The 56,835-nt window shown below is 36.4% G+C and carries 60 protein-coding genes, 1 tRNA gene and 1 pseudogene (1 of these 62 only partly in view); 38 read left to right on the forward strand and 24 right to left on the reverse strand.

Features of this window, described 5'->3' with window-relative positions; all coding sequences use genetic code 11:
• Positions 1 to 271, reverse strand: partial view of a LysE family translocator gene (locus tag JGE69_RS02275; protein WP_017399418.1) — the 5' portion only. Its footprint begins 347 nt before the window's first position; 271 of the gene's 618 nt are visible here — the first part of the coding sequence; its start codon is at positions 269 to 271; its stop codon lies beyond the left edge, outside the window.
• Positions 272 to 510: 239 nt separating this feature from the next.
• Between JGE69_RS02275 and JGE69_RS02280 the strand changes: the two genes are divergently transcribed.
• The 4 genes from JGE69_RS02280 (at position 511) to JGE69_RS02295 (ending at position 3,600) form a co-directional block, all read left to right on the forward strand.
• On the forward strand, positions 511 to 1,443 hold the full coding sequence (locus JGE69_RS02280; protein ID WP_199112132.1) for a lauroyl acyltransferase: 933 nt from the start codon (positions 511 to 513) through the stop codon (positions 1,441 to 1,443).
• Positions 1,444 to 1,787: 344 nt separating this feature from the next.
• On the forward strand, positions 1,788 to 2,003 hold the full coding sequence (locus JGE69_RS02285) for a cold-shock protein (protein WP_005070223.1): 216 nt from the start codon (positions 1,788 to 1,790) through the stop codon (positions 2,001 to 2,003).
• 221 nt (positions 2,004 to 2,224) lie between these two features.
• The gene (locus tag JGE69_RS02290; RefSeq protein ID WP_002117453.1) at positions 2,225 to 2,449 is read left to right on the forward strand and encodes a hypothetical protein; all 225 of its coding nucleotides are present in this window, start codon (positions 2,225 to 2,227) and stop codon (positions 2,447 to 2,449) included.
• A gap of 341 nt (positions 2,450 to 2,790) precedes the next feature.
• Positions 2,791 to 3,600 carry a pyrroline-5-carboxylate reductase family protein gene (locus JGE69_RS02295; protein ID WP_060465951.1) on the forward strand — a complete coding sequence of 270 codons (810 nt, stop codon included), beginning with the start codon at positions 2,791 to 2,793 and terminating at the stop codon, positions 3,598 to 3,600.
• Positions 3,601 to 3,615: 15 nt separating this feature from the next.
• On the opposite strand, the gene JGE69_RS02300 is transcribed toward JGE69_RS02295, so the two are convergent.
• Complete coding sequence (locus tag JGE69_RS02300) at positions 3,616 to 3,732, reverse strand: hypothetical protein (RefSeq protein ID WP_002117441.1); 117 nt, start codon at positions 3,730 to 3,732, stop codon at positions 3,616 to 3,618.
• Positions 3,733 to 3,909: 177 nt separating this feature from the next.
• Positions 3,910 to 4,395, reverse strand: a complete 486-nt coding sequence (locus tag JGE69_RS02305) for an Lrp/AsnC family transcriptional regulator (RefSeq protein ID WP_031944692.1) — start codon at positions 4,393 to 4,395, stop codon at positions 3,910 to 3,912.
• 364 nt (positions 4,396 to 4,759) lie between these two features.
• On the opposite strand from JGE69_RS02305, the gene JGE69_RS02310 reads away from it, so the two are divergent.
• Complete coding sequence (locus tag JGE69_RS02310; RefSeq protein ID WP_199112134.1) at positions 4,760 to 5,527, forward strand: class I SAM-dependent methyltransferase; 768 nt, start codon at positions 4,760 to 4,762, stop codon at positions 5,525 to 5,527.
• A 284-nt stretch (positions 5,528 to 5,811) separates the two neighbouring features.
• Positions 5,812 to 6,150 (forward strand): hypothetical protein, encoded by a 339-nt coding sequence (locus tag JGE69_RS02315; protein ID WP_060465949.1) that lies wholly within the window; start codon positions 5,812 to 5,814, stop codon positions 6,148 to 6,150.
• A 221-nt stretch (positions 6,151 to 6,371) separates the two neighbouring features.
• On the opposite strand, the gene JGE69_RS02320 is transcribed toward JGE69_RS02315, so the two are convergent.
• On the reverse strand, positions 6,372 to 6,914 hold the full coding sequence (locus JGE69_RS02320; protein WP_199112136.1) for an AAA family ATPase: 543 nt from the start codon (positions 6,912 to 6,914) through the stop codon (positions 6,372 to 6,374).
• 154 nt (positions 6,915 to 7,068) lie between these two features.
• On the opposite strand from JGE69_RS02320, the gene JGE69_RS02325 reads away from it, so the two are divergent.
• Both JGE69_RS02325 and JGE69_RS02330 read left to right on the forward strand, forming a co-directional pair.
• On the forward strand, positions 7,069 to 7,194 hold the full coding sequence (locus tag JGE69_RS02325; RefSeq protein WP_005076872.1) for a YHYH domain-containing protein: 126 nt from the start codon (positions 7,069 to 7,071) through the stop codon (positions 7,192 to 7,194).
• Positions 7,195 to 7,284: 90 nt separating this feature from the next.
• The gene (locus tag JGE69_RS02330; protein ID WP_199112138.1) at positions 7,285 to 7,707 is read left to right on the forward strand and encodes a hypothetical protein; all 423 of its coding nucleotides are present in this window, start codon (positions 7,285 to 7,287) and stop codon (positions 7,705 to 7,707) included.
• 292 nt (positions 7,708 to 7,999) lie between these two features.
• Here JGE69_RS02330 and JGE69_RS02335 read toward each other — a convergent pair whose 3' ends face one another.
• Both JGE69_RS02335 and JGE69_RS02340 read right to left on the reverse strand, forming a co-directional pair.
• The gene (locus JGE69_RS02335) at positions 8,000 to 8,869 is read right to left on the reverse strand and encodes an IS3 family transposase (protein WP_155726865.1); all 870 of its coding nucleotides are present in this window, start codon (positions 8,867 to 8,869) and stop codon (positions 8,000 to 8,002) included.
• Positions 8,870 to 8,874: 5 nt separating this feature from the next.
• Positions 8,875 to 9,384, reverse strand: coding sequence for a helix-turn-helix domain-containing protein (locus tag JGE69_RS02340; protein WP_199112139.1), 510 nt, complete (start codon positions 9,382 to 9,384; stop codon positions 8,875 to 8,877).
• A gap of 445 nt (positions 9,385 to 9,829) precedes the next feature.
• On the opposite strand from JGE69_RS02340, the gene JGE69_RS02345 reads away from it, so the two are divergent.
• Entirely contained in the window at positions 9,830 to 10,384 is a 555-nt protein-coding gene (locus JGE69_RS02345) for a TetR/AcrR family transcriptional regulator (RefSeq protein ID WP_151283603.1), read from the forward strand.
• Positions 10,385 to 10,460: 76 nt separating this feature from the next.
• On the opposite strand, the gene JGE69_RS02350 is transcribed toward JGE69_RS02345, so the two are convergent.
• Positions 10,461 to 11,396, reverse strand: coding sequence for a metal-dependent hydrolase (locus tag JGE69_RS02350; protein ID WP_199112140.1), 936 nt, complete (start codon positions 11,394 to 11,396; stop codon positions 10,461 to 10,463).
• 300 nt (positions 11,397 to 11,696) lie between these two features.
• Positions 11,697 to 11,930, reverse strand: coding sequence for a DUF2171 domain-containing protein (locus JGE69_RS02360; RefSeq protein ID WP_014206240.1), 234 nt, complete (start codon positions 11,928 to 11,930; stop codon positions 11,697 to 11,699).
• Positions 11,931 to 12,179: 249 nt separating this feature from the next.
• Between JGE69_RS02360 and JGE69_RS02365 the strand changes: the two genes are divergently transcribed.
• From JGE69_RS02365 to JGE69_RS02380, 4 genes are read left to right on the forward strand one after another with little or no spacing between them, the layout of a single operon-like run.
• Positions 12,180 to 13,193, forward strand: a complete 1,014-nt coding sequence (locus JGE69_RS02365) for an acyl-CoA dehydrogenase (RefSeq protein ID WP_199112141.1) — start codon at positions 12,180 to 12,182, stop codon at positions 13,191 to 13,193.
• A complete protein-coding gene (locus JGE69_RS02370) occupies positions 13,181 to 13,975 on the forward strand; it encodes a PIG-L deacetylase family protein (protein WP_199112142.1) in 795 nt (264 codons plus the stop codon). The genes JGE69_RS02365 and JGE69_RS02370 overlap by 13 nt, the downstream gene beginning before the upstream one ends.
• Entirely contained in the window at positions 13,950 to 14,549 is a 600-nt protein-coding gene (locus tag JGE69_RS02375) for a class I SAM-dependent methyltransferase (RefSeq protein ID WP_199112143.1), read from the forward strand. The genes JGE69_RS02370 and JGE69_RS02375 overlap by 26 nt, the downstream gene beginning before the upstream one ends.
• A complete protein-coding gene (locus tag JGE69_RS02380) occupies positions 14,546 to 15,190 on the forward strand; it encodes a glycosyltransferase (RefSeq protein ID WP_063098460.1) in 645 nt (214 codons plus the stop codon). Before JGE69_RS02375 ends, JGE69_RS02380 begins: the two co-directional genes overlap by 4 nt.
• A gap of 4 nt (positions 15,191 to 15,194) precedes the next feature.
• Here JGE69_RS02380 and JGE69_RS02385 read toward each other — a convergent pair whose 3' ends face one another.
• Positions 15,195 to 15,557: a DUF3592 domain-containing protein gene (locus JGE69_RS02385; RefSeq protein WP_199112144.1), complete on the reverse strand. Its 363-nt coding sequence runs from the start codon at positions 15,555 to 15,557 to the stop codon at positions 15,195 to 15,197.
• A gap of 242 nt (positions 15,558 to 15,799) precedes the next feature.
• Between JGE69_RS02385 and JGE69_RS02390 the strand changes: the two genes are divergently transcribed.
• Positions 15,800 to 17,047 carry a mechanosensitive ion channel family protein gene (locus tag JGE69_RS02390; protein ID WP_005070199.1) on the forward strand — a complete coding sequence of 416 codons (1,248 nt, stop codon included), beginning with the start codon at positions 15,800 to 15,802 and terminating at the stop codon, positions 17,045 to 17,047.
• An 85-nt stretch (positions 17,048 to 17,132) separates the two neighbouring features.
• Here the strand turns inward: JGE69_RS02390 and JGE69_RS02395 are convergent, their stop codons facing one another.
• Both JGE69_RS02395 and JGE69_RS02400 read right to left on the reverse strand, forming a co-directional pair.
• A complete protein-coding gene (locus tag JGE69_RS02395) occupies positions 17,133 to 17,537 on the reverse strand; it encodes a hypothetical protein (RefSeq protein ID WP_199112146.1) in 405 nt (134 codons plus the stop codon).
• Between the two features lie 133 nt (positions 17,538 to 17,670).
• Positions 17,671 to 18,936: an MFS transporter gene (locus JGE69_RS02400; RefSeq protein ID WP_199112148.1), complete on the reverse strand. Its 1,266-nt coding sequence runs from the start codon at positions 18,934 to 18,936 to the stop codon at positions 17,671 to 17,673.
• A gap of 111 nt (positions 18,937 to 19,047) precedes the next feature.
• Between JGE69_RS02400 and JGE69_RS02405 the strand changes: the two genes are divergently transcribed.
• The 5 genes and pseudogenes from JGE69_RS02405 to JGE69_RS02425 all read left to right on the forward strand — a co-directional run bounded on the left by JGE69_RS02405 (position 19,048) and on the right by JGE69_RS02425 (position 22,248).
• The gene (locus JGE69_RS02405; RefSeq protein WP_199112150.1) at positions 19,048 to 19,494 is read left to right on the forward strand and encodes a winged helix-turn-helix transcriptional regulator; all 447 of its coding nucleotides are present in this window, start codon (positions 19,048 to 19,050) and stop codon (positions 19,492 to 19,494) included.
• An 85-nt stretch (positions 19,495 to 19,579) separates the two neighbouring features.
• A complete protein-coding gene (locus JGE69_RS02410) occupies positions 19,580 to 19,909 on the forward strand; it encodes a hypothetical protein (RefSeq protein ID WP_032031046.1) in 330 nt (109 codons plus the stop codon).
• A gap of 70 nt (positions 19,910 to 19,979) precedes the next feature.
• Positions 19,980 to 20,126 (forward strand): annotated as a pseudogene (locus tag JGE69_RS02415) (putative peptidoglycan-binding domain-containing protein); the annotation flags it as partial.
• Positions 20,127 to 20,641: 515 nt separating this feature from the next.
• Entirely contained in the window at positions 20,642 to 21,235 is a 594-nt protein-coding gene (locus JGE69_RS02420) for a DUF4142 domain-containing protein (protein WP_199112152.1), read from the forward strand.
• A 383-nt stretch (positions 21,236 to 21,618) separates the two neighbouring features.
• Positions 21,619 to 22,248 carry a hypothetical protein gene (locus JGE69_RS02425; RefSeq protein ID WP_064785385.1) on the forward strand — a complete coding sequence of 210 codons (630 nt, stop codon included), beginning with the start codon at positions 21,619 to 21,621 and terminating at the stop codon, positions 22,246 to 22,248.
• Positions 22,249 to 22,518: 270 nt separating this feature from the next.
• Here the strand turns inward: JGE69_RS02425 and JGE69_RS02430 are convergent, their stop codons facing one another.
• On the reverse strand, positions 22,519 to 22,656 hold the full coding sequence (locus JGE69_RS02430) for an integrase (RefSeq protein WP_104075733.1): 138 nt from the start codon (positions 22,654 to 22,656) through the stop codon (positions 22,519 to 22,521).
• A gap of 883 nt (positions 22,657 to 23,539) precedes the next feature.
• Between JGE69_RS02430 and JGE69_RS02435 the strand changes: the two genes are divergently transcribed.
• The 5 genes from JGE69_RS02435 (at position 23,540) to JGE69_RS02455 (ending at position 29,098) form a co-directional block, all read left to right on the forward strand.
• Entirely contained in the window at positions 23,540 to 23,698 is a 159-nt protein-coding gene (locus JGE69_RS02435) for a hypothetical protein (protein WP_185767872.1), read from the forward strand.
• Positions 23,699 to 23,775: 77 nt separating this feature from the next.
• The gene (locus tag JGE69_RS02440) at positions 23,776 to 24,423 is read left to right on the forward strand and encodes a lasso peptide biosynthesis B2 protein (protein ID WP_199112154.1); all 648 of its coding nucleotides are present in this window, start codon (positions 23,776 to 23,778) and stop codon (positions 24,421 to 24,423) included.
• A complete protein-coding gene (locus JGE69_RS02445; protein ID WP_199112155.1) occupies positions 24,423 to 26,162 on the forward strand; it encodes an asparagine synthase C-terminal domain-containing protein in 1,740 nt (579 codons plus the stop codon). The genes JGE69_RS02440 and JGE69_RS02445 overlap by 1 nt, the downstream gene beginning before the upstream one ends.
• Positions 26,159 to 27,925, forward strand: coding sequence for an ABC transporter ATP-binding protein (locus tag JGE69_RS02450; RefSeq protein WP_199112156.1), 1,767 nt, complete (start codon positions 26,159 to 26,161; stop codon positions 27,923 to 27,925). Before JGE69_RS02445 ends, JGE69_RS02450 begins: the two co-directional genes overlap by 4 nt.
• A 12-nt stretch (positions 27,926 to 27,937) precedes the next feature.
• Positions 27,938 to 29,098, forward strand: a complete 1,161-nt coding sequence (locus JGE69_RS02455; RefSeq protein WP_199112157.1) for a JmjC domain-containing protein — start codon at positions 27,938 to 27,940, stop codon at positions 29,096 to 29,098.
• Between the two features lie 109 nt (positions 29,099 to 29,207).
• On the opposite strand, the gene JGE69_RS02460 is transcribed toward JGE69_RS02455, so the two are convergent.
• The 3 genes from JGE69_RS02460 to cysS all read right to left on the reverse strand — a co-directional run bounded on the left by JGE69_RS02460 (position 29,208) and on the right by cysS (position 31,481).
• On the reverse strand, positions 29,208 to 29,588 hold the full coding sequence (locus JGE69_RS02460; RefSeq protein WP_174724158.1) for a hypothetical protein: 381 nt from the start codon (positions 29,586 to 29,588) through the stop codon (positions 29,208 to 29,210).
• A gap of 332 nt (positions 29,589 to 29,920) precedes the next feature.
• Positions 29,921 to 29,996: transfer RNA gene (locus JGE69_RS02465), tRNA-Gly, on the reverse strand.
• Positions 29,997 to 30,059: 63 nt separating this feature from the next.
• Entirely contained in the window at positions 30,060 to 31,481 is a 1,422-nt protein-coding gene (cysS, locus tag JGE69_RS02470) for a cysteine--tRNA ligase (protein ID WP_199112159.1), read from the reverse strand.
• Between the two features lie 213 nt (positions 31,482 to 31,694).
• Here cysS and JGE69_RS02475 point away from each other — a divergent pair, with 213 nt between their 5' ends.
• The 11 genes from JGE69_RS02475 (at position 31,695) to JGE69_RS02525 (ending at position 42,441) form a co-directional block, all read left to right on the forward strand.
• Complete coding sequence (locus tag JGE69_RS02475) at positions 31,695 to 32,672, forward strand: KpsF/GutQ family sugar-phosphate isomerase (protein WP_002122342.1); 978 nt, start codon at positions 31,695 to 31,697, stop codon at positions 32,670 to 32,672.
• A 3-nt stretch (positions 32,673 to 32,675) separates the two neighbouring features.
• Positions 32,676 to 33,215, forward strand: a complete 540-nt coding sequence (locus JGE69_RS02480; RefSeq protein ID WP_002122322.1) for a KdsC family phosphatase — start codon at positions 32,676 to 32,678, stop codon at positions 33,213 to 33,215.
• Positions 33,216 to 33,252: 37 nt separating this feature from the next.
• On the forward strand, positions 33,253 to 33,801 hold the full coding sequence (gene lptC / locus JGE69_RS02485) for an LPS export ABC transporter periplasmic protein LptC (RefSeq protein WP_005070181.1): 549 nt from the start codon (positions 33,253 to 33,255) through the stop codon (positions 33,799 to 33,801).
• Positions 33,785 to 34,333, forward strand: a complete 549-nt coding sequence (gene lptA / locus JGE69_RS02490) for a lipopolysaccharide transport periplasmic protein LptA (RefSeq protein ID WP_002122334.1) — start codon at positions 33,785 to 33,787, stop codon at positions 34,331 to 34,333. The genes lptC and lptA overlap by 17 nt, the downstream gene beginning before the upstream one ends.
• The gene (lptB, locus tag JGE69_RS02495; RefSeq protein ID WP_002122331.1) at positions 34,333 to 35,076 is read left to right on the forward strand and encodes an LPS export ABC transporter ATP-binding protein; all 744 of its coding nucleotides are present in this window, start codon (positions 34,333 to 34,335) and stop codon (positions 35,074 to 35,076) included. Before lptA ends, lptB begins: the two co-directional genes overlap by 1 nt.
• A 273-nt stretch (positions 35,077 to 35,349) precedes the next feature.
• The gene (locus tag JGE69_RS18180; RefSeq protein WP_199112160.1) at positions 35,350 to 36,816 is read left to right on the forward strand and encodes a TolC family protein; all 1,467 of its coding nucleotides are present in this window, start codon (positions 35,350 to 35,352) and stop codon (positions 36,814 to 36,816) included.
• Positions 36,813 to 38,954, forward strand: a complete 2,142-nt coding sequence (locus JGE69_RS02505; protein WP_032070621.1) for a type I secretion system permease/ATPase — start codon at positions 36,813 to 36,815, stop codon at positions 38,952 to 38,954. Before JGE69_RS18180 ends, JGE69_RS02505 begins: the two co-directional genes overlap by 4 nt.
• A complete protein-coding gene (locus JGE69_RS02510) occupies positions 38,951 to 40,147 on the forward strand; it encodes an HlyD family efflux transporter periplasmic adaptor subunit (RefSeq protein WP_032042581.1) in 1,197 nt (398 codons plus the stop codon). The genes JGE69_RS02505 and JGE69_RS02510 overlap by 4 nt, the downstream gene beginning before the upstream one ends.
• 92 nt (positions 40,148 to 40,239) lie before the next feature.
• Complete coding sequence (locus JGE69_RS02515) at positions 40,240 to 40,839, forward strand: IMPACT family protein (RefSeq protein ID WP_032038417.1); 600 nt, start codon at positions 40,240 to 40,242, stop codon at positions 40,837 to 40,839.
• Positions 40,832 to 41,443 (forward strand): chloramphenicol acetyltransferase CAT, encoded by a 612-nt coding sequence (locus JGE69_RS02520; RefSeq protein ID WP_002115833.1) that lies wholly within the window; start codon positions 40,832 to 40,834, stop codon positions 41,441 to 41,443. Before JGE69_RS02515 ends, JGE69_RS02520 begins: the two co-directional genes overlap by 8 nt.
• A gap of 155 nt (positions 41,444 to 41,598) precedes the next feature.
• Entirely contained in the window at positions 41,599 to 42,441 is an 843-nt protein-coding gene (locus JGE69_RS02525) for a universal stress protein (protein ID WP_002115820.1), read from the forward strand.
• A 116-nt stretch (positions 42,442 to 42,557) separates the two neighbouring features.
• Here JGE69_RS02525 and JGE69_RS02530 read toward each other — a convergent pair whose 3' ends face one another.
• The 5 genes from JGE69_RS02530 to mutS all read right to left on the reverse strand — a co-directional run bounded on the left by JGE69_RS02530 (position 42,558) and on the right by mutS (position 48,116).
• Positions 42,558 to 43,226, reverse strand: coding sequence for an O-methyltransferase (locus JGE69_RS02530; RefSeq protein WP_002115787.1), 669 nt, complete (start codon positions 43,224 to 43,226; stop codon positions 42,558 to 42,560).
• A gap of 138 nt (positions 43,227 to 43,364) precedes the next feature.
• Positions 43,365 to 44,087 (reverse strand): D-Ala-D-Ala carboxypeptidase family metallohydrolase, encoded by a 723-nt coding sequence (locus JGE69_RS02535; protein WP_005802595.1) that lies wholly within the window; start codon positions 44,085 to 44,087, stop codon positions 43,365 to 43,367.
• 130 nt (positions 44,088 to 44,217) lie between these two features.
• Positions 44,218 to 44,541 carry a ferredoxin FdxA gene (fdxA, locus tag JGE69_RS02540; RefSeq protein WP_002051033.1) on the reverse strand — a complete coding sequence of 108 codons (324 nt, stop codon included), beginning with the start codon at positions 44,539 to 44,541 and terminating at the stop codon, positions 44,218 to 44,220.
• A 343-nt stretch (positions 44,542 to 44,884) separates the two neighbouring features.
• Positions 44,885 to 45,415, reverse strand: coding sequence for a GNAT family N-acetyltransferase (locus JGE69_RS02545; RefSeq protein ID WP_199112161.1), 531 nt, complete (start codon positions 45,413 to 45,415; stop codon positions 44,885 to 44,887).
• 61 nt (positions 45,416 to 45,476) lie between these two features.
• A complete protein-coding gene (gene mutS, locus JGE69_RS02550; RefSeq protein WP_199112162.1) occupies positions 45,477 to 48,116 on the reverse strand; it encodes a DNA mismatch repair protein MutS in 2,640 nt (879 codons plus the stop codon).
• 403 nt (positions 48,117 to 48,519) lie between these two features.
• Between mutS and JGE69_RS02555 the strand changes: the two genes are divergently transcribed.
• A complete protein-coding gene (locus JGE69_RS02555; protein WP_086265116.1) occupies positions 48,520 to 49,860 on the forward strand; it encodes an aspartate aminotransferase family protein in 1,341 nt (446 codons plus the stop codon).
• 148 nt (positions 49,861 to 50,008) lie between these two features.
• Here the strand turns inward: JGE69_RS02555 and JGE69_RS02560 are convergent, their stop codons facing one another.
• The 3 genes from JGE69_RS02560 to JGE69_RS02570 all read right to left on the reverse strand — a co-directional run bounded on the left by JGE69_RS02560 (position 50,009) and on the right by JGE69_RS02570 (position 53,742).
• On the reverse strand, positions 50,009 to 51,043 hold the full coding sequence (locus tag JGE69_RS02560) for an AraC family transcriptional regulator (protein WP_199113210.1): 1,035 nt from the start codon (positions 51,041 to 51,043) through the stop codon (positions 50,009 to 50,011).
• A gap of 297 nt (positions 51,044 to 51,340) precedes the next feature.
• The gene (locus JGE69_RS02565; protein WP_199112163.1) at positions 51,341 to 52,666 is read right to left on the reverse strand and encodes a haloacid dehalogenase-like hydrolase; all 1,326 of its coding nucleotides are present in this window, start codon (positions 52,664 to 52,666) and stop codon (positions 51,341 to 51,343) included.
• Between the two features lie 74 nt (positions 52,667 to 52,740).
• A complete protein-coding gene (locus JGE69_RS02570) occupies positions 52,741 to 53,742 on the reverse strand; it encodes a phosphotransferase enzyme family protein (RefSeq protein WP_014206268.1) in 1,002 nt (333 codons plus the stop codon).
• Positions 53,743 to 53,923: 181 nt separating this feature from the next.
• On the opposite strand from JGE69_RS02570, the gene eat reads away from it, so the two are divergent.
• Positions 53,924 to 55,339, forward strand: coding sequence for an ethanolamine permease (gene eat, locus JGE69_RS02575; RefSeq protein ID WP_032056555.1), 1,416 nt, complete (start codon positions 53,924 to 53,926; stop codon positions 55,337 to 55,339).
• Between the two features lie 160 nt (positions 55,340 to 55,499).
• Positions 55,500 to 56,126, forward strand: coding sequence for a hypothetical protein (locus JGE69_RS02580; protein WP_199112164.1), 627 nt, complete (start codon positions 55,500 to 55,502; stop codon positions 56,124 to 56,126).
• A gap of 159 nt (positions 56,127 to 56,285) precedes the next feature.
• Here JGE69_RS02580 and JGE69_RS02585 read toward each other — a convergent pair whose 3' ends face one another.
• Positions 56,286 to 56,519 carry a hypothetical protein gene (locus tag JGE69_RS02585; RefSeq protein ID WP_057077489.1) on the reverse strand — a complete coding sequence of 78 codons (234 nt, stop codon included), beginning with the start codon at positions 56,517 to 56,519 and terminating at the stop codon, positions 56,286 to 56,288.
• Between the last annotated feature and the right edge of the window lie 316 nt (positions 56,520 to 56,835).

Genomic DNA, 56,835 nt, shown 5'->3' on the forward strand with positions numbered 1-56,835 from the left:
TAGTAAAGTTTTTATATCCGAGATACATTAAATAAAATGCACCAATAAATTTTAAAACCGTAAAAATAGTAGGGTTACTAGTAATAATAAGTCCTACACCGCTGGCAGAAATTACAGCAATCACAAACATACCAATAATTAAACCACTTATTCCAAACAAAGCAGTTTTAACACCATAGTTAATTGAATTTGTGACAGTAAATAAAACTCCCGGTCCTGGGCTTAATAGGGTAAGAAATGCTATTGTTATAAATACTAAAAGACCGCTCACGCTGATATATCCTATTTATCAATTGAGGCAAGATTGTGCGGTTACTTTAAATGAGAAAATAATCGTTGTATACAGAAGGTTATGTATATTTAAGTCTTACATAGATTAAATATTTAAAATATAGATTTGTATAAATAAATAGGGCATATAAAACTATAAAAGTGAAAGCAACATAAACACACAACGTTAAAAATTGAGCATGTTAGTATACTAAGTCTATACCTCAAGAAATCTATAGTATGACGAAAAATGAACGGCAGTTTAAATCTGGCGAGTTTCAATTTTCCTTTTTAGCGTTTAAATATTGGGGTATATGGTTTTTAGCTTTTATTCTAATGTTATTTGCGATGTTACCTTGGGCTATTCAATGGCGCCTTGCTGACTTACTATCAAAAATAGCGTGGAAATCTTTAAGTTCTCGAAGAAAAACGACACTACGTAATTTACAAGCATGTTTCCCAGAAAAAACACCTTTGCAAATTGAAGCAAAAGCTAAACAGGTTTTTGTTGATACTTTAACGGGTGTATTTGAAGCTCTAAATGCTTGGTATTGTCCAAATTGGTTTAAAAGCCGTGTCCATATAGATGGTTTAGAAAATTTAACCAATAATCAGGAAAATGGCGTACTTTTATTAGGTACACACAGTACGCTTTTAGATGCAGGTGGAGCGGCGTGTACTTTATTCTTTAATATGGACGTGGTTTACCGACCTCAAAACAATCCGTTTTTAGATTTTCTGATTCATCGTAGTCGTGCGCGAGTGTATAAAAACCAAATTGCTCGAGACAACATGCGTGGACTCATACAAAACCTTAAACATGGTCATGCGATATGGTATAGCCCAGATCAGGATTTTGGCTTAAAACAAGGGGTCATGGCATCATTTTTCGGTATTCAAGCCGCTACTGTTACAGCGCATCGCAGACTAATGGATATCTCAAAAGCAGCAGCCGTGCCTTTATATTTTTACCGTAGTGGTAATATTCGTAATCCGCAATATCATGTTTTAGTAGAACCTAAATTAGAAAATTTCCCGAGTGGCTGTGAAGTTAGTGACGCTGAAAGGGTAAACAAGATTATTGAAAACCAAATTCGCATTGCTCCTACACAATACATGTGGTTTCACCGACGCTTTAAAACACGCCCTGCTGGTGAACAGAAATTCTATTAATGGCGTCAATAACTCAAGAATTAAAAGTACTTCTTTCAATTAAAATATAGAATATTAGATTTTTAATTGAAAGGATCTTTAATCAAATCAAGATGAAAGATGTTGAGTCAACGCTATAAAATTTTTCTTGTTTTAATTATTTTGAATATCGATTGCAAATGATTTTGAAGCGTGTATAGTCGAGCATAACTAACAAAATATTCTTGTCATCATAAATTTCTATTTCGCAGTTTTATTTATAAGTCTTCGGTTCATTCAGATATTTAAGTTTTCACGTCTATTTTTTTAGTTAAATTGGTTTCCCCAATAATAAGTTATAATATTTTAAAATTTAGGATAAATATATGTCTACTTCTACTGGTACAGTAAAATGGTTCAATGAAACTAAAGGTTTTGGTTTTATTGCGGCTGATGAAGGTAAGGATATTTTCGCTCATTTTACCGATATTCAAACACAAGGTTTTAAAGTTCTCTTAGAAGGCCAACGTGTTGAGTTTACTGTAGTACAGGGTAAAAAAGGCCCACAAGCTTCTAATATTGTGATTCTTCAGAATTCATAACTTCATAGAGCGACTAGAGTTGTTTTGAATATATTATTTAAATAGAATATGTTTAAAGCTAAAGCGCTTTAGTAGAGTTTAAAAACCCACTCTATGTTGTGGGTTTTTTATAAGTTTTAATTAAACTTATCTTTAAAATAAAAAGCAGAATAAAAATATGCTCTTAAAAGTGCTTCTAAATTTTTTGTTAAAATATAACTAATTAGGTGTGTGGTACTAAAATGGATATTTGTATTGGCGGTATTTTAGACGGTCAAAAGATAGAAAATCATAATGATGTTTTTAAGATAGAAGAGCACTATTCAGACAATAGCTCTCAGTATGTTAAGCAGCATTTTCACCTATTTGGAAAAATTTTTACTTTTTGGGTGTGCGAAGATATTGATTTACAACAAGCGATCAGAAAAGCTGAAAGAATTTTAGCGAATAAGAAAGAAACTCTTTAGTTGTTTGAACTAGGCATTTCTGTGCCTTTGTTTAATTTAAAAGATTTTCTTAGCAAACAATAGGTATTGTTTATATGAAATTAATAGAATGTTTTACAATACTATTGTGGTGTTACACAATTTAACATTTCTTGTGTGGTATTTACTAACAATAGTAATACATTAGGCTTAAGCTAAAATTGTTTTATTTATTGTGTAAATAAAACAAAAATCACTTTAATAATATACTTTATTAAAGTTGGTTCTTTATTCGATCTGTTATTATTAATTCAATATACATAATTAAATTATAGATAATATTTATTGTTATACACCTCTCTTAACAAAGGAAAACATGTTAAATGTTAAGTGCAGTACAACCTAATATTTGTTTTATTGGCAGTAGTAATCTCGCTTTAGCGTTAATAGGAGGGTTGGTTTTAAAAGGATTTAAAAAAGAAAAAATACATCTCATTGAAGAGAAAAAGATTAATGATACAAATACTTTGAAGCAAAAAGAAAATGGACTAAAAAAAGCTGAAATTGTTGTTTTGCTATTAGAGCCTAAACAATTAAAAGAGACACTTGTACCGCTAAAAAAATGGTTAGCTAGTAAAATTATAATTTCTATGATGGCGGGAGTAGATATTGCAAACTTGACTCGTTTTACGGGTTCGAAAAAAATTGTTCGTGTAATTTCAAATCCACCTGTGCTTACGCATACTGGGACGCATGTGCTTATTGCTTCAGAGCAAATGGACCAGCTTGATAAAGACCTAATCGAAATGCTGTACTCTGCAACGGGTCAGACTTTTTGGGCGCCGTCTGAAACGCAGACAGACGCAATTATTGCTTTGTCTGGTTCGGGACCAGCTTACTTTTTCTATATTTTAGATAGCATGATCAAGACAGGGGTTTCTTTAGGGCTCGATAAACAATTTGCTCTAGATTTAGCACTCCAAGCGGCTAGTGGTGCAGTTGAAATGGTCCGTAAAAGTAATGTCCCGCCAGCGGATCTGTGTGGTAAGGTGACGTTGGCTAACGGGATTACCGAATCAGCACTCAGAATGTTTGAGCTAGGAAATGTGTCCGATGATATACGTTTAGCTATGAAGGCCGCATATCATCGTAGTAAAGAAATCACTTCAGAAATTATTACTGAGGTGAGTTAGCGCTTCTTTAGCAAACTAGGCCTTTAAAAAGTATTCCCAAATAACGAAGCCTAAGCCAAACCCAATAAACGAGTAGAGAGTAATAATAAAGAATACAAAACTGGCCTTATTTTTTTTCTTCAAAATGTTCATGGCGATGCCTCCAATTCAGATTAATTACATTTTGAAGAAGTGACGGCTGTAATCATAGATACAGAATTTTTTAAAAAAAATATAACAGAGCTATCATCTGTTATATTTTTAAGGGTTTTCTCAATAAATATTTTAAAATCAATAAATTAAAGATTTAACTGTCAGCGTTTAACCTTTTTATTCAATTAGCATTAAATCGGCTGTATTAGCAGATTTGAGAGGGCGTAGGGCAAAGGTCGAACGGGTGTGGCGTATTCCTTTAATTGAATAAAGTTTTTTCCTTAAAAATCGTTCGTAATGGTCAGCATCTTTGACTGCTACTTTAACCAAATAATCATAGTCACCTGTGACGAGATGCGCTTCCACTACTTCAGGTATATCTGCTAATGCTTCACTGAAATTTTCTAGCATTTCGTCATCGTGGCGCTCTAAAGTAATTTCAATAAAAAAGACTTCATGAATGCCAATCGCTTTTTGGTTTACGTTTACCGTATATCCTTCAATAATTTTTAAAGTTTCTAGACGTTTCAGTCGTGTCCAGCATGGAGAAGATGAAAGACCTACTTCTTCGGCCAGTTGAGCAACGGTTAAACGGCCATTTCCACGCAATGCAGATAAAATTTTCCGATCTATACGATCTAGTGTGTATTCTGTTTTGTTCAAAATATAAACCAAAGAAGAATCTTCTGATAAAAATCAATATACTTCATTTTTATGCTGTGAATGTTTAAAAATTTTAAAAAATACAGGAAACATTTTGAGTCAAAGGTACATACACTATTTCTATGCATCGGACCTTTCTGGATAGAGGTTGGGATGGAGCAAAGAGCACTGTTTCAGTAAGGGTGACTAAACAGTGCTCTTTGCGGATTTCTTATTAATCTTTAAATCTATTTTTATTAACTGGCATGACATGTCAAAACAAATCAAATAATAACTTTTATTTATCAATTGAAGAAAAACTAATCATTATTTTTTATCTAAATTTTCCTTTAATGTAATTCCATTACAAAGGAGGAGCAAGGTTATGATCACCCAGCATGATATAAATCAAAAACAATATCAAAATAAATCTCTCGACTATTTAAATAGCCAAGCTCATTCTGAAGGTATTGAATTTAATAAATTTATTAATGAAATTCAGAAAATTGAAAAAGCTGTAGTCCTTGATTTAGGCTGTGGTGGTGGGCATGTTTCCTACAATGTTGCTCCGCATGCGGACCTTGTTTTTGCCTACGATTTATCTCATGAAATGTTAGACACCGTGTCTAAGGCTGCCAGCCAACGCAAATTAAAAAATATCTTTGTGCAGCAGGGCATTGCTGAAGATATGCCTTTTAGTGATCAGCAGTTTGATGTGGTTATTAGCCGATATTCTGCGCATCATTGGCAACATGTTCCGACTGCCATGAAAGAAGTAAACCGCGTGCTTAAGCCAGATGGCATTGTTATTTTTGTAGACATTATCAGTTCTAGCTCGCCTATATTGGATACGTTTTTACAGACCATCGAAACGATTCGAGACCCAAGTCATGTACGAAACTATAGTGTGAAAGAGTGGGTCTATTTTATTGAAGATGCGGGCTTTGATTTGGTGGGTTTAGATAAACAAACGCTTTCGTTAGACTTTGATAGTTGGGTAAAGCGAATGAAAACGCCTGAAGATCAAATCAAAACTTTACGTTATTTGCAGGAAGGTTCATCTGACCTTGTGAAGAAATATTTCAAAATTCAAAATGACGGTAGCTTTGAAAGCCATGTGGGCTATTTTATCTTTAAGAAATTAGGATTTTAAAGCGCTGAAATGAGTAAGGGTTTTAGTAGATTAGAAATGGATTAAATATCACTAAAACTCTTTTCTTGAATAACTCGAATAATATTAAAGATGGTTATAAAACAAATTTAATATCATTCATTTGTTAAAACTTAATCACACAATTTTTGTAAGGTGATTAAGTATTCAAAAGAGATGATGGTTATCCCATTTTCTTTATTATTAATAGACACTTATAAATAATTATTATTTAATACGCCCGCAATATTATCACTAATACTTTTAAAAACTTTGTCGGGGAAATAATGCGTAATTTTTTAGTAACGATTTTCACTCTATTCGTGGGAACATCAATTTATGCTGCTCAAGAATCTAAAAGTCTTGTAGGGCAAACACAATGCGAGAAAACAGTAGAACTGCATGGTTTTTTAAGCCGTGCTCAACTTGATTGTAATTATCATTATTCATCAGAGGCACTAATTCATGAAGCTGAAAAATGCACTAAACATGAGTTAGGTGATAAATATGGTAAAGAAGTCATGAGATTCGGCATGAATCAATTTGAAGAACGTAAGAAAGAAGATACAAAAGGTCAATTATGTAGTAGGGTTTTAAAAGAGTTTCCAAACTATATTAAAAAATAAAAAAATAAGGTTTTAAAAACCTCTTCTAGCAAGCCGATAAAATGGATTTAATTATCCATTTTATCGGTGTATCATTAAATATAATCTGCCAATTAAAATAGAAAATAAATCTTAAAAATCTACCTAATATCACATTGACACTTAAAATTTCTCTTATTTTCTTTATTTAAGCATGGGAAAGAGAGACTTTCTGCAATGTAAGTTACTAGATGATGAGTCTGTTAAACCGCTTTCGTTTTGTCATCATGATTCAATGGGTCACATAAATTATTGAAGTTTGTTTGGACCACATGAATAGCTGTTGAAAAGTCATAAATAGAAATAACCTTGCTAGAGAGTTGAGTATGATTACTTAAGAAATTTTCTAAACGTTGCTCAAAGCTATATGAAAACCGGATTAGCTCGATTGTATTTTTTAAAGTTTCTTTAGGTCTTTTGCCTGTAGCTACAGACTTTAAGTAACGTTGTAGTAGCCTTCTTGTTCTTAAATAAAAAGGAACTTCCAATTTTAAAATTAATGAGCTTTCAAGCAGTAATGGAAGTAAACGTTTGTCGTAAGCTCCCTCTACAATCCAGCTATCTTGTAAGATAATTTCTTTAATACCCAGTGAGATCTTTTCTTCCGAATTCTTTACAAACTCACTTCCACTTATATTCCAGTAGATCTCATCAAATGGATGAGTTGATATCTTTAATTGCTGGGCTAATTTATTAGCGATAGTTGTTTTACCAGCACCAGAAGGGCCTACAATATAAATTTTCATGCTTTATTTTTTTAAATGAATATTTCAATAAAATGGTTATAAATAGAAACTAGACTAAAGTTTATAAGTCACTCATCTGTTTTATCAAAGTTTAATAATTTTATTTTGTACAATAAAAACTCAATTATAATTCCGACTTGAAGGAAATAAACTCATGAAAAAACTTTTATTCATTTGTCTAATCGGTTTGGCAGTTACACAGGTTAATGCTCATTCTGGGGGTACAAACTCTAAAGGATGTCATACGAATAGTAAAACTGGTGACCATCATTGTCATTAAATAAGGGTATAAAAGAGTAAGCTGATTTCTGGTTTACTCTTTTTAATATCTTTAGTTTTATATTTTTTATAAATAATAAGAGGAAAAAGAATGGAAATGATATTGGGAGTATTTGGCTTATTGGTTTTATTTTTAATATTAAGCAAAAAGCATAAGAAGAAAAATCTCACTGATGTAAGATCAATAGTCTATTTGGTTGATATTGTTGGGGAGCAATCCTATCAAGCAAATTTAAGAAAGATTGCTGGGCCTAAGCAAGAAAAGTCAAAATATGTAGAAGTAATGGCTAGAGTTGTCTCTGAACCTTTTAATGCTTATGACAAGAACGCAGTTAAAATTGAAATTAATGGTTTAACAGTTGGCTATTTAAGTAGGGATGATGCCAAACTATTAGCTGGTAAAGTGATAAATAAGACTGTGCCAGCTTTAATTAATGGTGGTTGGCTTGATAACGATAGTGAAGGTAGCTATGGCGTAAAACTCGGTATTCAAAGTCTTAATGAATTAATATAACGAAGTGCATTTTTAAGTTTTACTTACATTTTAAAATCTAAAAAAAATAAAAGCATTCTCTAAGGTATTAATAAATCTTTTTACTCATGTTTTTAAAGCTTTATTTGTAGCCAATATCACATTGACACCTAAAACCCCTCCGATTATCCTTTGCTTGCTGGCCACATTGCCAGTCGGTTTTAGCAGGCCGTATTTACCCAACGCACACGAAAAAGTCTCTCTTTTTTGTGGGCATCCCTACGTGTCTCCCTCTGCGGCGGAATGATCTGACCCCATAAAGTTGGACAGTTAATTAAGCAGTTTTTATAAACTGATTTCTATATTGTACAGGGGATAATCCTTGTAGCTTCACCTTGATTCTCTCATGATTATAATAATGAATGTACTCTCGTATAGTTTTCTCTAACTCATCAATTGATTGAAATTTTTCACCATGAAAGCACTCCGATTTTAATATTCCAAAGAAGCTTTCTATTACAGCATTGTCCAAACAATTTCCCTTACGAGACATACTTTGAATTAAACCGTGTTGCTTTAATTGCTGTTGGTAATGAGCCATTTGATATTGCCATCCTTGATCTGAATGGAGAATTGGTTTCTCATGTCGCTTAAGTTTAGCTAAAGCATGAATGAGCATATCTTTCACTAACTCATAATTGAGTTTACGTTGGATTCGGAAGGTAATAATTTCCCCATTAAATAAATCTATAATTGGAGATAGATAAAGTTTTTCACCTTTTAAATTAAATTCCGTTACATCAGTTGCCCATTTTTGATTTGGGAGATTTGCTTTAAATTGCCGTTGTAAAACGTTATCAGCTATTGTTCCTACACAGCCACTTTTATATGAACGATATTTTAGTGCTCTGATACGTGACTTCAGCCCCATAGATTTCATGAGGCGATATACACACTTGTGGTTAATCATTATTCCTATATGTTTCAGAGCAAGAGTAATTCTACGATAGCCATAGCATCCCTTATGCTTGTGATATATGGACTTGATCTGCTGTTTTAACTCAGTATATTTATCCTTAGAGCGTACAGCTTTCATGTGATAGAAATAAGTACTACGAGCGATCTTGGCAATACTGAGTAAGAGCTTTAATGGATAAATTTGCCTTAATTCTGAAATAACTTGAACACTGTCTGCAGTAGAAATTGAATTTAGGTACGTTGCTTCAGTTTTAAGGCTTTTAGCTTTTTTAAAAAGGCAACCTCTGCACGTAAAGCGGTCACTTCATCAATGAGCTCCTGCTGAGATTTATCTTTGTCATCTTTTACAGGCTTGGTTATTTTAGTTTTATCTTGTTTAACCATATTGTTATAAATCCTCGTGGTATTAAACCCAGCAATCCTTTCTTTATAATACTGAGCTAGCCACCTTCTTAAAATTGACGTCCCGCTCAGATTTAACCTTCTTCTAACTTCTCTTACAGGTACCTTATCAAGAAGCATTTGTACAGCCTTGATTTTAAATTCGGAAGAGTAGTAGGTTTTTTTAGTTTTAACATTTAAGCCATCTTCACCTTGTGCCTTATAGTTTTCAATCCATAGCCGGACTGTTTGGAGATCTACATTAAATTCTTGTGAAAGGATTTTATAGCCTTTACTTCCATCTAAATAAGCCTGAATGACTTTTAATTTTAACTCTTTTGAATGCTTTGGAACTGGCATAGGACACACCTCATAAGTTTAAAAAGTCTAACTTATGGGGTGCAGTTCAGAACGGGAGGGGGACATCTTCGGATGTGCTGATTTTTGGGTAAATCAGTCTGCTAACCCCTTTTCGTTTCGCCACCATAATCATTTAGCAGTGATGTGGCGAAACTTCTTTATTACCCAAAGGAGTCCGCTATGCGTACTATTTCTTCTTTATTGGCTTTTGCCAAAGTCTCTCTATTCATACCACTCGAGCAATCTATAAAGCGGTTCAATCGACTTTAGGTTTTCTACAACCTTAGCTCGTTACGACTAAAAAATCATAGCAACAATAAAACCTGAGATAGCTTAGGCACATTTTTGTGCTGCTTTTGCATGCCTGTTTTTAGCACTCATTTTAAGAGTGACGGCATTTCTATCTCTTTTAGATACAACAAAAAATTATTTAAACGGTATTCCTATGCCAAATTTAGAATCTTCATTTAGAGCACTAAGAGTGCTTCACGTAGCAAAAAACTTATTTAATCAATATGGGTTTCATAAGGTCGGGGTCGACCAAATTATTGCAGAAGCCAAAGTTGCCAAGGCTACTTTTTACAACGACTTTCACTCAAAAGCACGACTCATCGAGATGTGTCTCACTTTTCAAAAAGACGCGCTCAAAGTAAAAGTGTTTTCCATTCTCTATTCTTACCGTGAGCAAATGGTGCTGGATAAACTTAAGCAGATTTACCTTTTACATGCCGACTTAAATGGCTTTTATCATTTACCCTTTAAAGCAATTTTTGAAATAGAAAAGCTCTACCCAGTTGCCTATAAAGTCGTGATTGATTATAGAAACTGGTTGGTTAGCGAAATCTATAAGGTGCTTTTAACCTTAAAATCTACGGCTTCACTCCAAGATGCTTACATGTTCTTATTTATGATTGATGGGGCAATGGTTCAGCTTTTAGATAAAAATGTGGTAGATGAAAGAGGTCGGTTGTTGGATTATTTCTTTTTAAATTTTGCTTAAGCGACAAAACTTATCTAAGAAAAAGCCTCCAAACAAGGAGGCTTTTTCTTAGCATTTAATTAAGTGCTTAGCTCAATTACACAGGTTTTGCAGCCTGTGCCATACCTTCAAAATATTGAACCGCAGGCGAGCGAGCCATATAAGCTAAAGCTTGCTCGGTGTCTCCCTCATGAATTGGGTTAAATTTTGGAGATACCCATCTTAACGTCGCTTTCCACAAATATTTAATGGTCGGTAAGTTGTCTGAGCGAGTTGCGGTTTTTTCAAATTCACGAATAATTTTGAAGTAGCCACGGCGCATCAATTTTTGAATATCTTCATGCTCTAAATCTTGCTTACCTAAACTACGGGCAAAGTCAGCAAGGAAGTAAATAAACAGTGGGAAAACCGCCGCCATAATCACTTGGCGCGACACATAAAACCCAAACTTGTTTGTCAAAAGGTGCTCAAATAAATCATAAGCAACACAGCGATGTTCAACTTCTTCAGCCAAATGCCAGCGGAACAAATCTGCTATAGCAGGGTCAGCTTGGTCCCAAGATTTACTATCCAGCGTCCATTGACCAATGGTTCCCGTAAAGTGCTCGATTGCAGCAATCACGCCTACTCTGAAAAGTAACCAATATTCATCAAGCTTTTCGCCTTTTAAAAATGGTATGCCTAGAGGTTTGTCACCCAACAAAATATTAAAAACAAAATGGGCACGGTTGAGTGTTTCTTGAATGTCGTAACCATTTTCACGTAAGAAGTCCTGTGCTTTTTCATGGGCACGTGCATGAGCAGCTTCTTGACGGACAAATCCAATCACTTCTTGTTTTAGTGCTTCATCGGTAATTAAGGGCAGGGTTTTATTAAACACACGGCAAAACCAAAACTCACCAGCTGGCAAGAGCATGTTAATGCCATTGGCGACATGCGAGCATAGCGGATCATTCGGCATCCAACAGACCGATGATTCGGTAAAATCGAAATGGACCTTTCTTGCTTTAAGCTGATGATTCCCTGTGATCATATACGTCACCCTATTCATAATTGTTCATTTAATGCGAATGGACAATTTTTAGCATTAAGTAAAATCGATCACCATGTGCTTAAGGGACAAAATGAGCCTCAAAAAGGTTTATAGAGATAAAAGCAGCTCTGTTAAAGATTAGATATATTTAACACAACACGAGGGTAAGCTTTTTTATTTTAAATATGAGATGAATAAAAAAAGCTCCTTAATAAAAAAGAGCTTTGGTTTTTATAATTTAAATTTTTAATTATAAATTTATTTTATTTTAATCTAGCTAAAACTAGCTAGCTTAGAAGTTTAGATCGCTTGCCACTGATCTTTAACTTCTTCTGAGTTTTTATTCAGAATGACTTGGTCTTCTTTTACTTCCCCAATCCATCCAGTAGGAATGAGGTGATGTTGACCACTTTCGTCTCGGGTGAGTTTTAACTGGTTTTCACCTTCAAGATGATCGACAGTACCTACTTTAGTACCACAAGAAGCAATAACATCTGCGTGTTTTTTAATATCATTAATATTTAAAGTGTTCATTTTAGACCTCTTCTTTGGAAATAGAAAAACGGTAAGAACTAAACTACTTTAAATAATCGATTAAATGTTGAGTTTTTAATAAACCTTACATGATCGGATTATAAGTTCACTTAATCGTGATATTTGAGTAACAGTGAAATAATTAGATATAAAACTAATAATATTTTTCTTTTTATTACAATTTATATGTTTATCTAAACAGAAATCTTTAGTTATGGTTGGGTTAAGTCTTATAAATAATTATTTGCAATGAATATTAAAATACCTATAAACATGACGATACTGAGCAGTTTGAGTGAATTTGAAGCTGCCCTAGCTGAAGATAAAAGTAAGCTTCGTATAAATTTACTTTTTCAGCTTGTAAATTTAACTCAAAATTTGCCTCATCCAGCTTCGGGTCAAACCTATCAACGTTGGCAACTTTTTGCGCAGATTGCTGGAGTCGACTTAAGTCTAGCTAAGCTATTTGAGTCTCATTGTGATGCTTTAAGCATTTTAAATGAATTGGGCTATCAGCAAGAAATAGATGACCAGACTTGGGCAGTTTGGGCAGCAGACGGTGGACCAGCACCATTGCAAATAAAAGACAATCTTTGTAATGGCATAAAACCTTGGTGCTCTGGTGCTGAATTCATTGAAAAAGCTTTAATAAGTTATAAAGATCAGCAAGGGCAAGCGCAGCTTTGTATTGTTGGCTTAATTCATCCATCCATTACAACCGATTTAAGCCACTGGCACGCTGTAGGCATGCATGCGACACAGACTGCGCAAGTAACTTTTAAAAATACACCTGTTAAATTGATTGGTCAGCCAAATAGTTATTTAAAACGCCCAGGTTTTTGGCATGGTGCAGCAGGTGTAGCGGCCTGTTGGTATGGTGCCGCCGTGCGTCTAGCTAACTTTTTGCAAGAAAGCTGTCAGGCAAATCCTAATCCGTATAAAAAATTGTATTTAGGTGAGGTCGCTCAGCAACTAGAAATCACTAAGCAGTATTTTCAATATGTTGGCAAGCTGATTGACCAGAAACCAACGCTAAGTCATGAGCGGGAAATACGCATATTACGTGCCCAAACAGAACAATGCTGTTTGAGCATTATTGAGCGAGTAGGGAAAGCCTTGGGTGCTCGTCCTTTTTGTGAAGATGCGACATTTGCTCAGCTCATGGCTGATCTGCCTGTGTTTATCAGGCAAAGTCATGCTGCTTTTGACTATGAACAAATTGCAGAACTCTGTGTGTCGGAGCAAAGCCTATGGGAACTTTAAAACATCCTTTGGTTGAAGACCGCGTTATTTTTGGTGAGGGTACGGCCAAAGAGCAATGGTTAAAGGCATTTCAAGAACAACCGTTAGCAGCTTTAGATCTTGAGTTATTTCGTTCTAAAAGAGTGGTGATTGTCGCTCCACATCCTGATGATGAAGTGCTTGGCTGTGGCGGGTTAATGCAGCAACTGATCACGCTGAATTGTAAAATAGTGGTTTTAGCTGTCAGTAACGGCACACAAAGTCATCCTAAATCTACAAAATATTCTCCAGATCAGCTTAATACTCTTCGTCCGCAAGAAAGCTTGGCGGCCTTAAATTGTCTGGGCGTAGCAGAGTCAACCGAGCATTTAGAGCTTAATTTGTTAGATGGCCAGATCCATTTGCAAACCGAACAACTGTGGCAGAGTTTAGACAAGTTGGTTCAAGCCAACGATATTCTAATTTGTAGTTATGAATTTGATGGTCACCCAGACCATGAAGCCGTGGGTAAAACCGTACAAGCCTATGCAACCGCTAAGCAACTACTCTGTTTACACGTATTAATTTGGGCTTGGCATTGGGCACAGCCTTTAGACCCACGCATTGATTGGCACCGAGCAAAAGCATTTTCCTTAACACCTGAACAGCTAACTAAAAAACATCAAGCAATTTTGCAGTTTAAAACCCAACTTGAAGCAGATGAAACTACGGGTAATGCCGCCGTTCTCTCTCCAAATGCGATTAAACGTCTTTTAATGCCTTATGAGGTTTATTTGAGTGATTCATTCTCGCTTGTACTTTGAAGATTTATATCGTCATAACAGTGATCCATGGGGCTATGACTTTCATTGGTATGAAGCACGTAAAAGACAAATTTGTCTCGCGTTGCTGACAAAACCCCGCTACCTAAAGGTGCTAGAAGTCGGCTGTTCAAATGGACATTTAAGTTTTCATTTGGCGCAAAGAACTGAGGAGTTAGTGTGTATAGATGTCTCTGAGCGTGCTGTTCAATTGGCGTCCGAGCGTTTAAAAGGATTTGAGCATGTTGTGGTTGAAAACAGGAAAATACCCGAAGACTACTCAATTCAAAAATTTGATCTGATTTTAATTAGTGAGATGGCCTATTACTTATCCAAGGATGAATTACATCAGTTTATTGAAAAATTAAAGCATAGTTTAAATGATGACGGTGAGATTCTGTGTTGTCACTGGCGTCATGAAATTCAAGATTTTGAGTTAGACGCTGAGCAAGTCCATCAAGCATTTCAGCAACATTTCCCATTTCATCATTACCTCAGCTTAAACGACCCAGACTTTATGATTGATCTATGGACGGCGAACACCTCCTCTTTAGCGCAGCAGGAAAAACTAAGATGAAAATAGGTATCGTTATTCCAGCGCATAACGAAGAGCACTATCTATCGGCCTGCCTGCAATCTATTCAGGTCGCCATAGATAACATCGGCGGTTATGAGGTAGAAGTGCTTGTTGTACTTGATAGCTGTACAGATCAGTCGCGGTTGATTGTCCAAAGCCATCAAATCAACTGGATTGAATGTAACTATGCATGTGTCGGCAAGGCGAGGGATTTAGGAATCCGTCATTTAATCGGGCGTGGTGTAACTTGGATTGCATGTACCGATGCAGACACCGTGGTGAGTCCAGATTGGCTGCGCTATCAAATCCAGCACCAACCCACAGATGCAATTTGCGGCACTGTAACGCTAGACGATTTTAGTCATCTCTCTATAACGAAACAGCAAAAATATTTAGCGCACTATAAAGATCAGATGGACCACGAGCATATTCACGGGGCAAATTTAAGTTTTAGTGCAGAGGTCTATCTTTTGGTCGGTGGCTTTGAGCCTATTTCATGTCATGAAGATGTGTCTTTAATCAAAAAATTGATCAAGCATTGTTGCAATATTACTTGGAGTAATCTGGTTCGAGTAACTACAAGTAGTCGTTTAAATGGACGCGCACCTCAAGGTTTATCCTACTTTTTAAATAATCTCTAATGACCTAAATCATCACTTCGCCCAATATCGAAATATTCTTTAAGTTTTTAGGGTCATATTTAATATTAATAATACTACCGACTTTATATTTATAGTGATCTTGCTTAGAAATAAGCACCTTTAGATTTTCAGTAATGACTTGGCCTTGCTCAGTTTGAAATTTCAATTTGACATAACATAAAGGGCGATATTGCACCTTAGCTAATGCGTCTTGAAAATATACGACCTCGGCAGAAGCAAACTTTCCTCGTTTATAAATTAAAAATCTTTGAACCTGACTTTTAAGAAAAAAGGTCCAAGTAATATAGATAAACAATAAGCTGAACCAGACTGTTCCAATAAAAGTCAAAAAATCAGAAAATTTCACTCACTCAAACCAGAATTATTCGTTTAACGCCTTATTCTAAATGAACTGATAAGTCCGATCTAGTTCATATAATTGGTCTGAAACATAAGCAGATGAAGCTTTAAAATTACCAGATCATAATTAAATTTGGGCAGGGTATATAACTTAGTTGTTGTATTTATGACTACATATGTAAACAAACCTTATGAGAAACGTTCTTAACCCCTAAAATTCTACAAAAGAAATTTTAAAGGTGTATAGGTTTGGATTTTTTAAATTTTTTCCGCGATATTCGGGGTGAGTTAAGTCAATATCCTTGGCTAGAAATGTTAGTTTCACTCACGATTTTGATTTTATTTGCTGCAATAGCAAATTTTATTGCCAAACGTATTATTGTTCGGGGCGTTCGTCATTTAGTCACAAAACTCAAATCACCAAATCAGTCTATTTTCGCTCAGCATAGCGTTATAAAGAAATTTGCAAATATTGTTCCTGCTGTTGTGATTATGAATGGTATTGCAACCGTGCCTCATCTATCTCCAAAGTTTATTGCTTTTGTAGAGATGGCAGCGCAAGCATTTATTTTTCTTACACTCGCGCTTACGGTCAGCGAGCTGTTAAACATCTTTAACCTTATTTATCAGCGTAATCCAAAATCTAGAAATAAGCCGATTAAAGGTTACTTACAACTGGTTAAACTCATTTTATTTGTTGTATGTGGCCTCATGATTTTGGGAACATTCCTTAAAAAGGATGTGTTCACTTTACTTGCAGGCTTCGGTGCGATGGCAGCGGTATTAATGCTGGTTTTCCAAAACACCATTTTGTCTTTGGTGGCGAGTGTACAAATTGCCTCTTATGACATGGTGCGTATTGGGGACTGGATTGAAATGCCATCACTCAATGCAGATGGTGATGTAATTGATATTTCACTGCATACCGTGACTGTTCAAAACTTTGATAAAACCTATACCACCATTCCAACCAATAAGCTCGTGACCGATACATTTAAAAACTGGCGCGGTATGAGCAACTCGGGTTGCCGTCGAATGAAGCGCTCACTTTTTATAGATCAAAGTAGCGTTCATTTCATGAGTGATGAAGAGCAACAAAAGCTCAAAGACTTTTTATTGTTAGATCAATACTTAAATGCAAAGAACTCTGAAATTGAAGAATTCAATAAGCATTTAAGCAATCAATCTCGTTACAATAAACGCCGTCTAACCAATATTGGTACATTTAGGGCCTATGTAGAATTTTACTTGCGTCAGCACAAGGGCATTGCTCAAAATCAAACCATTATTGTTCGTCAATTGCAGCCGACCAGCCAAGGTTTGCCGTTAGAAATTTATGCTTTTACCAACACAATTGCCTGGGTTTCTTATGAAGCAATTCAGTCAGATATTTTTGATCATTTAATTGCGATTCTTCCCGAATTTGGTTTACGTGTTTACCAAGCACCTTCGGGTCATGACTTGCAAAGATTGACGGCAGAAATTCACCCAAGTTAAGTTTTAAGCTGCTAATAACAGCTCATAAACTATTTGGAAAAAGCTCCCGACGGGGGCTTTTTTTACTCATACTCTTCACAAAAGATTATCCTGCAAACCAAATATTCTGATGATCACACATGGGGCTCAAATGTTTAATGCGTAGATTGTCTTGCTCAAAATTACCAATACCTCCAGCAATATCTAATATGCCCCCTAAGCCGATCTGCTGACCTTTATAACTTAAAGTGCTTTTTTCAGCATCCCACTGAGCGCTATGTTCTGGAAAGATAATGAGTATATCTTTCACATAAAGACATCCTTGTTTTAACTCTAAGTTTCCTTTTAAGCGTGCTGAACCAGAGAAACCATCGTACTGATAGGCTGGGAGTTTCACAGCATTTGTACTGTCGTTTGCTTCTTGTTGGTGGCATCCTGCAACAAGGGCAAATACAGCCGTGTAAAGCAATTTATTATTAATACCCAATTTTGTTCCTATAGGGATTTGCATATATTTGATAGTAATTGTCTAAAGTTGCATATCAATCTTTAGATTGTTAAAGAAGATTTCATTCTATTACCGCTCGAACTTAAGATTTAAAGACTAAACTTTCTTATTCATGGGCTTATAAAACTTTGGATTATTATATTTTATTTATTTGTATATTGTTATCTTTTTCATAAGTGATTTGAGTCACGATATGGCGTGTCATCCTCCAAAATAATAGGGCCAAGAAACTTACACCTGCACCGAGTGCACACACGCCAAGCCAACCTGCATAAGCATAAGTCGCTGTTGTGCTGATTGCACCCAATCCGCTACCTACCGCATAAAAGAGCATGTATAGACCAACAAGACGGCTATGCGCTTCAGGACGAGTGCGGAAAATCATACTCTGGTTGGTCACATGCAGAGCTTGCCCGCCTAAGTCTAGTAATACGATGCCAATCATGAGTGCCCAGAGCGAGTGAGCCATGAGTGAAAGTGGACCCCAAGCGAGTAGTAATATTAAGAGTGCTGCCAAGCTTATGCGCTGAGCATATCCACGGTCGGCCCAGTAACCCGCACGTGCAGCAGCCAAAGCACCAATCACTCCAACAAGTCCAAAAGATCCAATTACAGTATGAGAAAAGCTATAAGGCGGGGCACTTAACGGCAGTACCAATGCGCTCCAGAAAATATTAAATGCCGCGAACATGAGTAAAGCTAACACACCGCGCACTTGTAGAACTTTTTCTTGGCGTAGTAGTTTTAGCATAGAAGCCAGAAGCTGCGGGTAGCGCATGGCACTAGGTTGAATATTTAAATGAGGCAGACGTTTCCAAAGGGGCAAAGCAAGGATGAGCATAAGTATTGCTGCGCAAAAGTACACGCCGCGCCAACCCGCTACATCACTAATTCCCCCTGAAAATACACGGGCAAGCAGTAAACCAATGAATACACCACTTTGTGTAGTACCGACCACATGTCCTTGCTCATGTGGGGCCGCAGTACTTGCAGCATAGGCAATAAGCCCTTGAGTCATGGCTGTGCCGAGTAAACCCACCGCAAGCATTCCTGCCAAAAGAATAATCGTAGAATGGGCAAAGGCAACTGCTAGTAAAGCAAATATTAAGGCTAGTAACTGTAGAGCCATTAATCGACGTCGATTTACCAAATCACCCAACGGCACTAAAAAGATTAAAGCTAGCGCACAACCTATTTGAGTGGCTGTCACTACACCACCAATAGCGGCATCACTAACATTAAAGTCACTCGCCAAAGTGTCGAGCAAGGGCTGGGCATAATAGACATTTGCTACGCTTGCACCACTTGCGATAGCAAACAGCAAAATTACGCCACGAGCCATGCTTGGAAGCGGTTTATCACTTTCGGCGGATGAAGTTGAAGATGCAAGAGAAGCTTTCATTGTCCTAAATCCATTTAATCTAGTTTTAAAATGAAACTAGTTGAATGTTAAGCTTGCTAGTTTTAAAATGCAACTAGATAACTTGTTGCTGATGATTGGTTAGGAAACTCAATGGCGAACTCTACACTGATAAAAGATGAACCTTGTCCTGTTGCGCGCTGTGTCAATCTCATAGGAGATCGCTGGTCACTGCTTATTGTGCGTGATGCTTTTGATGGAATGCGCCGTTTTGGAGATTTCCAGCGCAGCTTAGGAGTGGCGCGAAATATTCTCTCTGACCGACTAAAAAAATTAGTGGATGCTGGTGTTCTTGAAATGCAAGACGCTTCGGATGGCACGGCTTATCAGGAATATGTATTGACCGATAAAGGAGAGAGTTTATTCCCAGTCGTTGTGGCTTTACGACAATGGGGAGAGCACAACCTATTTGAAAGTGGAGAGCGCCATTCTCTGTTAATTGATAAAACTACAGGTCAGCAAATTCCACTTATGGCACCAGTCGCGGCAGATGGAACAGTGCTGAGAGCTTCTAATACTGAAGTGCAAAAGGTGAAATAAAAGAAGAGAAAACAAAAATAACCTTTTTTAACTTAAATTTGGGCAGATTAGTTGCTAACCTTGCGCGTCAAATTAAGGTGAGATTATGAGATTTATATTCCTCTTTATAAGCGCAATTTCAATGCAATGTTATGCAGCATCGGAAGCAATGGAACTTCATTACTGTGAAACTGTGAAAAAAGCAGCGAGTGGTGTGATGGATGCTAGACAACATGAAGTGCCCGCTAAAGAGTTACACGACATCGCCAATCATCTTGAAGAGCAACAAGCCAAACAACTTTATCAAGAGCTTATCAAATCTGCATATTCTTCAAAGCTATTTGAAGACCCTCTTATTAAGTCAAAAGCTGTCGAAAATTTTCAAACCACGTGGCATGAACAATGTTTGGCAAAAGAATTAGCTAAAAATATGTGAGTGTTAGGGGGAAATGGCTAGCTTAGGTTGGAAGATAGAACTTTATTTCTTACTTACCTCTTCACTAACACTGGCTAAGCGCGGTAAAGCAGGAGAGAAGGTATTAGTTCGAGTTCTTAATATCATGCAAGGCCAAAGTTACATTGAAATCTGTGAACGAAATCCTACCCAAGAGCAATTCTTTTATGGTTGGATCGCTAACCGCGTTTCACTATGAAGGTTCTGATTTCGCTGTGTATTCTACTTTCAGGATGCACAGCTCATACGATATCTACAAAAGTGCATGTCACTGTTTGTGTGTGCAGTATGTGAATTAAAGTCTTTAGGAGAACGCTTTTTTATAGATGTGCGAATAAGTTAAATTGGTTTAAATATATTTAATTTTAGCTTTAGTATCTATAAGTTAATATAACGAGCTTTATTGTTATTTTCGTAAAAATAAAAAATAAAAATTGTTTTTAAGTTAATGTTTTTTAAAATTATATATATTTTATATTTACATTAATAAGATTGGATACAGATACATGATTTATTATTAAATTTATATTATCTACTTTAAATAAGCTATTTACCTCTTTGCGAAGAATATTCAACGAGCGGTATAAATATGGTTGATTGAAATAATGAATAAATAAACCCAAGCTTGAATTTACAAGTAGGGATATAGAATGGAAATGTGAAAAAGCTACCCATAGGTAGAAATACTCATGAATTAAGTTAAAGGATATTAGTATGAAAGCTATTTTAACGAAGAAAATTATTAGCTGTATCGCAATTAGTGGTGTTTTAAGCTTCAGTGCATTTGAGATTATGGCAGCGAATCAACAAACTATAAATGATGGGAAGAATCACTCTAAAATATTAAATGAAAACCATGAAAATTTGACTGATAGTCAAATTTTCATGGTATTAAGTACAGCTAATAATGGTGAAATTAAGCAGGCAAAAACTGCATTGCCAAAACTAAAAATGGATGAAGCTAAGAAATATGCTGAAATGATGATTAAAGAACATTCAGCTAATGAAAAAAATGCACAAGCGTTGGCAAGTCGGTTACAGTTGATTTCACAAACCAGTAATCTTAGTAAATCATTGCAAAATGATAGTGATAAAATTGTTAGTAAGCTTCATCAAATAACATCAGATACTGATAAAAATTATATGATGAGTCAAGTTAAAGTTCACCGTAAAGTTTTGACAATAATTGATAAGCAGTTAATACCAAACACGAAAAGTTCTGAATTAAAAAATATGCTCATACAAACACGTGATGCTGTTGAGAAACACCTAAAAGCAGCTGAAGATATATTTAAAAATATGAAATAATATATAATTATTATCTTTTAAAAATACATTTAAAAAGCCTAGTATTAATTAACTAGGTTTTTTTAAATTGTATATACATAAAATAATAATTTCTGCAAGGCAGTGTAAAACTAGAATATTATAGGTGATATTTAATCTGGCGAAATATAATGATTATGGGGTAAAGGTTGATATAATTGTGGAGACTATTTGAATAAAAATTTTTATTGATGAGAAATAGTTTCTTTAATTAATAACATCTCCTTACTTAATAGGGGTGTTTATGAAACATAAATAACCTAAAGGTGAATTATAATAATAATTGTCAAGCATATTTCAAAAGTTCTTTTAATATTCTAGCTCTTTTGAAAGACACTAAATTTTAAAATATAGGGAGTAAGAAAATGGTAAATACAAAACAATCAAATTCAGATGGTAATCATACGACTCAAAAAGAGCCATCTTCTAATGGTAATGTATCAAATAGCAAACCATTACAAGACATTTCATCCACAATTGATAATGCTCGTCCAGATTTAAACTCACCACCGACCAATAACAATCATGTACCCGATATGAATGAAGGGGGAGAGAATTTGGTTGCTACAGGTGCAGGAACTTTGGGAGGAGCGGCGGTAGGTGCTGCATTTGGTGTTGTTGGGGGGCCTCCAGGTGCTATTGTTGGAGGGATTATTGGTGGTGTAGTAGGGGGAATAGCAGGTAATGATATAGCTCAAACAAATAATCAAAAAGATGATAGTAATTCTTGGCAAGAAGAAGATAATTATTGGCGAGAAAACTATAAAAAAATGCCATATTATACTGAAAACAAGAATCTAGAATATGATCGTGATTATCGGGCGGCTTATCGTTTAGGTTATGAAAATCGTGTACCTAATAATGCAGAAATTAATTTTTCCGAGGTTGAATCTAAATTGAAAACTAAATGGGAACAAGTTAAAGGCAGTTCACGTTTACAATGGGAAGAAGCTAAATTTGCTGTAGAAGATGGATTGAAAAAAATTCATCCTTAAGTCATTTAATACTTAGAAAGTCTCCTCAATGGGGGAGACTTTGCGATAATATAATTTTAAGCTAATTTTTAATTTCAATATCAATAAAAACTTAATGATGGATTTAATCATAAAATATTAACTATATTTTCATTATTCTTTTTTCTTTAGGCATTTAAGTATTTGAACAATTAAGCGGGCACTCTTCATTTTTCTGCCTTCTCTTTGATAGTACTTTTCAAAAAGGGCATAGAAGGAGATATGGATTTTTTCAGACTCAGGATTAGCCTGTTAAAATTGTAATTCTAATAATTTTTTAGCGGCCCATTGTTCACACTCACTCGCAGTATCTCGAATAGCTGTATAACGTTTGCTTAAATAACGGACAGTGATGCGCCACGCGTCTCCGCGCTTAACCGGCTTTTGCATAAAACACTCCAAATTTCATGGTACTGCAATGGAAATATAAAGCGTTTTTAATACGATTTTTGACTATTTTGAGTAATTAAAACCAACCAATAGACAATAAAAAAACCACCTAATTCTTTCAAATTAGGTGGTTTTTAAATTTTGGAGCGGGAAACGAGACTCGAACTCGCGACCCCAACCTTGGCAAGGTTATAATAAGTATTAAATAACAATAAGTTATATTTTAAAGGTGCCGAAGTGGTGTCGAATATTTTTTTACAATTAAAGTAGAGAAATTGAACATAATATTAAACTGTTATTCTAGCAATCAAATCTTCTAAATAAAAGAAATGCGTCTTATAAGGATATAAACACACATCTATAAATTTAATCAGCTATCTTTTGAAATTATTTAAAATTAAGATAGTTATTAAGAATCATAAGGATAGCCAATCAAAATAGTATGTATAAATTTTAAAACAGTCCCATATACTGTTTTGCAGTTTACAAAGTATAGTTTAAGTTAAAAATTTAGGTATAACAATAAAAGGTTTATTTTGAATATATATTTTTCTTATTGGTAAAAAATTCTTGAGATCTAAAGGAATATGAAGCTAAAAATATATTTTATAAAATAGACAGAATTAAGAAATATTTTAAAGAAATAAAAAAGTATAAATAGCATCTTATTGATAGTTAATTATTTTTTTATTTAAATATTTTTTAATATTTTGTCTTAATATAAATTAACAATAGTAAATATAAGTCAACATGACCAGTGTGAATTTTGAACAAATGGTAAAATATAGAATACATAAATAGATAATATATTTGGATAGGATGACTGTGTTGATGAATACTGAAATAGCATCAACATTTAACTTAATTAAAAATAGGTGAAAATATGAATAATATCCAGTTGAAACCAGAAGCAGCTCAAACAGAAGAAGTGGATTTAATTTTTTTAGGAACAGTTCAAGAAGAAACCAAAGGTTTCGACTTCGAAGGAACATATGAGCCTAGGAATATGGATAAATATGATGGTGATGCCATTATTCCATAAACAAAAAAACTAGGTTAGATAAAGAGATACTTTTATCTCTTTATCTTTTGAAAACTTATTAGAAGAAAATACTCAAAATGTACAGATTAAAAAATAATGTTTATGCATGTATTGATCAAGGTTGTCTAATTTTCTTAGACTCAAGAAATTACCGATATTTCCAATTGAATGAAAAAGATACAGCAGAATTGCTAAATTGTGAAATAGAGAAAACTAAATTTAATAAATTAATTGAAAAACAGATTATTGAGTATGATAAAGAAAATCAGTTAGAAAATATAGTCAAAGAGGAAAGAGAACAACCACTAAATAGTATTTTATCAAATACTTATGCCGCAAAAAGACAAGTGAATTTTGGAAATATTGTAAAAGTTGTATTCATTAATACTGTAAATAAAGCACGGATAAAATTTCTAAAAAGTCCTTTTCCGAAATTTAGAAATAAAATTACGATTAGTAATGTTGATGATAATAAGATCGCTGAAGTTATCGGGACTTATAACGCCTGTATAGTTTTTTTACCCTGGAGTAAAGTAGATGAGTGCTTATTTCAGTCAATAAGCTTAAAGCAGTACCTTATGTTACATGGTATCGATTCTGAATTAGTAATTGGGGTTAAAACGAAACCATTTAGGGCTCATGCATGGTTAGAAAAAGATAGAAAAATCTTAAATGATGAATTGCAACACATTGAAAAATATAAGCCAATAATGGTGGTAAAGTAATGTTTAGATATATGCTGGAATTTAAAAAAAGCACAGACTTTAACTCTTCTATTAACTATAGTTTGTTAAATAGAGAATTTGAAAAAATAGAAATAAATTCAAAAACAAATTTATGGTTAAGTCACCCTACCAGTTCAGGTGAAATTTATTTCTTTAGCAACGCAATAATTATTGGTAAATTATTTAAAAAAAGTAAAAATAAATCTTCTAAAGTCGAAAATAAAAATAAAAGAATTATAAATATTGAAGAGCTTGTTAAAGATTTTTGGGGCTCATATATAGCTATAATTTTTGATAATGAGAATGTCGAAGTTTTTAAAGATCCTGCATGTTCAATTGATTTTCTATGGACTATAAATAATGAAAATACAATTGGGTTTTCAGATGTAGAATTTTATAAAAAATATAGTGAAAGTAATTTGGAAGTGAATGACAAATATGTGGCAGCATCTTTATGCTATGAGAGATTAAACCTAAGAGAAACCGGCTTTAAAAATATCAGCAATCTACTTTCAGGTGAGAGTATAACTTTATATGATTTAAAAATAAAAACTATATGGTCACCTGAAAAATTTGTAAAAAGTGATAATTTAACAATTGATGTGGCAATGGATGAGTTGAGAAAAGTTGTTATTGACTGTATAAGTTGTTGGGGTAACGAATATAATAATATTTTGTTGAATCTATCAGGAGGTTTGGATTCGAGTTTAGTTGCTACTATTCTTAGAAAGCATACAAATACTAATATTTACGGTTTGAATTTATGTTTTGACTCTGAATTAGGTAATGAAGAGCGATATGCTAGAGATGTCAGTAAGATGTATGAATTTCCACTTTTTGTATTTAAGATGGAAGAAAATAAATTTAATCTAGAAGATAAATTAAGTATATATCCTATTCAATATAAGCCATTGAAATATGGTTTAGGTTTTGAAATATTAGATAAAGAGTTAGAAATTCTAGAAAAATACAATATTGATTCTATCTTCTCTGGATGTGCAGGGGATGTATTATTTCAAACAAAAAATTCAATATTTATTGCTCAAGACTATTTTAGAGATAATGGCTTGAAGGGATATCTTTCAACAGCAATAAGAACAGCTGAATTAACAAATAATACAATTTGGACAGTTTTTAAGAAAACTGCTGCTTCTATATTATTTGGAAGTAGGAGGTACGCGTATGAAGGAAAAATTGATAAAAGTATTTGCAATGTAAAATACAAAGAAATTATTGATAATAAATATTTATCTCATCCATGGATAGAGAATATTTCTTATATTAACAATGGTAAGAAATTTCAAATATTCTGCTTGGCAGATTCACAAAACTTTTATACAAATTTTTATACCTCCAATTTTGTCGATAATTTACATCCATTATTATCTCAGCCAATTATGGAATATTGTCTATCCATTCCAAGTTATATTTTGACACCTCAATTAATTAGTAGAGGACTTATTCGGGAAGCATTTAAAGACTACTTGCCAGAAAGTATATATAGGAGAAGGACGAAATCAGGAGTAGGTTCATATTATGCTGATATTGTCGAAGATAATTTTAATAATATTACTGAAATTTTATGTAATGGAAGCTTGGTTAAAAAAAATATTATTTCTAAATTTGATCTAAATTTATTAATAGAAAAGGCAAAAAATAGTGATACCGTTAAAATGGAGCTATTTAGATTATTTACAAGTGAAATGTGGATGAGAAAGGTTGAAGGAAAAAAATTATGAATTATTTAAAAAAAACAAATTTATATATACTATCTCAATTTGTTCTATCATATATTTTTAATAACAATGATAAGAAGATTGTATTTAACTTCTTTATATACATTTTTATTATTCTACTTTCCTCTTTAGCTACAGTTCTAGCACCTCTAGCTTTAAAGTATTCAATTGATAGTTTTAGCTCAGGGGCTGAAAATGCAATTTTAGTGACTTCTATTCTGTTAAGTTTGTACGTAATATCACAATCCGTATCTCGTTATCTGATTGACTTACAATGGACTTTTTTTTGCAAAATTGAACAAACTATCCATAGCTTGATACGGAATGAATCGATTTCACATATTATAAATTTACCAGTTAAATATTTACATAATTACACTTCTGGGAAGTTAGTACAATCTATTAGTAACGGTACTCGGAGTGTAACTATATATTTGCAATCTTTTATCCAAGTTGGCCTTTTAATCATATTTCAAGTTGTTGGTACCTCAATTGTAATCCTTTCTTTTTATGACATTTCCTTTTTGTTAATTATTTTATTTGGAATCGCTTTGTATATTTACTTTTTTGTTCAAGGTAATAATAAGATAATGGTTTCAAATAGGGATGTGGTAGAAGATCAAAATACTGTTAACTCTGACTTAAATTCGGCTTTTTTATACCCTGAAACTAATAAGTATTTAAGTGTTGAAAAAGACTATATTGAAATAATGCGTGAACAAAATGAAAAACTAAAAAAATCATATATTGCATATTTTAATACTACAATATCTGTAAACTTTGTAACAACGATAATTTTTACCGTACTTTTAGGTTTAATTACATATTTATCTTATTCAAAGCTACTTCAAGGTAAAATGACGATAGGTGATTTTGTTTTGATGATTACTTATTTGCTTCAATTAATTAAGCCAGTTGAAGCTGTAGGTGGTGTTATGAGACAAGTGAACCAAGGTAGGGTTTTTCTTGATAATTATAAAAAAATTAATAGCCTTTCTACAGAACAAGAAATTTGGAAAGGCAAAAAAAATATTGAAAAGTCTCATGTTAATATAAATATTAATTCTTTAAATTTTATTTATCCTAATAATAAACATACCGCACTAGATAATATTAATTGTTCTTTTGAGAGTAATACAGTAACTGCAATTATAGGTAGGACTGGTTCAGGAAAGTCTTCTCTTGTAAAACTTCTTTATGGTTTTTATGATGATTACGAAGGTGAGATTAAATTTAATAATATTGATATAAGAAGCCTTAGCCTAAAATCTTTGAGAAATAATATTTCAGTTATTTCTCAAGAATGTCATATCTTTAACTTACCTATCTGGAAAAATATTACAGTTGGAACTGATCGTAGTAAAGAGGAAGCCATAGAAGTTGCTAAAAAGTTCAAAATTCATGACTTTATTTCTAAATTAGATAAAAGTTATGACACTGTTGTAGGTGAGCATGGTGTTAAGATTTCTGGGGGAGAAAGACAGAGGATTTCACTTGCTCGAGCTTTTTTAAGGAATTCACCTGTAATTATTTTTGATGAGCCAACCTCTTCATTAGACTCTGTTACAGAAAAAGAAATTATGGATTTATTATTTGATAAATTCACAAATTCTACGATTATTATTATTGCACACAGATTAAATACTATTCGTAATGTTGATAAAGTAATTGTTTTAGATGAAGGAAGAGTTATTGAAACTGGTAAATATAGTGATTTAATTTATACGAATAATAATTTAATAGATTTAATGAAAGAAATTGATTAAAGGAATATTTATATGATTTTAGATTATTTTGATCATAATTTTATTGATGAGTTTGTTGCTAACTACAATAAATCTAGTTGGTTTTATAAAAAGAATATTTTTAATCCAGATATGTTATGCAACTGGTCCGAACTAAATTATACTATTTCTATATTGGACTCTTATAATGATGTTTTAATGTTAGGTGAAAGTGGTTTTGTTTCACCATATAATTTATTCAAAGATAAGAAAAAGAGAGCACAGGAAATTTCAAATGTCTTTAATAAATATATTTTTAATGGTTACACTTTTGTCCTAAATAGTGCGCACACGAAGCACGTCAAGCTTGCTAAGTTCTGTTCAAATTTGTCCCAATTTTTATGTACGAATACACAAGCTAATTTATATGCATCTTGGAAAAATTCACGTAGTCCTTTTGGGTCTCATTGGGATGAGCAAGATACCTTCATTATTCAATTAGAAGGATCGAAAAAATGGAAGATTTATGATTTTGCAGATCTAGACCCTGTAAATCATAAACATACAGTAAAGAAAAGTGAAAAATTACTTGCCGAATTTACTTTGCAAAAAGGAGATGTTTTATATGTTCCAATGGGGCAAATACATTCGGCTGAAACAGGAGATGATATTTCTCTACATGCAACTATTGGAATTCATAGGTATACCGCTTTAGATTTATTAGATTGGCTGAAAGATGATTTGTCTAAAATTCCTGAGTTTAGGAAAAGAATGCCAAATATAAATGATAAAAAACAAATGGAAGAATTTGTTTCAAACTTCTTTTCTAATTTATCTAAAGTTCAATGGAGTTCTAGTAAAATTCATAATGTTATGCATCATCTTAAATCTAATTTTAAATTCAATTCTCTTTTAAATTTACCCTACGTAGGAATTGAGTCAGTTGATGCAAATTTTGCGAATCAAACTTTTATATTAAATCATTTTATTACATATGAGAAAGAACATAAAAATGGATTAATTATTACTAATGGGCTAAAGAAATGGGTTGTGCCTAAAGAGATTTCACTTTCTTTTAATGAGTTGTTATTAGGAAAGCCAGTTCACTATTCTACTCTTTCTAGAGAGGGATATGAAAATGGTATGCAGATTGATTATATTAATAAAGTTTGTACAGATATGATTCATGCTGGAATTATCACTATTTATAATTAATTTTAATAATAGTTTCTTAATTTTTTGATTATTATAACCTCAAATTTTACTTTGTAACTATAAAAGGGCTAAGTGCCCTTTTATAGTTACAAAGCTTAATTTTTCAGCTTTATCCAGCAAACCAAATACTTTTATGATCACATAAAGTACTTAAGTTTTGAATTCTCTGGCTATCTTGTTCAAACCGACCAAAACCACCAGCTATATCTAATTCTTCACCTAAGGCAATTTTTTTACCTTTATAAGTTAAAGTTTGATTTTTAGTATCCCATTCTGCAGAACGGTCAGGGAAAACTATTAAAATGTCATTCACATATAGACATTCATTTTTGAGCTGTAACAGGCCTCTTAATCTTGCAGAGGCAAAAACGCCATTTGATTGATAACTAGGTATTTTCACGCGGCTATTTTCGACTCTCGTTACTTGTGGCTGACAAGCGACCAAAAGTATATTAATAGCGGAACAAATCAATTTTTTATAAATATCCAAGTTCACACCTATATGTGAGTTAAATACACTTTGATATTAATTGAGGAGGATCATCCCCAAACAATTAATTTGTTAGGGAAGTGTACCTCCGTCTTAATTCTTCCGTCTCGACCACCCTTGCTATCTTTGAATATTAGATTTTTCAAGGATACTTTTAGCTATATTTAGGATCGTAAAGATGCTTACCATCTTGTCCTTTGTTGAAAGAATGCAGCCCGTTAAATTTGATTAAAGATAATTATAAGAAGAGGTGGAAGGAATCTGACTTTTTTAGCTAACAATAGGCAATAAAAAACCACCTAATTCTTTAGAATTAAGTGGTTTTTAAATTTTGGAGCGGGAAACGAGACTCGAACTCGCGACCCCAACCTTGGCAAGGTTATGCTCTACCAACTGAGCTATTCCCGCAATGTGAGCACATTATAGAGTGTTTCATTAAAGAGTCAACACTCTTGTGATCTAATTGAACGTTTAATCAGCACGACGCCAAACTGTACCTTGACGTGTATCTTCAAGTACCACACCTTGGTCGAGTAGAGACTGACGAATACCGTCTGCTTTAGCAAAGTCCTTTGCCTTTTTCGCATCAACACGTTGTTGAATGAAATCTTCAATTTCAGCATCAGACAAAGCAAGCGCTTCTTGTCCAATATCTGATTTTAAGAAATCATCTACATTGTGTTGTACCAAACCTAAAATGTTGGTGAGGTGACGTAATGTCGAATAAAGCACAGTTGCTTGGTCAGCTTGCTCTTCTTTTACAGCACGGTTTAACTCTTTGTTGAGTTCAAACAATACAGCCATTGCTTCGGCAGTATTGAAATCATCACACATTGCGTTGTTAAAACGTTCAATAAAGCTTTGATCAAGCGTTTCAGTTGTCATTTGACCATACACTTGTTGGTAAGCTTTAAATGAATGATAGAAACGAGTTAATGAAGTTTTTGCTTCTTTGAGTGCCACATCAGAGAAGTTCACAGGGCTACGATAGTGTGAAGACACAATAAAGTAGCGGATCACTTCAGGGTGGAATTTCTCCATCACATCACGAATCGTAAAGAAGTTGCCTAAAGATTTAGACATCTTTTCGCCGTCAACGTTAATGAAGCCAACATGCATCCAGTAGTTTACATATTGCTCACCAGTCGAAGCTTCACTTTGTGCAATTTCATTTTCATGGTGTGGGAACATTAAATCTGAACCACCACCATGAATATCAAAGTGATTGCCTAAGCAGCAAGTCGACATTGCAGAACATTCAATGTGCCAACCCGGACGGCCATTACCCCAAGGAGATGCCCAAGATGGTTCATTTTCTTTGGCATGTTTCCAAAGTACAAAGTCAAAAGGGTGTTTCTTTTCAACTTCTACATCAACACGCTCACTTGCGCCAGCTTGCATATCATCAAGCTTACGACCAGAGAGGCGACCATATTTTTCAAATTTGGTGACTTCAAAATAAACATCGCCGTTTGAAGCAGGGTAAGCAGCGCCTTTATTCACCAGATTGCCAATCATATTTTGCATCTGGTCGATATATTCAGTTGCTTTAGGTGCTTCATCAGGAGCTAAACAGCCTAGGTTCGCAGCATCTTCATTCATTGCATCGATGAAACGAGTGGTGAGTTGTTGGATTGTTTCACCATTCTCATTCGCACGTTTGATGATTTTGTCGTCAATGTCGGTAATGTTGCGAATGTAGCGAACATTCCAGCCCTGACTACGTAAGAAACGAATAATGTAGTCAAATGCAACCATAACTCGAGCATGCCCGATATGACAGTAGTCGTAAACGGTCATACCGCAGACGTACATATCGATGTGACCTTCTTTGCGAGGTACAAATTCAACTTTTTTTCGTTGCTCAGAGTTATATAAAACAAACGGTTGCATAAGGGTTTTCAAACACTCAACAAAAACAGTGTTACATCATAACTGATGCATCATTTTTCACAAAGGTTTATGCAAGAATTTTATAAGCTTGTGAAATCTTATACATTTAAAAACGTGTAGATGATTGAGTTATGTTAGAATGCCCCCAAATCTTTTGATTAAAATCACCGATCTTCACAAGAGATCAGATCAATTATTTTGAGTCAAACTCGTATGCCCAATCCTACAGATTTCCAAAGCAGCGCATTAGCAACATTGCGTATTGAGCAACAAGCCTTAGACGTGTTAGCAACACAAATTGGTGACAGTTTTAACCGAGCTTGTGAAATATTGTTACAGTGTAAAGGTCGTGTTGTGATCACTGGCATGGGTAAGTCAGGGCATATTGGCCGTAAAATGGCTGCAACTTTCGCCTCCACTGGTACACCATCTTTCTTTATGCATCCGGGCGAAGCTGGGCATGGCGATTTGGGAATGCTGGTTCGTGGTGATGTTTTAATTGCGATTTCCAACTCTGGAAAAAGTGATGAAATCATGATGTTGATGCCTTTAATCAAACATCTTGGCGTTCCTCTTATTACCATTAGCCGTGATGATAAAGGCCCAATGCCGCAAAACGCAGACATTGCTTTAACTTTAGGTGAGTCTGACGAGGCATGTCCATTAGGTTTAGCGCCTACGTCGAGTACTACAGCAACTTTAGTATTGGGTGATGCGCTGGCTGTCGCTTTACTTGAAGCACGTGGTTTTACCGCAGATGATTTTGCCCGTTCGCATCCAGCAGGTGCGTTGGGTAAACGCTTACTTTTACATGTAAAACATCTGATGCATACAGGCGATGAACTGCCAAAAGTTTCACCAGATACACCAATGAATCAAGTGCTTTATGAAATTTCTAATAAACGTTTAGGCTTGACGACAATTGTAGATGAACAAGAACATTTGCTTGGTATTTTCACCGATGGTGACTTGCGCCGTTTAATTGATAAACAGCAAGGTTTCGATGTGAATTTGCCTGTTTCAGAAGTGATGACAAAAAAACCATCAACGATTTCTCAAGAAGCACGTGCGGTAGAAGCTCTACAACAGCTGAACCTGAAAAAAATTAGTCAGTTTGTGGTGGTAGATGACCAAAACAAAGTGATTGGTGTAATTAGTATGCATGACCTTATTCAGGCAGGGGTAAATTAATCAATGGCATCTTATGCATTGTTAGAACAAGCACGTCATTTACAGGCATTGGTTCTGGATGTTGATGGTATTTTGAGTGATGGCTTCGTAACCTTAACCAATAGTGGCGATGAAATTAAATCATTCGATATTCGTGATGGTTTAGGAATGAAGCTTGCACAGCAAGCCGGCATGAAAGTTATCATTATTACTGGCCGAAAAAGTAATATTGTTGAAAAACGTATGTCTGATTTAGGTGTGGACCTCGTTTTTCAAGGCCGTGAAGACAAAGGCTCAGCACTTCGTGAAGCATGTGCGCAGTTTAATATTTTGCCGTCTGATTGCTTGTATATGGGCGATGATTGGCCTGATTTATCTGCTTTTGCAATCGCAGGTATGAGTGTTACTGTGCCAAATGGTCATGAAGAAGTACGTCGCCGTGCGCATTTGGTTACGCAATCGATGGGTGGGCGTGGTGCTGTTCGTGAAGTCTGTGATATGTTGCTGATCGCAAAAGGCATTTACCAAGAACTTCTTGAAAAATATCTTGCAGTACCGCATTAATAATAAGATTACTTAAAAAGGTAGGCTATTCCTGCTCATGGATACCAGAGTTTTATCAATTGTTGCTGTAGTGGTTGCTGCTATAAGTGGTGGTTACTACTACTATAGTGGCAAGGCAAAAAAACTAGACATTGGTTCTGCGAAGAATATGACATATTCAGCGCAGGGCGTCCATTTGACTCAAACTGATGATCAAGGCAATTTGTATATTCGTGCTGAAGTTCGTCAGCTTGAACAGGATATGCAACAAAAAACATCAAAGTTGGATCAACTTAATGCCTCGATGTATAAAGATGGCAAAGTTGATGCAACATTCTTTGCAAAACAGGCAAATGGCTACGATGATAACCGTAAAGTTATTTTATCGGGTGATGTGGTCGCAACTAAACTGGCGCCACAAGGGAAGATTGAATTCCAAACTGATGAGTTAACTGGATATCCAAAAACCAGAGAAATTGAAACCGATCACCAAGTGGTTGTTCAATCTCCGCAAGCCGAGTTTGTCAGCAAAGGGTTAAAAGCTAATTTGAATAATGGTCAGTACGAATTTTTTAATATTCGAGGAAAGTATGCACCAAAGTCTTAATTTAAAACGTTCTTCAGCTTTCCTAAAACAAGCTGCGGTAATTACATTCGTTGCTTTATCATCTGCTTCGACTTTTGCTTTACCGTCTGACCGTAATCAACAAATTTCGTTAGTGGCAGACCGTGCAACTTATAATGAGAAAACGGGTTTAACGACTTATACGGGTAATGTCGTGATTGAGCAAGGGACGATGAAGCTTCAGGCTGACTCAATTGTTGCTACGCTAAACTCTAAACGTGAAATTCAAACGATTACTGCCAAAGGTAGACCATCTAAATTCCAACAGCAAATTAGTGCTGACAAGGGCGTTGCACGAGGCGAGGGTCAAACCATTGTTTATAATGCAGATACAGGCATTATTACTTTGACTGGTGGTGCATATCTATATCAAGATGGTTCAAGCATCCGTGGTAACTCATTGAAATATAGTATGAACAAAGGAGATGTTGAAGCTCAAGGTTCTTCATCAAACCGTGTTCAAATTATTATTCCGCCATCAACTTCAAAAAGTTTCCCAGGAGCGCGTGACTAATGCAACAAGCTCTTCAACCCCAAACTTTGTGTATTAAGCACTTAGCAAAAAACTATAGTAAACGTTGGGTCGTCAAAGACGTATCTTTTAGTATGCAAAGTGGACAGATTGTTGGTTTGCTTGGCCCTAACGGCGCAGGAAAAACAACAAGCTTCTATATGGTTGTTGGGCTAGTGCGTATGGACAAAGGTGAAATTCACCTTGATGATCTTGATATGTCTGATTTGGCAATGCATGAACGGGCACGTAAGGGAATCGGATATCTTCCGCAAGAAGCTTCTATTTTTAGAAAGCTGACAATTGCTGAAAATATTATGTCTATTTTAGAAACACGCAAAGACTTAAATAAGCAACAGCGCCAACAACGTCTTACTGAATTGTTGAATGACTTTAAAATCAGTCATATTAAAGATTCATTGGGAATGAGTGTGTCTGGTGGTGAACGTCGCCGTGCTGAAATTGCACGTGCATTGGCTGCTGATCCTAAGTTTATGTTACTTGATGAACCGTTTGCCGGTGTCGATCCAATTTCGGTAGGTGATATTAAAGATATTATCCAAACCTTAAAAGATCGTGGTATTGGTGTGCTCATCACAGACCATAACGTACGTGAAACTTTGGCAATCTGTGAACGTGCATATATTGTGAGCGAAGGCGCGGTAATTGCGGAAGGTACTCCACAAGAAATTTTGGATAATGAACAGGTACGTAAAGTCTACTTAGGTGACGATTTTACAGTTTAAATAAAAAAGTTAATCTGTTTGGCTAAAAAGAGGTCAGTACCTCTTTTTAGTTTTTTTATATTTATTTTTTAAAAACAATAAATTAGAATCTTTATTTAATGAAAAAGTAATGTGTGAATTATTCCTGCATTTATGCTTCTTTATGCAAAAAAATATGTAGAATGTAAAAGCTTTTAAACGATAACAAACAAGATCAACAAGACAAGCATGATTGGATATAACCAGAGAAGAGTAAAAAGGACATGTAAAAAGCCAGCTTTCCTGAAAGGGTTGATGCTTTTAACTTCACTGCATGTACCTATGGTGATATATGCCGCTAAACCAAGTGAGCAATATCACACATTAAAAGACAACTTATCACAACTTTTTGCCCCTAAAAGTAGTGATGAATTTAAAGTCGCTAAGATGCAAGAGTTGAGTAATTTTAGGCTAGATCGTTCTAGAGTGCAGGAGTTTCCGACTGTTCAACTCAATGATAGAGCAGCTTCATCTTATTCAAATTTGCCATCAAGGAAAATGACTCTGCAGGAAGCGGTGAAAATCGCTATCCAGCGTAACCCTGATATTTCCCAAGCCATTTCTACTTTAGCTGGCCAAAACGCCGGTATTGATGTTGCAAAGGCGGGTTATTACCCTCAAATTTCAGGTGGTATCACCACAGGTGACTTGAGTAGCGGTGAGCGTGGTCGGCAGTTATTAACTTTAAATGCAACTCAAATGCTCTATGATTTTGGTAAAGTCAAATCAGGTGTATCGGTTGAGAAAGCCAAACTTCAAGTCGAACAGGCGAATGTGTTGGTCAGCATTGACGATATTGCACTTGATGTTGCACAGTCGATTATCAACATTCAGCGCTATCTCCAATTAAATAAAATTGCCGAGCAGCAAATTGCGGGTATTCAGCGAATTCAGGAAATCGCTAATTTACGTGCAAATGCTGGTATTAGTAGCCAAGCTGACCCGATCCAAGCTCAGTCTTATTTACAAGCTGCACAGTCCGGTTTGATTGCACAGCAATCTTTATTACGTCAGTACCAACAACATTTAAGAACATTGTTGGGTGCTGATGTTTCGCGTACAGGTTGGATTATTTCAGATGATTTGGTGAAAGTATCTGATTTATATGGTGAACCTGAGTTTAATACCATTCCAAAAATGATCGCGGCACAAGCGGGCATTGAAGTGGCGAAAGCTCAAAAGGAACAGACCCGTTTAACACGTTATCCAACTTTGGCAGTGAAAGGCTCTTTGAGTCAGGCCATTAATGGAAAAAACCCAAACAATGATGAAGACGACGGTTTATATAGTTCCATCATGCTTGAGGCCACCAGTCAGTTTTATCAAGGTGGGGCAGTTTCTTCTCAGGTAAAAATGGCAAGTTATGCAGAAGAAGCCGCTAAATCTAAAGTGAACTCTGTGTATCTGGATGTGCTCGATCAGATCAGAACCAGCCGTGAACAAATTGAAAATAAACAACGTCAAATGCAGGTTTTAGCCAACCGCCAAGCGACAACAGTTCGTACACGCGAACTCTATCAAGAGCAGTACAAACTCGGTACCCGTTCATTGGTTGACTTATTGAATGCTGAACAAGCGATTCATAGCGCCAATTCGGAACTTGAAACTGCACGTTATGACATCTACAGCAGTATTGTTCAGTACATTGCAGCAACAGGACGTTCCCGCCAAGCTTATGACTTAAATAATATTTCAATTCAGGGGTTCGAAGTACAACCATGATGACAAAAATAAACTACCAGCCCTGGTTACAGGCGGTCTTAACGATTGCTAAACATTATAGAATTGAGCCTTCAGAAGAAAGAATTCGTTTACAACTTGACTGGAACCAAAATCAAAACCTTGATGATGTTTTGCAGTTAATGACCCGTCAAGTTGGTCTCAATTTACGTAAAGTACCTTTTTCATTAGATCTACTTAATCCATGGCGTTTACCGGTCATGGTTGAGTTTAATGATGGACAAGTTGGTGTAATTGATAAGGCCGATACTCAAGGAAATGTCAGTATCCAGTTTAGTGGAGATCACGGCCTTTCCCAAAATTTAAGCTTAGATGTCTTAAAAACAACAATTAAGAATGTCTACATCTTGCGTCCTGAAACGTCTATTCCCGATGCGCGTATTGACGAATATATCAAACCATACGAAGCAAGCTGGTTCTGGTCGATTGTTTTAAGAGACTGGAAACGCTACGTTGATATTATGTTTGCCTCACTGATTGCCAATGTCTTGGCACTGGCAACCATTATTTTCTCAATGCAAGTGTATGACCGTGTTGTACCATCTCAGTCTATCCCGACTCTATGGGTGCTGGCAGGTGGTGTGCTCATTGCAGCACTTTTTGAGTTTACCTTGCGTATATCACGCGTGTACTTATCCGATATTATTGGTAAGCGTGCTGACTTACGGGTGTCTGACCGTGTATTTGGTCATGCCTTACGTATCAAGAATAAAGACCGTTCAAAATCTACAGGTAGTTTTATTTCCCAGATTCGTGAACTCGAAGGTGTTCGTGAACTGGTGACCTCAACCACCATTAGTGCAATTGCCGATTTCCCATTCTTTTTCCTCTTCCTGATCATTTTTGCGATTATCGGTGGAAAACTGTTTTGGGTGATGTTGCTGGTTGTGCCACTTATGCTTTTACCGGGTATTCTGGCACAGAAGAAGCTAGCGCAACTCGCACAAGAGGGCATGAGAGAATCTTCAATCCGTAACGCCATTCTTGTTGAAGCGGTGCAGGGCATTGAAGACATTAAGCTATTACGTGCTGAGTCTCGCTTCCAAAACCAATGGAACCACATGAACGAAGTTTCAGCCGATATCGGGATGAGACAGCGTAAAATTGTCGGTACCTTAATGGCATGGACTCAAATGCTTCAGGGCTTAACCTATGCAATTGTGGTATTGGTAGGATGTTTTGCCGTGATGGACGGTGAAATGACCACAGGTGCGTTAGTGGCTTGTTCAATTTTATCTTCACGTATGTTGGCACCGATTGCCCAAATTACAGGGGTTTTAGGTCGTTTACAGCAAGCAAAAGTTGCCAAACAAAGCCTTGATGAACTCATGCAACGTCCGATCGATCAGGCTGACCGTTCGCATTTGGTACACAAAGCAGTTTTAAATGGCGATTACGAATTAAAAAATGTCTTATTCCAATATGGCGAAGAAGACCCGAAACCAAGTTTGGCAATCCGTCATTTAAAAATTCGTGCTGGTGAAAAAATTGCCATATTGGGGCGTAACGGTGCAGGTAAATCGACACTGCTCCAGCTTCTATCTGGTATGCAAGTTCCAACTCAAGGCGCAGTGCATTTAGATGGTCTCGATCTTTCATTAATTGATCCGTCTGATGTACGTCGTGATATGGGCTTACTTAACCAGAATGCGCATCTTTTCTACGGTACGATTCGTGAAAACCTCACTTTAGGCGCGCCGCTTGCAACGGATGAAGAGATTCTTCGAGCTTTAGTGGTGACGGGTGCATTACCTTTTGTTCAAGAGAAAAAAGAAGGGCTAGATCATCTGATTTTAGAAGGTGGTGTTGGTTTCTCTGGTGGTCAGAAACAAGCGTTGTTATTGGCTCGGCTATTGATTCGTCAACCTAACATTTTATTGTTAGACGAACCGACAGCAGCCATTGATGACGTGGCAGAGAAACAACTGATTGATCATTTAAAAGGTTGGCTGGCACATCGTACTTTGGTCGTTGCGACCCACCGCCGCGCTGTATTAGAACTTGTAGACCGTATTATTGTCGTGAATGAAGGCAAAATCGTGATGGACGGTCCAAGAGATCAGGTACTCAATCAATCAACAGCCCAACAAAAACAAGTGAGCCAAGGGGGTAATTCATGAGCGAACCACAACAAGAACAACAACTCACCCGTTCAATGAATGTCTCTTATAGTGAGCCACCCTTACCACGTGCGAGCTTAGTAATCTGGATTGTGGGCATTGGCTTAGTTATTTTCTTTATCTGGGCGTGGGTATTTAAGCTTGAAGAAGTTTCTACCGGTACAGGTAAAGTCATTCCATCATCTAAAGAGCAGGTCATCCAGTCTTTAGAAGGCGGTATTTTAACCAAGCTGAATGTACAAGAAGGCGATATTGTTCAAAAAGGCGAAATTCTTGCGCAGCTCGATCCAACCCGTTTTGCCTCTAATGTTGGTGAATCAAGATCTTTACTGATCTCTGCTCAAGCGACAGCAGCGCGTTTGCGTGCGGAAGTAAATGGCACACCTTTGGTTTTTCCTGAAATTGTGATGAAAGAACCAAAGTTAGTACAAGAAGAAACTGCATTATATCGCTCACGTCGAGCTGATCTTGAACAAACGCTTGCAGGTTTAAGACAGGCGTTACAACTTGTGCAACAAGAACTAGCAATGACAGAACCGCTGGTGGCTAAAGGTGCAGCTAGTGAGGTTGAGGTTTTACGTTTACGTCGTGAAGCAAACGACCTGCAAAACAAAATGAATGATGCGCAAAACCAGTACTATGTGAAAGCGCGTGAAGAGTTATCTAAAGCCAATACCGATAGCGAAACGCAACAACAAATCGTGCTCGGTCGTAGTGACAGTTTAGATCGTGCAGTGTTTAGAGCACCGGTACGTGGTGTTGTAAAAGAAATTGCAGTAACTACCCATGGTGGAGTTATTCCACAAAATGGTAAATTGATGACCATTGTACCGATTGATGAGCAATTGCTTATTGAAGCGCGTATTTTGCCACGTGACATTGCCTTTATTCGTCCAGGACAAGAAGCACTGGTTAAAATCACGGCCTATGACTACTCAATTTATGGTGGTTTAAAAGGTAAGGTTACGGTTATTTCACCAGATACCATTCGTGATGAAGTAAAACAGGACCAATTCTATTATCGTGTTTATATCCGCACTGATTCCGACAAGCTTTACAATAAAGAAGGTAAAGCGTTTGGTATTACACCGGGTATGGTGGCAACAGTAGATATTCGTACTGGTCAAAAAACAGTACTCGATTACTTACTTAAACCATTTAATAAAGCCAAAGAAGCGTTACGAGAAAGATAATAAAAAAAGCCCCGAGATTCGGGGCTTTTTTATAGGTTTGATTCTATTAAATTCACGTTATAATTTGATTTTTATTGTGCTTTATCTTATTTATGGCTTTTACGATTGCATCACAGATTACATTTGAAGAAGAAATTAAAAAAAGTAGATTTCAGGCGATTGCTGCGCCAGTAGAAAATGAACAGCAGGTTAAAGAATTTTTAGAATACAACAAGGATATCTCGACCACTCATCAATGTTGGGCGTGGAAAATTGGGCATAACGTACGCTTTAACGATGATGGTGAACCGTCAGGAACGGCAGGCCGTCCAATCTTGGCGACCATTGAAGGGAATGACCTGACGAATATTATTGTGATGGTTAACCGTTGGTATGGTGGAATAAAACTGGGGACAGGCGGCCTTGTGAGAGCATACGGTGGCTGTGCTGGACAATGTTTATTATTGGCTGAACGTATTGAACTCATTGCAAAGAAGACAATTCACTTTTCGTGTCATTTTAATGAATGGGCCATATTTCAATATGAGCTGACTCAACAACAGATTGAATATCAGGAAACCTACACGGCAACAGGTGTAGATATTGAAGCGAGACTACAAATACATCAAATTGAACCGCTTGCCTTAAAACTCAGAGACGTAACACGTGGTCGTGAAGAATTAAAAATTGAAGAGGAATTAACAGATGACTGATTCCTTACTGAAATATCGTGAGCAACATAAGCACCGCTTAAACTATATGCCGTGGTTATATTGGACTCTAAAACCTAAAAACCGTGCTTGGGCTGAAGAGTGGCAAAAGGAATATCAAGCTTATTTAATGGATATGGAAACAGTTGAGATTGGTGAAAATTGTTTTATTTCGCCGCTAGCACATATTTTTGCTGAACCAGGCCGCAAAATTATTATTGGGGATAATAGTTTTATTGCGGCTGATTGCACATTGCATGGACCGCTGGAAATCGGCAATGAAGTCGCGATTAACCATCATTGTATTTTAGATGGGGGACGAACGGGCATAAAGTTGCATGACCAAGTCCGTATTGCCGCGTATTGCCATTTATATGCATTTGACCATGGGATGCAACTCGACCGTCCACTTTACCAGCAGCCAGTTACGTCCAAAGGAATTGAAATTGAGCAAGACGTTTGGTTGGGTGCGCATGTGGGGATTAAAGACGGTATAAAAATCGGTAAACATGCTGTGGTCGGGATGAATAGTATGGTGACTAAAGATGTTGAGCCGTACCATATTGTCGGTGGGAACCCCGCAAAATTTATTCGTTTAAGAGAATAATGCAGTCTCAAGAATGTAATAAAATGTTTGATCTTTAAACAAAAAAGTTGATTTTTATACATAAACCTTAACATACCAATTTTTATCTATGTTAAGTTAAAGCTAAGTTTTAATAATAATCTCCAAGGCAATAGACCTGAAGAAGAGAGGCTAACATGAACCGTGTTATTGCGTGTATTGACTCATCACCGTGTATTAATGCTATTGCTGATGCAGCAGCATGGGTTGCTAAAGCGACCGGACGGGAACTTGTATTATTACAAATTCTGGACTATTACCCAGCCAGTTACCATCTTGGTGAAATTAGTGGGGTAATCGGCTTTGAAAGCAATGCAATGCTGCTAAAAGAGTTAGCTGAGCTAGAGCAAAAACAAAGTGAACTCGCGTTAGATTATAGTAATAATTTACTCCGCCATATTTCTGATCTTATTCAAGAAAAACACGGAATTACCAGTTCAAAAATTCAAGAAAAAGGTGATTTTTTAGAACAAAGTTTTAATCTCTTACATGAAAATGACATCGTTATTTTAGGTCGAGTCGGGGAAAGAGCAGCCGAGAAACACAAACCAATCGGTAGCAATGTTGAAAACTTCATCCGCGGTGCGAACTGTACTGTTTTGACCATTGGTGAAAACTTTAAAGTGCCAACACGATTTATCTTTGCTTATGAATATTCGCCAACTTGTCAAAAAATGATGCGCCGTATTGCCCAAAGTGACTTATTGCGAACACTGCAATGTCATTTGGTGTATGTAGGTGATCATCCAGAAATATTAAATGAACCAGAACATTATCTTAAACAAGCGGGTCTAGATGTAGTCACCGTTTACCGTTATGGTGATGTTGCACAAAATATTTTAGAGTACCAACAAGAACACGGTATTCAAATCATTGTGTTAGGGGCATTTAGTCATAGCAAAATTCATCAATTCTTCTTGGGAAGTATTGCGACAACCATATTCCGAAACGCGACTGTTCCATTACTTGTGGCTAAATGATGAGATTTGCATATAGTTATCCGCAAATCTTGTGGATAACTATATGGAAAAGCAACAGTAATAAAAGTAATTAATTGATTATAAATAATAAAATAAAAAAGATGATTTTTTAACCATTATTTCACAATTGCAATTGCGAAGCCATCATGACCTTTTGAGCCAACTGTTTGTAAGGCTGTACAAGACAATATTTGCGGATGATTTTCTAAGGCTTTAAACATTTCACGGATGCCTTCAATACTCGGTTTTTTATTGTCAGGATTTAAAATATCACCTGCTCGAATTACATTATCGAGTACGATAATCGTACCTGATCTTGAGAATTTCAGACTTAATTCTAAATATTCAGGATAACCCTGTTTATCTGCATCAATGAAAATAAAATCAAAAGGCTCGATAGATTGAGGATCAATCGCAGAAAGGATATCTGCAGCACGGCCAGCTCGAAGATCAACTTTTACAGGAAGATTGGCATGATCGATATTTTTTTGTGCCATTTCTGCATGAGTAGCACGGCCTTCTATTGTGAGTAAATAACCATCTTCAGGTAAGGCACGACCTAACCAGATGGTACTGTATGCAGCAAAGGTTCCGATTTCTAAAACTCGTTTGCATTTATTCATTTGAATAAGCATCTGCAAGAACATACCTTGGTTAGGAGCTACTGCAAGATGATTTGAAAAGCCGTGTTCGTCGGTATTCTTTAATGCATATTCGAGTCGCGGGTCTTCGGGAATTAAATGTGAATCGATATATTGGTCAATGTCTGTCCACATCTGCTGCATAATCAAATTTACCTATATGTTGATCGGGCTATTTTAAACGTTTATGCATAGAGTGCAAAAATCTTCGTTTCAAGAAATTTTGGTTGATTGGGAAATGTACAATAAAAAAACTCCTTTCAGTTGAAAGGAGTTTTTTTATTAGAAATTACACATCGAACTGTTTCGGGTGAGGTCAGGGCCCCAAGTACGATAGCCTTGAGTATCAATATGAATTTGCCCGGAACTATATAGACCAATACCCATATTTAAGCTTTGACCATGCTGAGCCCAGAACTGACAAAGTTTAAACTTGGTATTTTCGATAAATGCATAATCTTGAGCTTGTGGGAACTCAGGACCAATACGGAAATCGATTGCCGAGTTAAATAAATGTTTAGATGAGCTTGCGCCACCTGCACATTCATTTAAAGGTAAATCTCGGTAAACCGAAGTCACTTCAAAGTCGGTAAGAACTTTTGCTGCAACTAAATACTTAAATACGCGTAGGGTAGATAAAGAATTTCCCCATAATTCGCGATTAGGTACAGCATATTCAGAGCGGCCACATTTTTGCCAATCACGTGCTGAACGTAATAACTCAAAGCTTGGCACAATGCCTGCAACATTATTTCGGGTTAAGAATTTTTCATATTCACGAACACGTTGGTAATTTTCACCAGAACTTAACCAACTTCGATAAGATGCAGGCTCAACTTTAGGGGGAATTGGGCGCTCGATAATAACGCGCTCTTGTGGAATAAAGATTCGTTTACCACTTGGAGAGGTTTTGCCTGTTGTTGTGTGTTGGGGAGAGCTGACACAACCTACCATAACCGCTGGGATTATGCATAAGGGCACCAGACTCTGCAAAAACTTCCGCATAAGAAAAATTAAGCACTTATAAATATTGCGGGTATTTTAATGCAAAACAGTGCACAAATTACGAGGAATTTGCAATGAAATGTTTGAATAGGGTATAAAAAAAGATCAGCGATTGCTGATCTTTTTGAAATTACTTTTCAAGATATTGTAATTTATCAGGTTTGCCGTTCCATTCTTCACGGTCAGCTGGTTGATCGCCAATTTGAGTAATGTTAGGCCATTTTTGAGAAAGTTCAGCATTTAATTCAATAAATACTTCTTGACCTTCAGGTAGCTCATCTTCAGAGAAAATTGCATTTGCCGGGCACTCTGGTTCACATAATGCACAGTCAATACATTCATCCGGATTAATCACTAGGAAATTCGGACCTTCGTAAAAACAGTCTACAGGACAAACTTCTACGCAATCTTGGTATTTACATTTAATACAATTTTCAGTGACAACAAAGGTCATGGCGACAGCTACCTAAAAAATATGGTTTCATTTCGAATAGCTTATTTTAGGCAAAAAAGGGGTAAACAAACAATTGCTTTTATTGATATTCTTTATTCATGCATATGAAGATAAGTTAATACGTTGATAATCAAACAGATCTTCTATGGTGAATAGAGCGTAATCTATAAAATCAAAATTATAATATATTTTATAAAACAATAACTTAAAAAATATTTTATTTAATTATTTAGATGTCATTTAAGTCAAGGCATCTATTTTATTAAACGCCTTAACTTTTTATTTTTTCTTTTACAAATTTTGATTTACGGTTTTTTTCCTAAAAAAACTTAAATTTTTAGAGCTAAAGCTTACATAGTAAATGGATATCTTCAGGTTCGAGCTGCCAAAGTTGTTGATCTGGAGCACTTAACGGTTGCGCGCCATGTTTCATATAGAAGTCCACAGTGCGTCGACTTGGGGTTGCTGAAATATACAGTTGGTCTGCACCGAGTTGCTTGGCTGACTCTTTTGCGGCTTGCATAAGCTTAGCTCCAATGCCTTGACCTTGTTGGTTTGCATCGACATAGAAATAGTGGAGTAATTTTGCTTGGGGGTAATTCGCTATAAGTTGATTTGAGACTACGCTTACACCAACGAGCTTTTCAGAAGCATCAAATGCACCGACAAATATTGAACCTTGTGCAAAGAGTTGTTTGAGTTTAGGTGGGTCATTTTCTAAATGATATGAATCCCAATTTTGTACATCAAAAAAACAATCAACCAATTCTAGCTTTTGCTGTTTTTGTATGTAGTTTTGAGTGATTAATTCACGGCGGCTAATGTGCTGCCAAATAAGATCAATTTCTGAACTTTGCAAAGATCTTAAGATCATATAAATATTATTCTCCGATATGAATAAGCAGACCTAAGCCTGCTTATTCGGAAGTGCTTTATTAAGATTTGAGTGCAGCTTTTAACTCGTAGAGTTGTTCAAGTGCCTGACGAGGCGATAAGTTATCGACTTCAATTTGTTTAAGTAAATCTAGAGCAGGGGATGAAACTTCAATTTCGACAACTTTCTCTATGATTTGTGAACCAGAGTTTGCATCTGGTGGAGCAAACAAATCATTTTGAAAACTGGTTTGTAGATGTTGTTGCTGCTGTTTTTCTAAAATGCGTAAACGCTTCTGCGCTTCTTTAATAACATTGGCAGGAATACCCGCTAATTTTGCAACTTGTAAACCATGACTTTGACTTGCAGGGCCTTGTTGAACTTTATGCAATAAAATCAGATTGCCATTCAGTTCTTGCGCCGTGACATGATAGTTATCGATTCCTGCTTCACTACCAAGTTCGGTCAACTCAAAATAATGAGTCGCGAATAAACATAAACATTTTACGCGCTTTGTTAAATCGACCACACATGCCCATGCTAAAGATAAACCGTCATAGGTACTGGTTCCGCGGCCAACCTCATCCATTAATACCAACGACTGGTTGGTGGCATGATGCAGAATTTGCGAAGTTTCAGTCATCTCGACCATAAAGGTTGATTTGCCTGTAGATAAATCGTCGGCTGAACCAATACGTGTAAAAATTCGGTCAATTGGACCAAGTTTGACGGCTTTAGCCGGAACATAGCTACCGCAATAAGCAAGTAAACTGATTAATGCTGTTTGGCGCATGAAGGTTGATTTACCGCCCATGTTTGGACCGGTAATAATTGCCATGCGGTGCTGAGCATCAAGGAAAGTGTCATTTGGGGTAAATGGTGCTTTATTTAATGCTTCAACGACAGGATGACGACCTGCCTGAATTTTAATGCCCGTTTCCGGAGTAAATTCAGGGCGCGCCCAATTGTTTAAACGTGCTTGATGAGCAAAGTTTGCAATGACATCAATTTGAGCAATTGCTGAACTCATCATTTGTAGATGAGCGATATTTTCGCGAAGGTTTTCAAGCAAAGCTTCGAATAATGCTTTTTCACGTGACAGCGCACGTGACTCGCTCGACAGGACTTTATCTTCAAAACTCTTTAGCTCAGGGGTAATGTAGCGTTCAGCATTCTTTAAAGTCTGACGACGAATATAGTCGGCTGGCGCTTGTTCTGCTTGAGCACGAGTTAGTTCGATGTAGTAACCGCTTACACGGTTATAGCCGATTTTAAGAGTATTAATCCCTGTACGTTCACGCTCTTTAATTTCTAGATCAATTAAGAATTGACCTGCATGATCACGAATTTGGCGTAATTCATCAAGCTCAGCATCATATCCTTCTGCAATTACATTGCCATCACGAAGTAATACCGGTGGGTTTTCAACAATTGCTGCCATTAAATGTTGATGAAGCGCTTTGAAATCTCCAAGTTCTTCATCTAGTTGAAATAATAATTTAGATTTCTTCGCTTGAATGACTGGAGTTAACGCTGTTTTTAAAGCTGGAATTTGTGCGCATGCATGACGAAGTTGCACCAAATCACGTGGCCGTGCACTGCCTAGCGCAACGCGGCTAAGCACACGTTCAATATCACCAATTTCTTTAAGCACTAACCGAACTGGGTTTTCGTGATATCCCTGAATGAGTTGCTCAATCGCATCTAAACGAGCATCAAGCAATGCAGTATCACGCACAGGTTGCATGAGTGTGCGGCTTAATAGACGGCCACCCATTGCAGTTTGGCAATCATTTACCAGTTGAAATAATGATGTTCCGTGTTCAAATAATGGTTCAATAATTTCTAAGTTGCGACGTGTAATTGGGTCGAGCGCAATAAAGTCGGTACTTTGTTCAAGTTGGATTGAACGAATATGCGGTAATGCAGTTTTTTGGGTTTCTTTTGCATAGTGAATAAGTGCAGCGGCAGCAGCTTTGGCTAAAGGTAATGGGTCTAAACCAAAACCTGAAAGGGTTGATACCGTAAACTGGTCACATAAGGTTTTTTGTGCATTATTTAGATTGAAGTCTACATTTGGACGTTTAGTAACAGGGCAATCTAAATGCTTTTTAATTTGTTCGATAATATTGGTGTCGACCAAATCTTCATCAATCAAGATCTCACTTGGCATTAAACGCGCAAGTTCAATAGGTAATTGTTCTGGCTTGTAATCTTGTTGTTGAACTTTAAAAATGCCTGCACTTAAGTCGAGTAAAGCAAAACCGATCTGGTTTTGATGAATGCACAATGAAACGAGATTAGATGATTGATAACTGCTGAGTAATGCATCATCAGTTAATGTACCCGGGGTCAGAATACGAACAACTTTACGTTCAACAGGGCCTTTGCCTGTTACTTCTCCAACTTGTTCGCAAATAGCTACCGTGCGCCCAGCTTTAACAAGACGCGCCAAATAACCTTCTGCCGAATGATAGGGAACACCTGCCATTGGAATAGGTCGGCCACTGGCTTTGCCACGATGGGTTAAGGTAATGCCTAAAAGTTTGGCTGCTAAATGAGCATCTTCAAAGAAGAGTTCATAAAAGTCACCCATACGGTAGAACAGCAACGCATGTTGATAGTCCGTTTTAACTTTGAGATATTGCTGCATCATAGGTGTGTGAGAAGATAAGTCAGCCATGATTTCAGCGCTATTCATGCGTATTAAACCCTTAAAAAATCAATAATATTTTACGTTTGGTCATCTAACCAATTTCAAGTCTTTTAAAAATGAATGTCATTCAAGAAAAGAACACAACTGGATGAACTTTGAAAATTGGCATCCATAGTATAAAGCGAATTGGAGTCACTCCAGATGTGTAATGGTAACAAATTTGAGTTATTGAAAAAAAGAGTAGTGGAACCCTGAAGCATAAGACCAATAAGTTGACTTCAAATTGTGGCTTAAGTGGTCTGAGGTCAAGTTTTTTTAAAGAGACTTAAGCAATATGGTTTGCGTAACTTCAAACAAATACTGAAATATGTCGAATCAGAGTATGAATTGCCTACGTCAGTCATTGTCTCGCGCAAAAGTATGCTGAATATAAATAGAGGAGTCATTCATGGGTACGCGTTCAACCATTATGGATACCAATAGCTTTCGTCCAGAACATGCTGCTGAGCTGGACCATGCTACCCGCAAACTGACCGATAAAAGAAATAAAATTTTAGGTGAATCCTATCGCTTGTTTTATCGTAATCCCGTGCATCTGGTGAAAGGTCAGGGACAATATTTATGGGATGCAGCAGGTCATCAATATCTGGATGTTTACAACAATGTTGCCAGCATTGGTCATTGTCATCCTGCGGTGATTGAAGCGGTAAATGAGCAAATGAAAATGCTCAATACGCATACCCGTTATTTACATGAAAATATTTTGGATTATACCGAAGAACTCTTACAAACCACTCCCGATGAAATTGACCGTGCCATGTATATGTGTACAGGTTCGGAAGCGAATGATTTGGCGATTCGTATTGCCCGTGAATATAGTGGCGGTACAGGAATTATTGTTTCTCAAGAAGCCTATCATGGGACCAGTAGTTTAACATCAGGATGTTCTCCAGCACTTGGAACTGAACAACCTTTAGATGATACAACTCGCCTAGTTCCAGCACCTGATTATTATCGGATTCAAACTGATGATTTAGGTGAATGGTTCGCACAGCAGATTCAACAGCAAATTGACGATATGAACGCAAAAGGCATCAAGTTTGCAGGTTTTTTAGCGGACTCCATATTTTCTTCTGACGGTGTGATGCCTAATCCTGTTGGGTTCTTACAAAAAGCGGTTGATGTTGTCCATGCAAATGGCGGTATTTTTATTGCCGATGAAGTACAGCCAGGTTTCGCGCGCACTGGCGATTCTTTCTGGGGCTTTGGCCGTCACAACGTTGTTCCTGATGTAATTACCACAGGTAAACCAATGGGTAACGGTGTCCCTGTGTCAGGGCTTTTAGCTAAGAGTGAAGTCCTTGCTGCTTTTAGCGATAAAATTCCATATTTTAATACCTTTGGTGGTAATCCTGTTTCTATGGCAGCGGCACAGGCTGTACTTAAAGTCATTCAGGAAGAAGAATTGCAAACCCATAGTAAATATGTGGGAGGGCTACTTCTAAAAGAACTCACTAAACTTATGGATAAACATGAGGTGGTTGGCGATGTCCGTGGCGCTGGTTTATTTATAGGATTTGAACTGGTTAAAGATAGAGCCACAAAAGAACCGAATAAAGCATTGGCTTTGAACCTTATTGAAGAGCTCAGAAATACTCATCGAGTTTTAACCTCAGTTGCAGGTCCTTATGGCAATGTATTAAAACTGCGCCCACCTTTGGCTTTCCAAACAAAAGATATCGATTGGTTAGTCGGTGCTTTAGATCAAGCCTTAACAAAATTAAAGTAAGACCTTCTATAAAAAATACCCTTCAAGTTGGATGTTAAATCTAATTTGAGGGGTATTTTATTGTTCATATCTTATGTGTAGTTAGAAGTTATCTCGAATTACTTAAATAATAAAAAGGCCTTTATTCAAGGCCTGTATTTGTGATGTTTTAGTGTCTTAATTGACGGGGTGTAACACCAAACCAGCGTTTAAATGCACGAGATAACGCACTTACTTCTGAATAACCTAATAAGAATGCCATTTCTGAAATTGGAATATTTTTCTGTTTAATATAATGCTCGGCCAACTCACAACGAACCTGATCGACTAAATGGGTGAAGGTCAGTCCTTCATTTTTTAAACGGCGGGTAAGGGTGCAACTACTTAAACCAATATCATGAGCGATTTTTTCAAGGTTTGGTTCACCTTCACTGAGTTCAAGTTGTATGTGAGAGCGAACCTGATCTGCAAGACATTGACTTGGTGAAGCGCGATTGAGTAGGTGCAATGTATCTAGAATCACTGTTAATAAAATAGAATCACGGCCCGGCATAGTATGCTGGACGTCTTTTTTTGAAATGACGATGGAGTTAAAAGGCTGATCAAAATAAACAGGTGCGTTAAATAATTTGCTGTGTTCTTGCCAGAATTCAGGTCGAGTATGCTCAAAGTGAATCGCGCGTGGTGAATAATGAGGACCCATCACTTCACGGATCACATTCATAAACATGCCCATGGTCAGTTCAGCATCTTGGCGACGAGTTAAAATCGCGCCGTGTTGGACTTGATAATCTATGCGCCAGCTATCTCCTAAATCGACCATTCGATTGAGAGTATCTTTCTGATGCAAATAAAAGTTATTGGTCATGTTCATGAGTGCAGACTCTAATGTGGTTGAACAAAGACCAATGTACCCAATAAGCCCTAATGATTTCGGTTGAAACTGTTGACCATAATGCAGACCAAAATTATCACAACCTGAAACCAATGCCGCCTGTTCTAGCACCTTGCAATAATTGGGGAGTTGTAAGCTCAAAGTTGGGCTGATTAGAAGTTCAGGATTAATACCACTAATTCCTAAAACACGATCAACATCTGCACCTTTTTGATGAATAAACTCGCTTAATCCAGAGGCGGCTGCAGACAATACACCTTGATTACACATATTTGAATCGACAAGATGAGCTGGATTGAGATGTAACATGTCAAGTCTCATGATATTTATTCCTAACTATTATTATATTAAGCAAAAGCCATACCAGTTTTTGCTTACGTCCATGATTTTGTTTGGTTAAAAGTATTTATAAAATAATGGTTTATGTGTTGCTGTTTTAAGTTTCAGGTTTGATTCTTTAAGAAGATATCTTTAGGTTGGGTAGCGAACTAAAAGAAGGCAGAAAATGCATTAGAGATAGGCAAAAAGGGCAGAACTAAAACAAGAAATTAAGCGGCTTCTCATGCATACAACATGTATTGTAGGCATGAGAAAATAAGTGAAATACTAATTTTTTGTAGTTTTTGCCGTTTGTGCACCATAATTTAAACTGGCCATTGAAGGTCTAAATTGACCAGTATTGGCATCGCGGCCCTGTAGTAAGAACTTAGTATTGGCTTGACCATAGCCTTGTACAGCCTGCTGAGAAAACTTGCCGATATCAGAGTTTGGGCTGCGCAATCGGTTGATAATCAGAACCTTCTGAGTCGTCGCAAAATCTTGCATCATATTTTGATCGCCCTCACTGTCACCTGCGATAAAAATTGGCCCGTAACCATATTTAGAGACTAAAAAACGTTGGATAGTTGCAGTTTTACCTTTACCTTGAGTTTGCGCATAGCCATGACGAAATTCGGGTAAAATTCGATTTTGTGCATCTCGTTCTAACTCCATGGCGTAGGCATTTTTTTCATTAATGTTATAGCCGATCTCTGGATTAGAAATAATTTCCTTAATCACATCAATAAAAGATGCCGAACAGACATAGACATCAATGCCATTATCCTGAAAGGCCTTAAATAGATTTTGCATTTCACGGTATGGTCTTAAACCATTTTCCCAAGTGGTTTTCACAACGCCTGCTTGACCCGAAAGCGCAGCGGGAGAGGTCCATGTCACGGGTCCAATCGGTTGCTGCATTTGCCAAGCCACCGTTGCTTTCACCAAATTACGGACTTGTTGTTCGGTAAGCCCAGTAAATAAATAAGTGACCCACGGATATGCAACTTCATGATCAAACGTGTCTCCAATCGCCGCATATAGATATCTCATTTTAGTAATGAAATCGAGATAATGCGGATCTTGTTTAATTTGATCCAGACTTTGCTTACCTTTTAGACCGTTATAGTGGTGATAAAGCCATGTGTAGCTGGCAATAATATCTGGGGCAATTTTATCAATATTGACGACTTGGCCTTGCTGGTTGTTGTAGGCTGCTTCAAAATTTTGTGAGCTAATTCCTTTGCGAATAATCTGATTAAGCTGCTCTGGCGTGACATTAAACGCTAAGTGTTCAAGCTGATAAATTAACGTTGCTTCTTCGATGTCTAAAAATACCGAAGTATTGTCAAAGTCAGTGACAATATATGGGCGTTTTTCAGGATTATAGTTTGGGCTATCTTTTCCATAAGTAGCAATCAATTGGTTAAGTTGGTCAAAGTTAAAAGTGTCCCATTGACCTTTTTGTATATATTCCTTTTTGGGAATAGCGACTGCGGGAGATGTACTTTGTATAGGGTTGTAATTACATGCGCTTAGAGCAACCATACTTGCCAGACTACTGGTGAGTAATAGTGCTTTGGCAACTTTGCTCAGTTGATGGGTAGCTTGCATAAACCCTTCCTTTAAATTCTATAAAATTTAAAAACTAAAAATTGAAAATGAAGAAAAGCGATCTAAATCACTTTTCAAATTCCTACAGGCATTTGCCCGTTTAGATATTTTTTACACAGACGCACAGTTTCATTGGACCATTGATCACCAAGACTTTGAGCCATTTCTGTTTGTGCGTGAGAACCATTCCAAGCCATCATTTGAATGCGGCGTTGCATGATAAAAGTCGGGATCATTTCATACTCTTCAGACTGAATATGACCTACGCGCTCGTAGCCTTTTAACCAGTAATCAACCCAATGAGGTGCATTTGCATAATGTTCATTGAAACTAATCGCAGCGGCGAGATCATGCATAAACCAGCTCATGCCGCAGTCATCAAAATCGATCACACCGATACGTTCTTGTTGTAGTAATAGATTGGTTAAACGCAAATCGGCATGAATCAGGCCATAGCGTTCTTGGGTTTTACCAAAAAAGTTTAAATCTTTCGAAATTTGTGCAATGGCTTCTTCAATCACGCTGTGATCTTGTGGTCTTAAATGAGGTGCATTTTTCCAGTTTCCCCAGTGTCCATCCGCACCGATCATGGTTTCATGATTCCAGACAATACGTTGAAAGTTTTTAGGCGCTTGCCATGTCTTACTATGGACGTGCAACTTTGCGGTAATTTGTCCTAGTTGCTCAAATGCAGTGGGGTCAACTTCAACAGTCGGCATATCGCCCTCAACCCAGTTGAAAAGGACTGCATAACGATAAATATCATTCGATAGTTTTAAAGTGATGACGCGCTCACCTGATTGATCTGCAATCGCAACAGGAACTTGAATACCACTCGCATTTAAAGCATCTAACCATTCAAGCTCACTTTGTATATCGAGTTTGCTGTGGTAGTTGGGACGGTGAATTCGAAGTGCATATCGGGTAGAGCCAGTTGAAATCTGAAAGGTTGCATTTTCAGACTGACACAGCAGTTTGACCTGTCCTTGATATTCCGAGGGATATTGCTTAATTGCTTGTTCTGCCAGTATTTGTAATTGAACTTGGCTTAAAAATTCATTTTGTTCTACAGACATAACCCAACTCCTCAATTTAATTTTTAAACACGTTCTGTGTTGAGATGCCGTCGATCTTATAAAAGAAAAAATGAATCAACTTGACTTCAAGTGGTCGGGGAGATGTTTTGCTGTCAAGTTTTATGAATATCTTTTGCGCAACTATTGGTGGTGTAAATTTAGTCGATAAGGCAATACGACAATGAAAGAGTCAGAATTAAGCGTAGATGTGGGTGCTCTACAACAGGACGCAGAGTATTTTGCAAAACGTCAGTTAAAAAAGGGGGCAGTAGGTTGGTTACTTTTAGTGGGGCTGGGTGTTTCTTACGTCATTTCGGGTGATTTTGCGGGTTGGAATTTTGGGCTGGCACAAGGCGGCTGGGGTGGGCTCTTTATTGCAACAGTCATCGTCGCGTTTATGTATCTCTGCATGAGCTTTGTAATGTCTGAGATGTCAACGATGTTGCCTACTGCTGGCGGTGGCTATAGTTTTGCCCGCGTTGCATTTGGTCCTTTTGGAGGCTACCTCACAGGGACTGCGATTTTAATTGAATATGCAATTGCACCTGCTGCGATTGCCGTATTTATCGGTTCATATTGCGAATCACTCTTTGGAATTGGCGGCTGGGCTGTTTATCTAATTTGTTATTTAGTTTTTATGGGCATTCATCTCAAAGGCGCAGGTGAAGCACTTAAAATCATGTTTGGAATTACCGCCGTTGCTTGTATTGCACTGGTCGTATTCATTGTTGCGATGCTTCCACATTTTGACAGTGCGCGTTTATTTGATATTCCAGTCAGTTCTCATGCAGGTGCAAGTAGCTTTTTACCGTTTGGCTATATGGGAATATGGGCTGCAGTACCTTATGCTATCTGGTTTTTTCTTGCAGTTGAAGGGGTGCCACTAGCAGCCGAAGAAGCAAAAGATCCAGTACGTTCGTTGCCACGAGGTTTGATTGGTTCAATGTTAATATTGGCATCGTTTGCACTTTTAATCTTATTTTTGGGTGCAGGCGCTGCGGGTTCAAATGCTTTAAAAAATTCGGGAGCACCTTTAGTTGATGCGCTCATTGCGGTATATGGTCAGCACACATGGTTGGCAAGCTTTGTTAACTTTGTGGGTCTTGCTGGACTAGTCGCAAGTTTCTTCTCAATTATTTATGCCTATTCGCGTCAGATTTTTGCATTGTCACGTGCGGGATATTTGCCAAAAAACTTATCACTTACCAATGAAAATAAAGCGCCATATTGGGCCATTATCATTCCGGGCATTATTGGTTTTTTACTCTCTTTAACAGGTGAGGGTGATTTACTCATTTTAATGGCAGTATTCGGCGCAACAATTTCTTATGTGTTGATGATGCTTTCACATATCAAGTTGCGTTTATCTCGTCCTGAATTACCACGCCCTTATAAAACGCCTGGTGGAATGTGGACGTCTTGTATCGCCTTGATTCTTGCTGCTGTTGCTGTAGTTGCAGGTTTAATGGTAAATCCAAAAGTTTGGTTATTGGCCGCGCTGATTTATGTCGGATTTATACTCTATTACTTGTTATATAGCCGTCACCATTTAGTGAAAGGCACGCCTGAGCAAGAGTTCGCCATGATTGATGACTGAGTTTGATTGCGATAAAAATAAAGAGGCTTCGGCCTCTTTTTTAAGCTTTATATTTCTGTACAAAAGAATATAAAAACAGCAAGTAATACTTACTCAAGTATCATTTTAATCTGATTGATATTTATACAATATAGTTACCAGATCACACGGATATGAACTCATGAAATTTCTAAAATTTCTAACTTTTAGCACCATTCTTACCTTATCCGCACATAGTTATGCGACAGTGGGCGGTGGACAAAAAATTGAAGTATTGGGCTATCAGCAAAAAGAGAAGAAACTTTATGTATTACGACATTACGAAGATGGTCGAGGACGTCTACCACAACTCTATTATTATCTATTAAATAGTAAATCGCCTGATAAACTTATCGAAGTTAAATCTCTCTATATCAATCCAAAAACACATAAGATTGATTATGATCAAGATAGTAGAGCATTTGATAAAGCTCTAAATAAAATTAAAAAGAATTTAACCCCATTAGTCGTAAGTAATAGTAAGACCGTAAAAATTCAAACATTAAAAACTCATCAGAATCAGGTATCGGCTTGGTTTGATCCTTCAGGAAAGATCACGCAATATAAAACAGAATATGTTGTAAAATCGCCGTCATTACAAAGTAAGCCCCATGTTGCGGTTCATTACACCAAAGCAATAAAAATTTCCCAAAATTATAGCGTGCCTAAACACAATAAGAGGTTGGTTGTCGTTAAATATCTGGGGGTTCCAGAAGAAACTGGTTACGATATTGAAGACCCTGTTTTACTACTTCCTGTGAAAAAATAAGTTTAAGAGCAAATTATTTTCTTGGTTCAAAGCGGCAGCAGTAGGGTGTCATTATCTAGATGTTCACAACAATATTGCCGGCATTGGTCATTGTCATTTTTGCGGTCATTGAAGCGCTAAATAAGCACAAGGAAATATTCATTCGTTACTTAAATTAATTCATTCAAGGTCGAGTTGGTTGTCATCTTTGGTGACTTTAATTTTTAACTTCTTATATTTCCGTTTATTGGGGTCAATTGCAGAATTTATAACTTCATCTGAAAAAGCTGAACATAACATCAATTTTGCATATGCTCGGTAACCTATCAAAATTCTTCGTAGTGGATAGTCTGTTCTTGTAGAGTAATAGTCGATTCTGGAGTTCAATTCTTGTAGCAGAGTCTGCTGTGACATTAGAATAATTTCTGTAAGAGGTGTATGCAGCATATAGTGATTTATCTACTGTAAGAAGAATTATTTTGAAAATGTTATAAATTTTAGATAAATAAATATTTATATTACATATCAAAGCATTTTAGATATGCAAAATATATATTTATTCTCTTTAAATTTAAGGAGATATGCTGCAAACATAAATTTTTGATGATGCTGTAAAGATAATAGTAACAACTCTTTTTAAAGCCACAGTGCACTATGTGTTATAGTCAATTTCGATTAATTATTGGCATTAAAATGGATATCTGTATTGGCGGTATACTTGATGGGAAAA

It is taken from the genome of Acinetobacter sp. C13 (assembly GCF_016809775.1).
In the GTDB taxonomy this organism is placed as follows: domain Bacteria; phylum Pseudomonadota; class Gammaproteobacteria; order Pseudomonadales; family Moraxellaceae; genus Acinetobacter; species Acinetobacter pittii.

What these genes read in the sequence shown, in the direction of transcription:
- JGE69_RS02280 (WP_199112132.1), top strand. Translation starts at nt 511, where the DNA reads ATGACGAAAAATGAACGGCAGTTTAAATCTGGCGAGTTTCAATTTTCC.
- JGE69_RS02285 (WP_005070223.1), top strand. Translation starts at nt 1,788, where the DNA reads ATGTCTACTTCTACTGGTACAGTAAAATGGTTCAATGAAACTAAAGGT.
- JGE69_RS02290 (WP_002117453.1), top strand. Translation starts at nt 2,225, where the DNA reads ATGGATATTTGTATTGGCGGTATTTTAGACGGTCAAAAGATAGAAAAT.
- JGE69_RS02295 (WP_060465951.1), top strand. Translation starts at nt 2,791, where the DNA reads ATGTTAAGTGCAGTACAACCTAATATTTGTTTTATTGGCAGTAGTAAT.
- JGE69_RS02300 (WP_002117441.1), bottom strand. Translation starts at nt 3,732, where the DNA reads ATGAACATTTTGAAGAAAAAAAATAAGGCCAGTTTTGTATTCTTTATT.
- JGE69_RS02310 (WP_199112134.1), top strand. Translation starts at nt 4,760, where the DNA reads ATGATCACCCAGCATGATATAAATCAAAAACAATATCAAAATAAATCT.
- JGE69_RS02315 (WP_060465949.1), top strand. Translation starts at nt 5,812, where the DNA reads ATGCGTAATTTTTTAGTAACGATTTTCACTCTATTCGTGGGAACATCA.
- JGE69_RS02320 (WP_199112136.1), bottom strand. Translation starts at nt 6,914, where the DNA reads ATGAAAATTTATATTGTAGGCCCTTCTGGTGCTGGTAAAACAACTATC.
- JGE69_RS02325 (WP_005076872.1), top strand. Translation starts at nt 7,069, where the DNA reads ATGAAAAAACTTTTATTCATTTGTCTAATCGGTTTGGCAGTTACACAG.
- JGE69_RS02330 (WP_199112138.1), top strand. Translation starts at nt 7,285, where the DNA reads ATGGAAATGATATTGGGAGTATTTGGCTTATTGGTTTTATTTTTAATA.
- JGE69_RS02340 (WP_199112139.1), bottom strand. Translation starts at nt 9,384, where the DNA reads ATGCCAGTTCCAAAGCATTCAAAAGAGTTAAAATTAAAAGTCATTCAG.
- JGE69_RS02345 (WP_151283603.1), top strand. Translation starts at nt 9,830, where the DNA reads ATGCCAAATTTAGAATCTTCATTTAGAGCACTAAGAGTGCTTCACGTA.
- JGE69_RS02350 (WP_199112140.1), bottom strand. Translation starts at nt 11,396, where the DNA reads ATGATCACAGGGAATCATCAGCTTAAAGCAAGAAAGGTCCATTTCGAT.
- JGE69_RS02360 (WP_014206240.1), bottom strand. Translation starts at nt 11,930, where the DNA reads ATGAACACTTTAAATATTAATGATATTAAAAAACACGCAGATGTTATT.
- JGE69_RS02365 (WP_199112141.1), top strand. Translation starts at nt 12,180, where the DNA reads ATGAATATTAAAATACCTATAAACATGACGATACTGAGCAGTTTGAGT.
- JGE69_RS02370 (WP_199112142.1), top strand. Translation starts at nt 13,181, where the DNA reads ATGGGAACTTTAAAACATCCTTTGGTTGAAGACCGCGTTATTTTTGGT.
- JGE69_RS02380 (WP_063098460.1), top strand. Translation starts at nt 14,546, where the DNA reads ATGAAAATAGGTATCGTTATTCCAGCGCATAACGAAGAGCACTATCTA.
- JGE69_RS02395 (WP_199112146.1), bottom strand. Translation starts at nt 17,537, where the DNA reads ATGCAAATCCCTATAGGAACAAAATTGGGTATTAATAATAAATTGCTT.
- JGE69_RS02400 (WP_199112148.1), bottom strand. Translation starts at nt 18,936, where the DNA reads ATGAAAGCTTCTCTTGCATCTTCAACTTCATCCGCCGAAAGTGATAAA.
- JGE69_RS02405 (WP_199112150.1), top strand. Translation starts at nt 19,048, where the DNA reads ATGGCGAACTCTACACTGATAAAAGATGAACCTTGTCCTGTTGCGCGC.
- JGE69_RS02410 (WP_032031046.1), top strand. Translation starts at nt 19,580, where the DNA reads ATGAGATTTATATTCCTCTTTATAAGCGCAATTTCAATGCAATGTTAT.
- JGE69_RS02420 (WP_199112152.1), top strand. Translation starts at nt 20,642, where the DNA reads ATGAAAGCTATTTTAACGAAGAAAATTATTAGCTGTATCGCAATTAGT.
- JGE69_RS02425 (WP_064785385.1), top strand. Translation starts at nt 21,619, where the DNA reads ATGGTAAATACAAAACAATCAAATTCAGATGGTAATCATACGACTCAA.
- JGE69_RS02430 (WP_104075733.1), bottom strand. Translation starts at nt 22,656, where the DNA reads ATGCAAAAGCCGGTTAAGCGCGGAGACGCGTGGCGCATCACTGTCCGT.
- JGE69_RS02435 (WP_185767872.1), top strand. Translation starts at nt 23,540, where the DNA reads ATGAATAATATCCAGTTGAAACCAGAAGCAGCTCAAACAGAAGAAGTG.
- JGE69_RS02440 (WP_199112154.1), top strand. Translation starts at nt 23,776, where the DNA reads ATGTACAGATTAAAAAATAATGTTTATGCATGTATTGATCAAGGTTGT.
- JGE69_RS02445 (WP_199112155.1), top strand. Translation starts at nt 24,423, where the DNA reads ATGTTTAGATATATGCTGGAATTTAAAAAAAGCACAGACTTTAACTCT.
- JGE69_RS02450 (WP_199112156.1), top strand. Translation starts at nt 26,159, where the DNA reads ATGAATTATTTAAAAAAAACAAATTTATATATACTATCTCAATTTGTT.
- JGE69_RS02455 (WP_199112157.1), top strand. Translation starts at nt 27,938, where the DNA reads ATGATTTTAGATTATTTTGATCATAATTTTATTGATGAGTTTGTTGCT.
- cysS (WP_199112159.1), bottom strand. Translation starts at nt 31,481, where the DNA reads ATGCAACCGTTTGTTTTATATAACTCTGAGCAACGAAAAAAAGTTGAA.
- JGE69_RS02475 (WP_002122342.1), top strand. Translation starts at nt 31,695, where the DNA reads ATGCCCAATCCTACAGATTTCCAAAGCAGCGCATTAGCAACATTGCGT.
- JGE69_RS02480 (WP_002122322.1), top strand. Translation starts at nt 32,676, where the DNA reads ATGGCATCTTATGCATTGTTAGAACAAGCACGTCATTTACAGGCATTG.
- lptC (WP_005070181.1), top strand. Translation starts at nt 33,253, where the DNA reads ATGGATACCAGAGTTTTATCAATTGTTGCTGTAGTGGTTGCTGCTATA.
- lptA (WP_002122334.1), top strand. Translation starts at nt 33,785, where the DNA reads ATGCACCAAAGTCTTAATTTAAAACGTTCTTCAGCTTTCCTAAAACAA.
- lptB (WP_002122331.1), top strand. Translation starts at nt 34,333, where the DNA reads ATGCAACAAGCTCTTCAACCCCAAACTTTGTGTATTAAGCACTTAGCA.
- JGE69_RS18180 (WP_199112160.1), top strand. Translation starts at nt 35,350, where the DNA reads ATGCTTTTAACTTCACTGCATGTACCTATGGTGATATATGCCGCTAAA.
- JGE69_RS02505 (WP_032070621.1), top strand. Translation starts at nt 36,813, where the DNA reads ATGATGACAAAAATAAACTACCAGCCCTGGTTACAGGCGGTCTTAACG.
- JGE69_RS02510 (WP_032042581.1), top strand. Translation starts at nt 38,951, where the DNA reads ATGAGCGAACCACAACAAGAACAACAACTCACCCGTTCAATGAATGTC.
- JGE69_RS02515 (WP_032038417.1), top strand. Translation starts at nt 40,240, where the DNA reads ATGGCTTTTACGATTGCATCACAGATTACATTTGAAGAAGAAATTAAA.
- JGE69_RS02520 (WP_002115833.1), top strand. Translation starts at nt 40,832, where the DNA reads ATGACTGATTCCTTACTGAAATATCGTGAGCAACATAAGCACCGCTTA.
- JGE69_RS02525 (WP_002115820.1), top strand. Translation starts at nt 41,599, where the DNA reads ATGAACCGTGTTATTGCGTGTATTGACTCATCACCGTGTATTAATGCT.
- JGE69_RS02530 (WP_002115787.1), bottom strand. Translation starts at nt 43,226, where the DNA reads ATGCAGCAGATGTGGACAGACATTGACCAATATATCGATTCACATTTA.
- JGE69_RS02535 (WP_005802595.1), bottom strand. Translation starts at nt 44,087, where the DNA reads ATGCGGAAGTTTTTGCAGAGTCTGGTGCCCTTATGCATAATCCCAGCG.
- fdxA (WP_002051033.1), bottom strand. Translation starts at nt 44,541, where the DNA reads ATGACCTTTGTTGTCACTGAAAATTGTATTAAATGTAAATACCAAGAT.
- JGE69_RS02545 (WP_199112161.1), bottom strand. Translation starts at nt 45,415, where the DNA reads ATGATCTTAAGATCTTTGCAAAGTTCAGAAATTGATCTTATTTGGCAG.
- mutS (WP_199112162.1), bottom strand. Translation starts at nt 48,116, where the DNA reads ATGAATAGCGCTGAAATCATGGCTGACTTATCTTCTCACACACCTATG.
- JGE69_RS02555 (WP_086265116.1), top strand. Translation starts at nt 48,520, where the DNA reads ATGGGTACGCGTTCAACCATTATGGATACCAATAGCTTTCGTCCAGAA.
- JGE69_RS02560 (WP_199113210.1), bottom strand. Translation starts at nt 51,043, where the DNA reads ATGTTACATCTCAATCCAGCTCATCTTGTCGATTCAAATATGTGTAAT.
- JGE69_RS02565 (WP_199112163.1), bottom strand. Translation starts at nt 52,666, where the DNA reads ATGCAAGCTACCCATCAACTGAGCAAAGTTGCCAAAGCACTATTACTC.
- JGE69_RS02570 (WP_014206268.1), bottom strand. Translation starts at nt 53,742, where the DNA reads ATGTCTGTAGAACAAAATGAATTTTTAAGCCAAGTTCAATTACAAATA.
- eat (WP_032056555.1), top strand. Translation starts at nt 53,924, where the DNA reads ATGAAAGAGTCAGAATTAAGCGTAGATGTGGGTGCTCTACAACAGGAC.
- JGE69_RS02580 (WP_199112164.1), top strand. Translation starts at nt 55,500, where the DNA reads ATGAAATTTCTAAAATTTCTAACTTTTAGCACCATTCTTACCTTATCC.
- JGE69_RS02585 (WP_057077489.1), bottom strand. Translation starts at nt 56,519, where the DNA reads ATGTCACAGCAGACTCTGCTACAAGAATTGAACTCCAGAATCGACTAT.